Annotated in this window: 45 protein-coding genes and 2 pseudogenes; 17 read left to right on the top strand and 30 right to left on the bottom strand. The window is 70.7% G+C overall.

What is annotated here, in order from left to right; all coding sequences use genetic code 11:
- From ACW9TB_RS36850 to ACW9TB_RS36835, 4 genes and pseudogenes are all read right to left on the bottom strand, one after another.
- Nucleotides 1-669 (bottom strand): annotated as a pseudogene (locus ACW9TB_RS36850) (hypothetical protein); the annotation flags it as partial.
- Nucleotides 666-1,100, bottom strand: a complete 435-nt coding sequence (locus tag ACW9TB_RS36845; protein ID WP_472752747.1) for a hypothetical protein — start codon at nucleotides 1,098-1,100, stop codon at nucleotides 666-668. The pseudogene ACW9TB_RS36850 and the gene ACW9TB_RS36845, both read right to left, overlap by 4 nt.
- 12 nt (nucleotides 1,101-1,112) lie before the next feature.
- Complete coding sequence (locus ACW9TB_RS36840) at nucleotides 1,113-2,570, bottom strand: hypothetical protein (RefSeq protein WP_472752746.1); 1,458 nt, start codon at nucleotides 2,568-2,570, stop codon at nucleotides 1,113-1,115.
- 238 nt (nucleotides 2,571-2,808) lie between these two features.
- Complete coding sequence (locus ACW9TB_RS36835; protein WP_472752750.1) at nucleotides 2,809-3,897, bottom strand: site-2 protease family protein; 1,089 nt, start codon at nucleotides 3,895-3,897, stop codon at nucleotides 2,809-2,811.
- Between the two features lie 174 nt (nucleotides 3,898-4,071).
- On the opposite strand from ACW9TB_RS36835, the gene ACW9TB_RS36830 reads away from it, so the two are divergent.
- The 3 genes from ACW9TB_RS36830 (at nucleotide 4,072) to ACW9TB_RS36820 (ending at nucleotide 6,954) form a co-directional block, all read left to right on the top strand.
- Nucleotides 4,072-4,950 (top strand): RecB family exonuclease, encoded by an 879-nt coding sequence (locus ACW9TB_RS36830; RefSeq protein ID WP_472752745.1) that lies wholly within the window; start codon nucleotides 4,072-4,074, stop codon nucleotides 4,948-4,950.
- 103 nt (nucleotides 4,951-5,053) lie between these two features.
- Nucleotides 5,054-6,271, top strand: coding sequence for a sensor histidine kinase (locus tag ACW9TB_RS36825; RefSeq protein WP_472752744.1), 1,218 nt, complete (start codon nucleotides 5,054-5,056; stop codon nucleotides 6,269-6,271).
- The gene (locus ACW9TB_RS36820) at nucleotides 6,271-6,954 is read left to right on the top strand and encodes a response regulator (RefSeq protein WP_435288061.1); all 684 of its coding nucleotides are present in this window, start codon (nucleotides 6,271-6,273) and stop codon (nucleotides 6,952-6,954) included. The genes ACW9TB_RS36825 and ACW9TB_RS36820 overlap by 1 nt, the downstream gene beginning before the upstream one ends.
- Nucleotides 6,955-7,014: 60 nt before the next feature.
- Here ACW9TB_RS36820 and ACW9TB_RS36815 read toward each other — a convergent pair whose 3' ends face one another.
- The 8 genes from ACW9TB_RS36815 to metH all read right to left on the bottom strand — a co-directional run bounded on the left by ACW9TB_RS36815 (nucleotide 7,015) and on the right by metH (nucleotide 18,290).
- Complete coding sequence (locus tag ACW9TB_RS36815; protein WP_472752743.1) at nucleotides 7,015-8,079, bottom strand: ABC transporter ATP-binding protein; 1,065 nt, start codon at nucleotides 8,077-8,079, stop codon at nucleotides 7,015-7,017.
- 46 nt (nucleotides 8,080-8,125) lie between these two features.
- Nucleotides 8,126-9,169 carry an ABC transporter ATP-binding protein gene (locus ACW9TB_RS36810; RefSeq protein ID WP_472752742.1) on the bottom strand — a complete coding sequence of 348 codons (1,044 nt, stop codon included), beginning with the start codon at nucleotides 9,167-9,169 and terminating at the stop codon, nucleotides 8,126-8,128.
- Nucleotides 9,166-10,179 (bottom strand): ABC transporter permease, encoded by a 1,014-nt coding sequence (locus ACW9TB_RS36805; protein WP_472752741.1) that lies wholly within the window; start codon nucleotides 10,177-10,179, stop codon nucleotides 9,166-9,168. Before ACW9TB_RS36805 ends, ACW9TB_RS36810 begins: the two co-directional genes overlap by 4 nt.
- Nucleotides 10,180-10,262: 83 nt before the next feature.
- Nucleotides 10,263-12,044 (bottom strand): ABC transporter substrate-binding protein, encoded by a 1,782-nt coding sequence (locus ACW9TB_RS36800; protein WP_472752740.1) that lies wholly within the window; start codon nucleotides 12,042-12,044, stop codon nucleotides 10,263-10,265.
- A gap of 58 nt (nucleotides 12,045-12,102) precedes the next feature.
- Nucleotides 12,103-13,113, bottom strand: coding sequence for an ABC transporter permease (locus tag ACW9TB_RS36795; protein ID WP_472752739.1), 1,011 nt, complete (start codon nucleotides 13,111-13,113; stop codon nucleotides 12,103-12,105).
- Between the two features lie 265 nt (nucleotides 13,114-13,378).
- Nucleotides 13,379-13,924, bottom strand: a complete 546-nt coding sequence (locus ACW9TB_RS36790) for a cellulose synthase (RefSeq protein ID WP_472752738.1) — start codon at nucleotides 13,922-13,924, stop codon at nucleotides 13,379-13,381.
- 159 nt (nucleotides 13,925-14,083) lie between these two features.
- A complete protein-coding gene (locus tag ACW9TB_RS36785; protein ID WP_472752737.1) occupies nucleotides 14,084-14,791 on the bottom strand; it encodes an HAD family hydrolase in 708 nt (235 codons plus the stop codon).
- Nucleotides 14,792-14,825: 34 nt separating this feature from the next.
- Nucleotides 14,826-18,290, bottom strand: a complete 3,465-nt coding sequence (metH, locus tag ACW9TB_RS36780) for a methionine synthase (protein WP_472752736.1) — start codon at nucleotides 18,288-18,290, stop codon at nucleotides 14,826-14,828.
- Between the two features lie 457 nt (nucleotides 18,291-18,747).
- Between metH and ACW9TB_RS36775 the strand changes: the two genes are divergently transcribed.
- The gene (locus ACW9TB_RS36775; RefSeq protein WP_329079264.1) at nucleotides 18,748-19,602 is read left to right on the top strand and encodes a PAC2 family protein; all 855 of its coding nucleotides are present in this window, start codon (nucleotides 18,748-18,750) and stop codon (nucleotides 19,600-19,602) included.
- A 232-nt stretch (nucleotides 19,603-19,834) separates the two neighbouring features.
- Complete coding sequence (locus ACW9TB_RS36770) at nucleotides 19,835-20,464, top strand: hypothetical protein (RefSeq protein ID WP_472752735.1); 630 nt, start codon at nucleotides 19,835-19,837, stop codon at nucleotides 20,462-20,464.
- Here ACW9TB_RS36770 and ACW9TB_RS36765 read toward each other — a convergent pair.
- The 5 genes from ACW9TB_RS36765 to ACW9TB_RS36745 all read right to left on the bottom strand — a co-directional run bounded on the left by ACW9TB_RS36765 (nucleotide 20,461) and on the right by ACW9TB_RS36745 (nucleotide 27,427).
- The gene (locus tag ACW9TB_RS36765) at nucleotides 20,461-21,273 is read right to left on the bottom strand and encodes a sirohydrochlorin chelatase (protein WP_472752734.1); all 813 of its coding nucleotides are present in this window, start codon (nucleotides 21,271-21,273) and stop codon (nucleotides 20,461-20,463) included. The genes ACW9TB_RS36770 and ACW9TB_RS36765 overlap by 4 nt on opposite strands.
- Nucleotides 21,270-22,439, bottom strand: a complete 1,170-nt coding sequence (locus ACW9TB_RS36760) for a uroporphyrinogen-III synthase (protein ID WP_472752733.1) — start codon at nucleotides 22,437-22,439, stop codon at nucleotides 21,270-21,272. The genes ACW9TB_RS36765 and ACW9TB_RS36760 overlap by 4 nt, the downstream gene beginning before the upstream one ends.
- A gap of 67 nt (nucleotides 22,440-22,506) precedes the next feature.
- Nucleotides 22,507-22,860, bottom strand: coding sequence for a nitrite reductase small subunit NirD (nirD, locus tag ACW9TB_RS36755; RefSeq protein WP_472752732.1), 354 nt, complete (start codon nucleotides 22,858-22,860; stop codon nucleotides 22,507-22,509).
- Nucleotides 22,861-22,923: 63 nt separating this feature from the next.
- A complete protein-coding gene (gene nirB, locus ACW9TB_RS36750) occupies nucleotides 22,924-25,371 on the bottom strand; it encodes a nitrite reductase large subunit NirB (protein WP_472752731.1) in 2,448 nt (815 codons plus the stop codon).
- 733 nt (nucleotides 25,372-26,104) lie between these two features.
- Nucleotides 26,105-27,427, bottom strand: coding sequence for an MFS transporter (locus tag ACW9TB_RS36745; RefSeq protein WP_472752730.1), 1,323 nt, complete (start codon nucleotides 27,425-27,427; stop codon nucleotides 26,105-26,107).
- 236 nt (nucleotides 27,428-27,663) lie between these two features.
- On the opposite strand from ACW9TB_RS36745, the gene def reads away from it, so the two are divergent.
- A complete protein-coding gene (gene def / locus ACW9TB_RS36740; RefSeq protein ID WP_472752729.1) occupies nucleotides 27,664-28,140 on the top strand; it encodes a peptide deformylase in 477 nt (158 codons plus the stop codon).
- Between the two features lie 215 nt (nucleotides 28,141-28,355).
- Nucleotides 28,356-28,559 (top strand): cold-shock protein, encoded by a 204-nt coding sequence (locus ACW9TB_RS36735; protein ID WP_329079252.1) that lies wholly within the window; start codon nucleotides 28,356-28,358, stop codon nucleotides 28,557-28,559.
- A gap of 305 nt (nucleotides 28,560-28,864) precedes the next feature.
- Here ACW9TB_RS36735 and mshC read toward each other — a convergent pair whose 3' ends face one another.
- The 5 genes from mshC to ACW9TB_RS36710 form a co-directional block, all read right to left on the bottom strand.
- The gene (gene mshC / locus ACW9TB_RS36730) at nucleotides 28,865-30,088 is read right to left on the bottom strand and encodes a cysteine--1-D-myo-inosityl 2-amino-2-deoxy-alpha-D-glucopyranoside ligase (protein ID WP_472752728.1); all 1,224 of its coding nucleotides are present in this window, start codon (nucleotides 30,086-30,088) and stop codon (nucleotides 28,865-28,867) included.
- Between the two features lie 91 nt (nucleotides 30,089-30,179).
- Nucleotides 30,180-30,908 carry an NRDE family protein gene (locus ACW9TB_RS36725; RefSeq protein ID WP_472752727.1) on the bottom strand — a complete coding sequence of 243 codons (729 nt, stop codon included), beginning with the start codon at nucleotides 30,906-30,908 and terminating at the stop codon, nucleotides 30,180-30,182.
- 216 nt (nucleotides 30,909-31,124) lie between these two features.
- Nucleotides 31,125-31,886, bottom strand: a complete 762-nt coding sequence (locus ACW9TB_RS36720; RefSeq protein WP_472752726.1) for an SCO1664 family protein — start codon at nucleotides 31,884-31,886, stop codon at nucleotides 31,125-31,127.
- Nucleotides 31,883-32,455, bottom strand: coding sequence for a DUF3090 domain-containing protein (locus tag ACW9TB_RS36715; RefSeq protein WP_472752725.1), 573 nt, complete (start codon nucleotides 32,453-32,455; stop codon nucleotides 31,883-31,885). The genes ACW9TB_RS36720 and ACW9TB_RS36715 overlap by 4 nt, the downstream gene beginning before the upstream one ends.
- A 9-nt stretch (nucleotides 32,456-32,464) precedes the next feature.
- A complete protein-coding gene (locus ACW9TB_RS36710) occupies nucleotides 32,465-33,166 on the bottom strand; it encodes a histidine phosphatase family protein (protein WP_472752724.1) in 702 nt (233 codons plus the stop codon).
- 65 nt (nucleotides 33,167-33,231) lie between these two features.
- Between ACW9TB_RS36710 and ACW9TB_RS36705 the strand changes: the two genes are divergently transcribed.
- Together ACW9TB_RS36705 and ACW9TB_RS36700 are read left to right on the top strand one after the other, a co-directional pair.
- Nucleotides 33,232-34,176, top strand: coding sequence for an aldo/keto reductase (locus ACW9TB_RS36705; protein ID WP_472752723.1), 945 nt, complete (start codon nucleotides 33,232-33,234; stop codon nucleotides 34,174-34,176).
- A 230-nt stretch (nucleotides 34,177-34,406) separates the two neighbouring features.
- Nucleotides 34,407-35,396 carry a hypothetical protein gene (locus tag ACW9TB_RS36700; protein WP_472752722.1) on the top strand — a complete coding sequence of 330 codons (990 nt, stop codon included), beginning with the start codon at nucleotides 34,407-34,409 and terminating at the stop codon, nucleotides 35,394-35,396.
- 229 nt (nucleotides 35,397-35,625) lie between these two features.
- On the opposite strand, the gene fabI is transcribed toward ACW9TB_RS36700, so the two are convergent.
- Complete coding sequence (gene fabI / locus ACW9TB_RS36695; protein ID WP_472752721.1) at nucleotides 35,626-36,390, bottom strand: enoyl-ACP reductase FabI; 765 nt, start codon at nucleotides 36,388-36,390, stop codon at nucleotides 35,626-35,628.
- 1 nt (nucleotide 36,391) lies between these two features.
- Complete coding sequence (locus ACW9TB_RS36690) at nucleotides 36,392-37,096, bottom strand: beta-ketoacyl-ACP reductase (protein ID WP_472752720.1); 705 nt, start codon at nucleotides 37,094-37,096, stop codon at nucleotides 36,392-36,394.
- A gap of 76 nt (nucleotides 37,097-37,172) precedes the next feature.
- On the opposite strand from ACW9TB_RS36690, the gene ACW9TB_RS36685 reads away from it, so the two are divergent.
- Together ACW9TB_RS36685 and ACW9TB_RS36680 are read left to right on the top strand one after the other, a co-directional pair.
- The gene (locus tag ACW9TB_RS36685) at nucleotides 37,173-38,672 is read left to right on the top strand and encodes a TldD/PmbA family protein (RefSeq protein ID WP_472752719.1); all 1,500 of its coding nucleotides are present in this window, start codon (nucleotides 37,173-37,175) and stop codon (nucleotides 38,670-38,672) included.
- Nucleotides 38,673-38,713: 41 nt separating this feature from the next.
- Complete coding sequence (locus ACW9TB_RS36680) at nucleotides 38,714-40,081, top strand: metallopeptidase TldD-related protein (RefSeq protein WP_472752749.1); 1,368 nt, start codon at nucleotides 38,714-38,716, stop codon at nucleotides 40,079-40,081.
- 7 nt (nucleotides 40,082-40,088) lie between these two features.
- On the opposite strand, the gene ACW9TB_RS36675 is transcribed toward ACW9TB_RS36680, so the two are convergent.
- Both ACW9TB_RS36675 and ACW9TB_RS36670 read right to left on the bottom strand, forming a co-directional pair.
- Nucleotides 40,089-41,219, bottom strand: coding sequence for a carcinine hydrolase/isopenicillin-N N-acyltransferase family protein (locus tag ACW9TB_RS36675; protein ID WP_472752718.1), 1,131 nt, complete (start codon nucleotides 41,217-41,219; stop codon nucleotides 40,089-40,091).
- Nucleotides 41,220-41,257: 38 nt separating this feature from the next.
- Entirely contained in the window at nucleotides 41,258-41,470 is a 213-nt protein-coding gene (locus ACW9TB_RS36670) for a dodecin (protein ID WP_389913214.1), read from the bottom strand.
- A gap of 75 nt (nucleotides 41,471-41,545) precedes the next feature.
- On the opposite strand from ACW9TB_RS36670, the gene ACW9TB_RS36665 reads away from it, so the two are divergent.
- A complete protein-coding gene (locus ACW9TB_RS36665) occupies nucleotides 41,546-41,857 on the top strand; it encodes a DUF3099 domain-containing protein (RefSeq protein WP_472752717.1) in 312 nt (103 codons plus the stop codon).
- Nucleotides 41,858-42,052: 195 nt separating this feature from the next.
- Here the strand turns inward: ACW9TB_RS36665 and ACW9TB_RS36660 are convergent, their stop codons facing one another.
- The 4 genes from ACW9TB_RS36660 to ACW9TB_RS36645 form a co-directional block, all read right to left on the bottom strand.
- Entirely contained in the window at nucleotides 42,053-42,310 is a 258-nt protein-coding gene (locus ACW9TB_RS36660; RefSeq protein WP_472752716.1) for a DUF6457 domain-containing protein, read from the bottom strand.
- On the bottom strand, nucleotides 42,307-42,978 hold the full coding sequence (mobA, locus tag ACW9TB_RS36655) for a molybdenum cofactor guanylyltransferase (protein WP_472752715.1): 672 nt from the start codon (nucleotides 42,976-42,978) through the stop codon (nucleotides 42,307-42,309). The genes ACW9TB_RS36660 and mobA overlap by 4 nt, the downstream gene beginning before the upstream one ends.
- Before the next feature lie 75 nt (nucleotides 42,979-43,053).
- Nucleotides 43,054-44,043: a GTP 3',8-cyclase MoaA gene (moaA, locus tag ACW9TB_RS36650; protein ID WP_472752714.1), complete on the bottom strand. Its 990-nt coding sequence runs from the start codon at nucleotides 44,041-44,043 to the stop codon at nucleotides 43,054-43,056.
- A gap of 150 nt (nucleotides 44,044-44,193) precedes the next feature.
- Nucleotides 44,194-45,381, bottom strand: a complete 1,188-nt coding sequence (locus tag ACW9TB_RS36645; protein ID WP_472752713.1) for an RtcB family protein — start codon at nucleotides 45,379-45,381, stop codon at nucleotides 44,194-44,196.
- A gap of 370 nt (nucleotides 45,382-45,751) precedes the next feature.
- Here ACW9TB_RS36645 and ACW9TB_RS36640 point away from each other — a divergent pair, with 370 nt between their 5' ends.
- The 5 genes and pseudogenes from ACW9TB_RS36640 to ACW9TB_RS36620 all read left to right on the top strand — a co-directional run.
- Complete coding sequence (locus ACW9TB_RS36640; RefSeq protein ID WP_472752712.1) at nucleotides 45,752-46,183, top strand: hypothetical protein; 432 nt, start codon at nucleotides 45,752-45,754, stop codon at nucleotides 46,181-46,183.
- A 43-nt stretch (nucleotides 46,184-46,226) separates the two neighbouring features.
- Nucleotides 46,227-47,414: a VMAP-C domain-containing protein gene (locus ACW9TB_RS36635; RefSeq protein ID WP_472752711.1), complete on the top strand. Its 1,188-nt coding sequence runs from the start codon at nucleotides 46,227-46,229 to the stop codon at nucleotides 47,412-47,414.
- The gene (locus ACW9TB_RS36630; protein WP_472752710.1) at nucleotides 47,411-48,493 is read left to right on the top strand and encodes an AAA family ATPase; all 1,083 of its coding nucleotides are present in this window, start codon (nucleotides 47,411-47,413) and stop codon (nucleotides 48,491-48,493) included. Before ACW9TB_RS36635 ends, ACW9TB_RS36630 begins: the two co-directional genes overlap by 4 nt.
- Nucleotides 48,490-49,950 (top strand): annotated as a pseudogene (locus tag ACW9TB_RS36625) (SAV_2336 N-terminal domain-related protein); the annotation flags it as partial. The gene ACW9TB_RS36630 and the pseudogene ACW9TB_RS36625, both read left to right, overlap by 4 nt.
- Before the next feature lie 531 nt (nucleotides 49,951-50,481).
- Nucleotides 50,482-50,896: alpha-amylase family glycosyl hydrolase (locus ACW9TB_RS36620; protein ID WP_472752748.1), on the top strand; the 415-nt coding region annotated here is incomplete at its 3' end.

Below are 50,896 nucleotides of genomic sequence, written 5' to 3'. Positions count from 1 at the left end.
ATAACGGAGTGATTCGTTCCGCAACGCGGGTAAAGTGGGGCGCGTGACCGAGCACGCCCGCAGGGCCCCGCGGCAGGCCGAGGCCGAGCGCGACGACCGCGCTCTGCCGCGGGGCGCGGCCTGCTGGCTGTTCTGCCTGGCGGCGTGCTGTCCCTGGGGCGCGGCGGACTCCGTCCGCGCCACGGGCGGAGGGGCGCCCGCCTCGGTCGGGTCGCACGAGACCCCGCCCGCGACGATCACCCCGGAGTCCAGCCGGGACAGCGGGTGCGCGGCCCCCGCGTCGGGCAGGCGCAGCTCCACCCGGGTCACCGGGCCGGGAACCAGCCGATCGGACCAGGTGAGCGCGTCACGCCCGGCAAGCTGGATCTCACCGTTCGCGCCGTTCACCGACGCGAACGCCGGGCCGCTGACCAGGACGGCCACTCCCCCGCCGACGGGTCCGGCGACGGCGCACGCCACCGTCTCGCCCATCATGACGGCGAGGATCTGGGCGACCCGGCGGGCCAGCGCCCGGCCGTCGCCGCCGGAGGCCGCGGTCTCCCGCAGCGCCCCCAGCAGATCCTCAACGACGGCCTCGGCCGCGTCGCACACCAGCAGCAGGCCACCCTCATGGGCCACCAGCCCGTTGCCCGGAAGCGGACGCACCACCCCGAAGCCCTGGTCGGTCACAGAACTCTCCCTCCCCGGAAACGCCACCGGATGAACGGCACCCTCATGGGACCGTTCGTCACCAACCAGATGCATACCCAGACGACGGTGAAGTGCGTCCAGAAGGCGGCCGGCGGGACCGGATCGATGAAATCAACTGCACCGGACCGTAGCAAAAAGTACAGCACAAGACCTTCGGGCACGAGCGTCAGCAGGCCGAAGAGGGTCGGCCAGTCCTTCTCCCATCTGAACTGCATCAGGAAGTGGTATATCAGCTCCCAGACGACCCCCAGCACGGCCACCGCCGCGATGACCAGGAGGCCGTTGATGTAGCGGCCGGAGAGCGGCCCCGAGCCGGGAAGCAGCGGAACGATCAGCAGGGTGATGACCACGCCGACGGTGGCGAGCATGAGCAGGCGCGTCTGAATACGGCCCAGCAGGGTCGGAACCACGGGAACTACTCCTTACACCGGCGAGTTGCGGGCCCACTTGAACCACTGCGAGGTCGAGCGCAGCGGTCCCATCTTCTTGACGAACCCCCGCCTCGACAGGTCGTCCGCTATCTCCTGGGCCGCGATCTGCAGGCCGAGGAAGGTGTCGACGCCGGGGAAGTAGCCGCCGAGCGTAGCCGACCCCGAGGCGTAGAGGGCGCCGTCGCCGCTGGCCGTCCCCTTCACCTCGAAGTGGCGCTCCACCTCCAGCCGGCCCACCGGGTTGCGGAACGCCCCGCCGTGCTGGAGCAGGTCCGCGAAGACCCGGTGCTCGGCGATGTCGGCCTCAAGACCCGTGCAGTCGATGATGTAGTCGGACACCGGCTCCCTGACGATGCCGTCGCCGCTGCGCACGTAGCTGACGAGCCGCCCGTCGCGGCTCTGCTCCACCCGGTCGACGGTGCCCTGCACGGGGTGGTAGTAGCCGCCGCTGCGGCCCGCCCGCATCTGCTCCTGCCAGCGCCGCCTGAAGGGGGTGTTGGTGCCGCCCATCTCCTTGTACTTCTTCGCCCGGTCGGCGCCCTCCAGCTTGCGCATCTGCGCCTTGAGCTGGCCGCCCCACACCGACTTGGGGTAGTTGAAGCCCTGGTAGGCCCAGCCGTCGCCGCCCTTGCGGCGTGACCAGACGTGCGGGCCGTGGGAGCCGCTGACGAACGTGCGGAAGATGTGGATGATCTGGGTCTGCAGGTTGTGCCGCTCCCGGTCGTCGAACAGCCGCTGGAGCACCCGGGAGGCGACGATGCCGCCGCCGCGGATGACCACGGTGCCCGGCCGGGTCTTCAGGAACTCGTAGACCTGCTCGTGCGGCTCGTAGGCGTTGACGACGTGCTGGTAGTCGCCGTGCTTGGTGCGGAACTCCTGCAGGTCGGGCAGGAACTTCAGGCCCGGGTAGCCGATCGCGACGTGCACGAAGCGTGAGCGGAAGATGATCCGCTTGGTCGGCGCCGCGCCGTCGGGCGGGGTGACCACGGTGAAGTAGCCGCCGCCCGTCCTGCGGCGGACCATCCGCACCTGGCCCTTGACCAGCATGTCCCAGTAGTTGATGCGCTTGGCCTCGCGTTCGAGGTTCTCGAAGACGGTGCCGGCGCGCGGGGTCCAGTAGTCGTTCAGCAGCGGCTCAGTGAGGATCTGCCACAGGTACGACGGCTTCTTCTCCTTCCACGCCTCTTCCAGGGCGTAGGAGGGGAATCCCCACAGGTTGTCGGGCCGGGAGGAGGAGTCGGAGCGGATCCGCTCACCCCGGGGGATCTGCGAGCACCTGGTGAGGAACTCGTAGGTCTGCCACGGGTGGTCGATGTTGGACACCACCCGCATCTGCGAGGTGGGGACGCCGTAGATCCTCAGGTAGTCGAGCGTCACGAAGGATCCCATGCCGCCACCGACCGTGAGGAACGGGATGTCGTACATGGGGATGCCCGCGGCCGCGACCATTTGATCGGTCCATTCGGGGGCGCCGAGGAGATCCGGCGTCAGATCGCCGGCCTGAGCCGGTGTTCGGGGGGGTGCCAATTGACGTCCCTTAAGCTACATGGCCAGCCCGTTCGCTGGCCAAAACCCTAGTCCTGGTAAGAGCCGAAGACGAGTGGGACGAACAGGCATCATCTTCTCCTGCCGCCCCTGCTCATCGGCGAGTATCCAGTGAGACGCATGTGAACGACCTGCGGTTCGCTTAAACCCCGCTGAATACGCGGTTCACGTCCGAGGTCGCGAGCACGCCGAAGATCTCGCCGCCGCGCTCCACCAGGAGATACTCCCCGGCGGGGGACTCGCGCATGGCGTCGATCAGCGGCTCCCCCTCCAGGTCGGCGGCGAGCACCAGCGAGGGCTCCAGGCTGCGCGACAGCGAGCCGGCCGTCACCCAGGGGCGGCGGCTCTCCGGGGTGGCCTCCACGGCGACCTCGTTCACGATGCCCGTGGGGTGGCCCTCGTGGTCGACCACCACCATCGCCCCGGCCCGCGCCTCCGCGGCCCGGCGCAGGGCCTCGGCCAGCGGCACGTCGCCGGTGACCGCGATGGCCCGCCTGGCCAGGGCGCGGGCGTTGACCTCGGGGATGCGGGCCCGTACGCGGGCGCCGCGCAGCGCCTGGGTGGCGCCGAACCAGATGAAGGCGGCCAGCAGCAGCGACCAGACGAGCATCAGGCCCGGCTCCTGACCGGTCACCAGCGCCGACCAGACGGTGCCCACCACCAGGGCGACGGCCAGCACCCGACCCGCCCAGGCCGCCGCGATCGTGCCGGAGACGGGCTTGCGGGTGATCTTCCAGACGCCCGCCCGCAGCATGCGCCCGCCGTCGAGGGGCAGTCCCGGCAGCAGGTTGAAGATCCCGACGATCAGGTTGGCGAACCAGAGCTGGAAGACCAGGACCCCGGCGATCGTGCCGGGGTCGATGACCTGGGAGACGGCGAAGCCGATCCCGGCCAGCCCGAGCGAGAGCAGCGGCCCGGCGAAGGCCACCATGAACTCCCTGCCGGGGGTCTCCGGCTCGCGCTCGATCTCCGAGACGCCGCCGAGCAGGTAGAGCGTGATGCGCCGTACCGGCAGGCCGTACATCCTGGCCACCACGCAGTGCGCCAGCTCGTGCAGGAGCACCGAGACGTAGAGCAGCACCGCGAAGACGAACGCGACGACGTAGGTGAGCGGGACGCTCAGGTCGGGCAGCCAGGAGGCCACCACGCCCTGGAAGGAGTAGGTGATGAAGGCCGCCACGATGAACCAGGTCGGCGAGACGTAGATCGGGATGCCGAACGGGCGGCCCATCCGCAGCCCCGGATTGTCCTGGCGTGGGCTGTCGCTGCTCACCGCTGGCTCACCATTCCTCGTCCCGTCCGCCCTCACCCTCAGGCCTCGATGGTACGCGCCGCCGGGCCCGTGGCAGACGCCACGAGGGCGCCCCGGGCACAAACTGTCGTCACTGTGACCTACAGTGCGGTCATGTCACCGACCGAGCCCACGATCGTCGGAGCCCTGTCGCCGTCGCGCGCGGGTGACTTCATGACGTGCCCGCTGCTCTACCGCTTCCGGGTGGTCGACCGGCTTCCCGAGCCGCCGTCGCCCGCCGCGGTGCGCGGCACGATGGTCCACTCGGTGCTCGAGCGCCTGTACGACCTGCCCGCCCCGGAGCGCACGGTCTCCGCGGCCCAGGACCTGCTGGAGCCGCAGTGGCTCAGGCTCCAGGAGGAGGATCCCTCGTACGCCGGCATGTTCACCGGCGACGACGACCGCGCCGAGTGGCTGACCCAGGCCCGCGCCATGCTGGAGCGCTACTTCACCCTTGAGGACCCCACCTGCCTGGAGCCCGCCGAGCGGGAGCTGTACGTGGAGGCGGTGCTCGGCAGCGGCCTGATGCTGCGGGGCTACATCGACCGGCTGGACGTGGCGCCCACCGGCGAGGTCCGTGTCGTTGACTACAAGACCGGCAGCGCCCCGGGGCCCGCCTTCGAGGCCAAGGCGCTGTTCCAGATGAAGTTCTACGCGCTGGTGCTGTGGCGGTTGCGCGGCTCGGTGCCCCGCATGCTCCAGCTGATGTATCTCGGGGGCGGCGGCGAGGTGCTGCGCTACACCCCCGACGAGGCCGACCTGCTGGCCACCGAGCGCAAGGTCCAGGCCCTGTGGCAGGCCATCGAGCGCGCGCTGGAGACGGGCGAGTGGCGTTCCAGGCCCAGCAGGCTGTGCGGGTGGTGCAGTTACAAGGACCTGTGCCCGGAGTTCGGCGGCACTCCCCCGCCCGTTCCCGAGCGGCAGCCCGGCGACACCGTCCGCAGCAACCGGCGGCCCGCCAAGATCTCAAGGGCGGCCACCGACGAGTTGTAGCCCTGTGTCCGGTGTTTCCGTGGAGCGGATCCTTCGTGGGGATGAGAGGTGATATCCACCTCCAGCAGGGTGGCGGCGGGGGAAGGGCGCCTAAATTGATTGTGTGCGCGACACCATCGGCAGCCTGCGGACGTGGTTCCGCGGGCACCCGCTGATTCCCGACGTGATCTTCGGTGGAGCGCTGGCCACCGCCTCGGTCCCCTTCGCCCACGTGACCCACGTCTTCGGCGACCCCGCCCGCCTGCGGGCACCCGACGCGATGGGGCTCGGCCTGATCGCGGTGGGCTGCCTGTCGGTGGCGCTGCGCCGCCACCGGCCGTTCCTGGTGCTCTTCCTGGTCTGCCTGGCCGAGATCACGCTGACCGCGACGGGACGCAACCCCTCCCTGCTCTGGCTGGCCGCCCTGGTGCTGGTCTACACGATCGCCACCCGGCGCGGCCTGGCGCTCAGCCTGTGCGCCCCGGCGCTGGCCCTCACCGGTCATCTCCTGTCGTCGTCGGCGGGCGGCGGGCTCGGCGGGTGGAGCGGGTGGAGCGGCCACCTGCTGATGGCCGTGTTCACCGGCTCCGTGTGGATCGCCGGCCGGAGCGTGCGGCTGCGCCGGGCCTACCAGGCGGAGCTGCGCGACCGGGCGCGGCGCGTGGAACGCGCCCGGGAGGCCGACACCCGGGCGGCCAGGGCCGAGGAGCGCTCCCGCATCGCCCGCGAGCTGCACGACGTGGTCGCCCACCACGTGAGCGTGATGACCGTCCAGGCCGCCGCGGCGCGCCGGGTGCTGGCCAGCAACCCCGACGGGGCGCGAGAGGCCCTGTCGGCGATCGAGGAGCTCGGCCGGACCGCGATGTCGGAGATGCGCGACATGGTGGGCGTGCTCAGGACCGACGGGACGCCCGCCGAGCGCAACCCGCAGCCGGGAGTACGCGAGATCCCGGCCCTGGTCGACCAGATGCGCGAGGCGGGACTGCGGACGCAGCTGTGGATGGAGGACGGTCCCGGGGCCCCGGGGACGGGTCCGCTGCCCCCCGGCGTCGACCTGGCCGCGTACAGGCTGGTCCAGGAGGCCCTGACCAACAGCCTGCGGCACGCGGGGCCGCGGGCGCGGGCCTGGGTGACGGTACGGCACGAACCGGGCGGGCTGGCCGTCCAGGTCGAGGACGACGGCCTCGGCCCGAAGGCGCGCGGCGAGGGCGAGGAGGTGACCGGACACGGGCTGGCGGGTATTCGTGAACGCGTGGCCCTCTATGGTGGACTTCTGAGGATCGGCCCGCGTCCCGGGGGCGGATTCGAGGTCAATGCCCGGTTCCCCCTCAAGGACACGTGATGACGATCAGAGTGCTGCTGGTGGACGACCAGCCACTGCTGCGCACCGGCTTCCGCCTGATCCTGGAGGCCGAGCCCGATCTCACCGTGGTCGGCGAGGCGGGAGACGGCAAGGCGGCGCAGGACCAGTCGCGGGCGCTGCTGCCCGACGTGGTGCTGATGGACATCCGGATGCCGGGGGTGGACGGCATCGAGGCGACCCGCAGGATCGTGCGGGAGGCCACCGTGGGCGCGCACGTGCCGCGGGTGCTGGTGCTGACGACCTTCGACCTCGACGAGTACATCGTGGAGGCGCTACGCGCCGGGGCCAGCGGGTTCCTGCTGAAGGACGTCCCGCCCGAGGAGCTGGTGCAGGCCATCCGGGTGGTCGCGGCGGGCGACGCGATCGTCGCGCCGAGCGTCACCCGGCGGCTGCTGGACAAGTTCGGCGCGCACCTGCCCTCGGTGCACCAGCAGTCGACCCCCGCGCGCCTGGACCGGCTCACCGAGCGCGAGCTGGAGGTGCTCCGGCTGATCGCCAAGGGCATGTCCAACGCGGAGATCGCCGCCGAGCTGGTGGTGAGCGAGACGACGGTCAAGACCCACGTCGGCAACGTGCTCACCAAGCTGGGCCTGCGCGACCGCGTCCAGGCCGTCGTCCTCGCCTACGAGACCGGCCTGATCACGCCGGGCGCGCTCCCCTGACCTTCCCGCCCGTAAGAGCCCGCCCGCACGAGACCGTACGGGCGGGGGCGGGACGGTCGGTCAGCCGGACACGACCGGCGAGGGCTGCTCCTTGGGGGCGTTCTCCGGGAAGTGGCAGGCGACCTGGTGGCCCGGGGCGAGCGCCGTCAGCGGCGGCTCCACGGTCTTGCAGATCTCCTGGGCCTTCCAGCACCGGGTGTGGAACCGGCAGGCGGGCGGCGGGTTGAGCGGGCTGGGCACGTCACCCTGCAGGCGGATGCGCTCGCGGTCCTTGCGCCGGGCCGGGTCGGGGACGGGCACCGCGGACATCAGCGCGGTGGTGTACGGGTGCATGGGCGACTCGTACAGGCCCTTGCGGTCGGCCAGCTCGACGATCTTGCCGAGATACATGACCGCGACCCGGTCGCTGATGTGCCGGATGACCGACAGGTCGTGCGCGACGATGACGTAGGTCAGGTCGAGCTCGTTCTGCAGGTCCTCCAGGAGGTTGACCACCTGGGCCTGGATCGACACGTCCAGCGCGGAGACCGGCTCGTCGGCGATGATGAGCTTGGGCTTGAGGGCGAGCGTGCGGGCGATGCCGATGCGCTGGCGCTGGCCGCCGGAGAACTCGTGCGGGTAGCGGTTGTAGTGCTCGGGGTTGAGCCCGACCATCTCCAGGATCTCCTGGACCGCCTTCTTGGTGCCCTGCTCGGTCTGGATGCCCTGGATGCGGTACGGGGCGCCGACGATGGCGCCGACCGTGTGCCGGGGGTTGAGCGACGAGTAGGGGTCCTGGAAGATCATCTGCATGTCGCGGCGGAGCGGGCGGATCCTGGCCTGGGACATGTGGGTGATGTCGTGGCCCTCGAAGACGACCGAGCCGCCGGTGGGCTCCAGCAGGCGGGTGATCAGCCGTCCCGTGGTGCTCTTGCCGCAGCCCGACTCGCCGACCAGGCCGAGCGTCTCGCCCTTGCGGACGTCGAAGGTGATCCCGTCGACCGCCTTGACCGCGCCGACCTGCCTGCGCAGCAGGCCCTTGGTCACCGGGAAGTGCTTCTGCAGGCCCTGCACGGACAGCAGCGCGTCGGCGGGGGACCTCTCGGCCGTGCCGCCCTTGTCGTCAACGACGTCGACCGAGGTCACGCGTCCTCCCTAACCCGGGGCTCGCTGTGCCGGCCCGCTCGCTCGCTCACGTGCTCTCCATCATCGGCTTGATCTCGTTCTCCCAGATAGACCGTCGTTCCGCGCGGGGCATGTGGCAGCGGACCAGGTGGCCGCCGTCGGTCTCCAGCAGCTGCGGCACCTCCGAGACGGCCTTGCCCTCGGTACGGCCGGCGAAGGTGCACCGGGGGTTGAAGGCGCAGCCGGACGGCACGTTGATCAGGGAGGGCGGGGTGCCCTTGATCGGGAGCAGCCGCTCGGTGGGCTCGCGGTCCAGGCGGGGCATCGATCCCAGCAAACCCCACGTGTAGGGGTGCTCGGGCCGGTAGAAGGTGTCCTCGGCCGTGCCGTACTCGACGCACTTGCCGCCGTACATCACCAGGATGTCGTCCGACAGCTCGGCGACCACGCCGAGGTCGTGGGTGATGACGATCAGCGCGGAGTTGAACTCGCTCTGCAGGTCGCGCATGAGGTCGAGGATCTGCGCCTGGACGGTCACGTCGAGGGCCGTGGTGGGCTCGTCGGCGATCAGCAGCTCGGGGTCGCAGGAGAGCGCCATCGCGATCATCGCGCGCTGGCGCATGCCGCCGGAGAAGTGGTGGGGGTAGTCGTCGACCCGCTTGTCGGGCTGCGGGATCCCCACCCGGCCGAGCATGTCGATCGCGTGCTTGCGGGCGACGGCCTTGCTGACCCTGTGGTGGATCCGGTACGCCTCGACGATCTGGGCGCCCACGGTGTAGTACGGGTGCATGGCGGACAGCGGATCCTGGAAGATCATCGCCATCTTCTTGCCGCGCAGGGTCCGCACGTGGTCGGCGTTCGCGCCGACGAGCTCCTCGCCGTCCAGCCAGATCTCACCGGAGATCTTGGCGCGGCCGCCCTTGTGCAGGCCCAGGATGCCGAGGCTGGTCACGCTCTTGCCCGAGCCCGACTCGCCCACGATGCCCAGGGTCTTGCCCCGGTCGAGCTTGAAGGACAGGCCGTCGACGGACTTGACCAGGCCGTCCTCGGTCGGGAAGTGGATGCGCAGGTCGCGCAGTTCCAGGAAGGACTCCGGTGCGGGAGTCGTCATGAGAGCCTCACCCTCGGGTCGACCACCGCGTACAGGACGTCCACGATGAAGTTGGCCACGACGATGAAGATCGCCGCGAACAGGGTCACGCCCAGGACGACGGGCAGGTCGTTGCCCCGGATCGCGTCGATGACCAGCTTGCCGATGCCGGGGATGGAGAAGGTGCTCTCGGTGAGCACCGCGCCGCCCAGCAGCAGGCCGAGGTCCAGGCCGAAGATGGTGAGGATCGGGGTCAGCGTGGCGCGCAGGGCGTGCTTGGTCACGACCGTCCGCTCCTTGAGACCCTTGGCGCGGGCCGTGCGGATGTAGTCCTCGCCCATGGTCTCCAGCATGCCCGCCCGGGTGAGCCGGGCGTACAGGGCGGCGTACAGGAACGCCAGGGTGATCCAGGGCAGGACGAGCGCCTGGAACCACATGACCGGATTCTCGGTGAACGCCGTGTAGCTGCCCCCACCGGGGAAGATCCCCAGCGTGTACGCGAACAGCGACAGCGACACCAGGCCGGTGAAGTAGATGGGGAGCGACACTCCCGCCAGGGCGATCGTCATGGCCGTCCTGTCCATGACGGTGCCGCGTCTCAGCGCGGAGATGACGCCCACGCTGACACCGGCGACGACCCAGGTGACCGCCGCGCCCAGGGCGAGGGAGATCGTCGCGGGGAGCCGGTCGAGCAGCGTCGGCCAGACCGGCTGGTTGTTGTTGAAGGAGAAGCCGAAGCACGGTGCCGGGCAGTCGGCCTTGCGCGGGCCGATCGAGTAGTCCTGACCGGCGACGATGCCCTGCGCGAACCGGCCGTACTGCACCAGGAGCGGGTCGTCCAGGTGCAGTCGCTTGACGGCACCCTGGATCGCCTCAGGGGTGGCGTCTCGCCCGACGTAACGCGACGCCATGCCCTCGGGGGTCTGTCCCAGGGCGCGCGGGATGAGAAAGAAGATCGCGAAGGTGGCCATGCTGACGATGGCGAGCATCAGCACGGCGGCGATCACGCGGCGGACGATGAAAGCGACCACGATCGTTCGGCCCCAAGGTGCCCGGGAGGGTCGCTCCCGGGCACCGTCAGGCCTTCACCTGCCTTCGGCTAACTAGGGAAGGACTACTGCTGGACGCCGAGCCACGTGTAGTCGTACATGCCGTAGGCCGGGTGCACGTACACGTTGGTCAGGGTCGACGGACGGAAGATGAGGGTCTTCTCGTAGACGAAGGACATGAAGGCGGCAGACTCCATGACCTTCTGGTCGACCTGGGCCCAGATCTCGTTGCGGGCCGCGGCGTCGGTGGTCTGGATGCCCTTGTCCAGCAGGTCGTTCACCGACTTGTCGTTGAGCTCCATCATGTTGTAGTTGCCGGAGTCCTTGATGAAGCGACCGTCGACGATCTGCGACAGGAACCCGAAGCCGGACGGCCAGTCGGAGCCCCAGCCGGCCACGATGATGCCCAGCTTGTTGGCGTGCACGAACTCCGGCTTGCCGGCGTACTGCGCGCTCCAGTCACCCGAGGGGTACTTCTTGATGGTGGCCTTGATGCCGACCCGGTCGAGGGATGCCTGGAGCGCCTCGGCGACCTGGACCTCCTTGGTGCGGTCACCGCGGACCGCGATGTTGGTCTCGAAGCCGTTCGGCTGGCCGCAGGCCGCCAGGTGCTCCTTGGCCTTGGCCAGGTCACCCTTGTGGTCGGCGCCGTTGGGGTACAGGTCGAACTGCTTGTAGCCGACCGTGGTCGGGGTCATCGCGGTGGTGCCGATCTCGCCGCCGAGCGGGCCGCCCCAGGGAGCCTGGGTGGCGGTCTTGTCGGTGGCGTACTGGATCGCCTTGCGGCAGTCGATGTTGTCGAACGGCTTCACCGCGACCGACAGCATCGCGTAGCGGTTGAACGGCGTGAAGGGGTTGTCCGTGGAGTCCTTCAGCTTGGCGTCCGCGACGATCTGGGCGCGGGCCGCCGGCTGCACGCCGGTGCCGCCGAGGTCGACGTGGACCTGGCCGCTGATGAGGCGCTTGTCGATGTCCTCGGCGTTCTGCTTCAGCTGGACCTCGATGCGGTCGGGCAGCTGCTTGCGGGTGGTGTCGGTGGCCGGGTCCCAGTTCTCGTTCCTGACGAGGTTGAACTGCTTGCCGATCTCGTAGCTCTCGATCTTGTAGGGACCGGTCGAGGCGACGGTCTTCTCGTAGTCGAGGCCGGTGTCCTTGGCCTGCGGCACCGGGGCGGACTGCGGGTTGGCGACGAGGAAGTCGAACTCCGCGAACGGCGCCTTCAGCTTGAAGACGACGGTGTAGTCGTCGGGGGTCTCGATGCCCTTGAAGTTGTCGAGGTTCTTGTCCTTGTAGGGACCCTTGTAGTCACCGGCGTCGAGGTACTGGGCGAAGTACTTCGGACCGTCGGTGAGCTCCTCGGTGAAGTTGCTGCGGGCGATGGCGTACTTGACGTCCGTGGCCTTGACCTCGGTGCCGTCGTCGTACTTGATGCCCTTCTTGATCTTGTACGTCCAGGACTTGCCGTCCGCGGCCATCTCGCCGGGGCCCTCGGCCAGGTCCGGGACCAGCTTCAGGCCGGCGTCGCCGGGCTCGGCGGCGTAGGTCATCAGCGGGCGGGCGTAGAGCCGGGTGAAGTCCCAGTTCCAGGCGTAGTACGTGTTGCCCGGGTCCATCGAGTCGGGCTCGTCGGAGTAGGCGAACTTGAGGGTGCCGCCCTTGGCGTCCGAGGCGTTGACGACCTTGGTGTAGCCGTCGTTGTGCTTGGCCGTGGGAGCTGCGGCACCGGTCCCCTGGTTTCCTGAGGACGTGTTGCCACCGCCGCCACCGGCTGTTCCGCCACAGGCGGCCAGTCCCATGGTCAGCGCGGTACCCAGCGCGGCGAGCGCCAGGGCGTTGATCTTCCTCATCGTGGTGGTACACCCCTTGTCGTGAGTGACGGAGATATAGAGGACGGTCGCTTGTTCGCTACCGGGCTCGCGGGTCGAGGGCGTCCCGGAGCCCGTCGCCCAGCAGGTTGAACGCCATGACGGTGATGAAGATCGCCACGCCCGGGACAATCATGAAGTGCGGGGCGGTCTGGTAGTAGTCGACCGCCCTGGTGAGCATGCCGCCCCAGGAGGCCTGGGGCTCGTTCACACCGACACCGAGGAACGACAGAGCCGCCTCGAACAGGATGTTCGTGGGGATCAGCAGGGTCGCGTAGACGAGGATCGGCGCCACGAGGTTGGGGAGCATCTCGCGGAAGATGATGTAGCCGTTGCCCGCTCCCAGGGACCGGGCCGCGTCGACGAACTCTCGCTCGCGCAGTGACAGGGTCTGGCCGCGCACGATACGCGCGATGTACGGCCAGTTGAAGAAGCCGATGATGAACACGATCACCGCGATCCGCAGGCCGTTGCCCTTCAGCCCGAGGGCCTGGTCGGGGACGGCGCCGACGATGGCGATCGCGAACAGCAGCAGGGGGAAGGCGAGGAAGACGTCCATCGCCCGGCTGATGAGGGTGTCGACCCAGCCGCCGAAGAAGCCGGCGAGCACGCCCAGCAGCGAGCCGAGCACCACCGAGACCAGGGTGGCCAGGAAGGCGACCAGCAGCGAGATCTGGGCGCCGGAGATGATCCGGGCGAAGATGTCGCGGCCGTTGACCGGCTCCAGGCCGAGCGGGTGCTCCAGGCTGATCCCGCCCCAGGCGCCCAGCGGCGCGCTCGTCATGGGGTCGATGAGGTCGTTGTTGGGAATGTTCGGGGAGTCGCCGAACAGGGCGATGATCCCGCCGAACGGACGCTCCGCGAAGATCGCGATCAACGTCAGGAAGACCACGACGAAAGCGCCGATAATTGCGGCTTTATCGCGCTTCAGGCGCAGCCAAGCAATCTGGCCGAGAGAACGGCCTTCGATGGCTTTTCCGCCCACCCCTTCGAGAACAGCCTCCGGCTGGGCCTCCATGGCCGTGCCGGGGACGTCGAGCGGTGCGGTCATACAGTGGCCCCCTGGATCCCAGACGACGTTGTCCGTCAACGCGTCCCCCGGGTCGGGGTAGCGCGCCGTAAGTCTACGGGCCAGTATTCGTGGTCCCGTGCGCAGAATCTATGGGCTGAACTGCGCTGACCAGTCCCCTGCGGCGCTATGTGGCTTAACTGTGATTCACGTGAAATTCATTCGTTTTGATCTTGAAGGTAATGTCCGGAAGCCGTTCCGCTTCTGTCTCGGATTCGTGACATTGAAACGAGGCGATTACCCGGCGTCATCCGATCCCGCGGCGCTTGAGGATGTCCTCGATGTCGGAGAAGTCGTCGTCGGCGGTCGGCTTCGCCGCGGGCTTGGCGGCGGCGGGCCGGGAAACGGGCGCGGGAGCGGCCTTGCGCTTGGGCAGCGGCTGCGTGACGGCCGTCGCGCCCGGCGCCCCCGGCGCCACGGCCCGGTTGCCCGCCGGGGCGCTCGCGACGGGTGACTGGGAGGCCCCGGACGCCGGGGCGGCGGCCCGCAGGCGGCGTCCGCGCAGGAAGCCCGAGACCAGGAAGAGCAGCGCGGCGAGCCCGGCCACCGCCACCCCGGCCCACACCGTGGGGTTGAGCACCAGGCCGGTGACGAACCCGACGACCGCCGTGCCGATCTGCCACACGGTCGGCAGCGCGCCGGTCAGGAAGGCGGCGACGGGCAGCAGCGACCAGGCCGCGGCCCGCAGCCCCGCCGCGGCGCCCCGGCGCCGCATCAGCAGGAAACTCAGCACCAGCCCCACACCGGTGACCCCGGCACAGAGCGGCAACCACGCGATCTGGTCGTACGACATAGCGGACCCGCCCCTCGTATCGGCTTACCCGATATCCATCCTGGCACGTCGATTCGGGACGGGCCCTCCTTCCTGAGGAGGGATCACCCCCTAAGGGATACGGCCCGGTACGCGCGAAAGATCAGGGATGATCCCCGACCTCGGACGGCCCTCCGGGGGCTATTCGCCGGCGGCCTCTCCGTGGAGGGACCCGGCCGCGGAGGACGGCTCACCGGAGAAGGGCTCACCGGAGGACAGCGACCGCAGGATCGCCACGTCGACCTCCAGCAGCGAGCCGACGACGAGGCGGCCCGGCGCGGCGGGGATCGGCAGCACGCTCGGCACCGCCACCACCCGGCAGCCCGCGGCGGTGGCCGACGTCACCCCGTTCGGGGAGTCCTCCAGGGCGACGCAGCGGGCCGGGTCGACCTCCAGCAGCCGGGCGGCCGTCAGGTAGGGCTCGGGATCGGGCTTGGTCCTCGTGACGTCGTCGCCGGTGACCACGCGGTCGAAGTTGTGCGCGCCGATGCTCCGCAGGCACGCCTCGGCGATCGGCCGGACCGACGAGGTGACCAGGGCGGTGGCCAGGCCAGCCCCGCGCACCTCGGCCAGCAGCTCGGCGGCGCCGGGCATCATCTCCACCCCGCCCGAGAGCCTGGCGGTCATGCCCTCCAGCATCCAGGTCTCCACCTCGGCGGGGGTGGCGCCCCCGCCGGAGATGCGGAGCATGTAGGCCACCGTGGCCGGCATGGAGCCGCCCACCAGGTTCTCCTGGTGGGCCTCCCCCCACTCGCCACCGAGCCGTTCCATCACCTCGGTCTCGACCTGGAACCAGATCTTCTCGCTGTCGACGAGCAGCCCGTCCATGTCGAAGAGAACAGCTTCCATTCCCCGTGAACCCCCCTGACCGATCACACGCCGGTCATACGTTGAAATAGTTGGCCTCGGGGTGATGAACGATCAGCGCCGACGTCGACTGCTCGGGATGGAGCTGGAACTCCTCCGACAGTTCGACGCCGATCCTGGCCGGATCGAGCAGTCCCATCAGCTGGACCTGGTCCTCCAGATTGGGGCAGGCCGGGTAGCCGAAAGAGTATCGGCAGCCGGCGACGTTGACCTTGAGCATGTCCTCCAGCGACTCGTCCCCGCCGATGCCCAGCTCGGAGCGTACCCGCGCGTGCCAGTACTCGGCCAGGGCCTCGGTCAGCTGCACCGACAGGCCGTGCAGCTCCAGATAGTCGCGGTAGGCGTCCTTGGCGAACAGCTCGGCCGCCGCCTCGGAGACCCTGTTGCCCATCGTCGCGACCTGGAGGGCGACGACGTCGACCTCGCCTGAGTCCTTGGAGCGGAAGAAGTCGGACAGGCACAGGTGCCGGTCGCGGCGCTGGCGCGGGAAGGTGAAGCGGGTGCGCTCGCCGCCCCCCTCGTCCAGGATGATCAGCGAGTCGCCGTCGCTGACGCACGGGAAGTAGCCGTAGACGACCGCCGCCTCCAGCAGCCCGTCGGTCTGCATCCGCTCCAGCCACATCCGCAGGCGCGGACGGCCCTCGGTCTCGACCAGCTCCTCGTACGAGGGCCCGCCGCCGCCGCGGGCGGCCTTGAGGCCCCACTGGCCCATGAACGTCGCCCGCTCGTCCAGGAACGCGGCGTACTCGGCGAGCGGCACGCCCTTGACGACGCGCTCGCCGAGGAAGGGCGCCGTGGGCACCGGGTTGTCGGCGGCCACGTCGGAGCGGGCGGGCAGCTCCTCCGCCGGGGTCCTGGCCAGCGTGGCGCCGCCCTTGACCCGGCGCTCGCGCAGCGGCGGCAGGCTCGCCCCCTTGTCCCCGCGCTTGACCGCCATGAAGGCGTCCATCAGGCGCAGTCCCTCGAAGGCGTCGCGGGCGTAGCGGACGTCGCCCTGGAAGAGCTCCGCGAGGTCCTGCTCGACGTAGGCGCGGGTCAGCGCGGCCCCGCCGAGCAGCACCGGGAACCTCTCCGAGATGCCCCGGGAGTTCATCTCCTCCAGGTTCTCCTTCATGATGACCGTGGACTTCACCAGCAGCCCGGACATGCCGATGACGTCGGCCCTCTTCTCCTCGGCGGCCTCCAGGATGACCGACACCGGCTGCTTGATGCCGAGGTTGACGACCTCGTAGCCGTTGTTGGAGAGGATGATGTCGACCAGGTTCTTGCCGATGTCGTGCACGTCGCCCTTGACGGTGGCGAGCACGATGCGGCCCTTGACCTCGCCCTCGACCCGCTCCATGTGCGGCTCGAGGTAGGCGACCGAGGTCTTCATCACCTCGGCCGACTGGAGCACGAACGGCAGCTGCATCTGGCCGGAGCCGAACAGCTCGCCGACGGTCTTCATGCCGTCGAGCAGCACGTCGTTGACGATCTCCAGGGCGGGGCGCCGGGCGAGGCCCTCGTCGAGGTCGGCCTCCAGGCCCTTGCGCTCGCCGTCGACGATGCGGCGCTTGAGCCGCTCCCACAGCGGCAGCGCGGCGAGCTCCTCGGCCTTGCTCTCCTTGAGCGCGGCGGCGTCGACGCCCTCGAACAGCTCCATGAACCGCCGCAGCGGGTCGTAGCCCTCCCTGCGCCGGTCGTAGACCATGTCCAGGGCGACCTCGCGCTGCTCCTCGGGGATGCGCGCCATCGGCAGGATCTTGGAGGCGTGCGCGATCGCCGCGTCCAGGCCGGCGTTGACGCACTCGTTGAGGAAGACCGAGTTGAGCACGACGCGGGCGGCCGGGTTGAGGCCGAACGACACGTTCGACAGGCCCAGGACCGTCTGCACGCCGGGGTGGAGCCGCTTGATCTCCTTGATCGCCTCGATCGTCTCCAGCGCGTCGCGCCGGGTCTCCTCCTGGCCGGTGGCGATGGGGAAGGTGAGCATGTCGACGAGGATGTCCTCGACGTTCATGCCCCAGTCGCCCGTCAGGTCCTCGACGAGACGGGCGGCGATCTCGACCTTCAGGTCGGCGGTACGGGCCTGGCCCCGCTCGTCGATGGTGAGGGCCACCACGGCGGCGCCGTACTCGCGGACCAGGGTCATGTTGCGGTGGAAGCGCGTCCCGGGGCCGTCGCCCTCCTCGTAGTTGACCGAGTTGACGACCGCCCGCCCGCCGAGCATCTGCAGCCCGGCCTCGAGGACGGCGGGCTCGGTGGAGTCGAGGACGACCGGCAGCGTGGAGGCGGTGGCGAAGCGGAACGCCAGCTCCCTCATGTCGGCCACGCCGTCGCGGCCCACGTAGTCGACGCAGAGGTCGAGCATGTGCGCGCCGTCGCGGGCCTGCCCCCGCGCGATCTCCACGCACTCCTCCCAGTCCTGGGCGAGCATCGCCTCGCGGAACACCTTGGAGCCGACGGCGTTGGTGCGCTCGCCGATGGCCATGTACGAGGTGTCCTGGCGGAAGGGGACGCTCTGGTAGAGGGAGGAGGCGGCGGCCTCGGGGCGGGGGCGGCGCGGGGCCGTCTCCCGCCCGCGGACCCGCTCGACGACCTGGCGCAGGTGCTCGGGGGTGGTGCCGCAGCAGCCGCCGACCAGGGAGAGCCCGTAGTCGCGGGTGAAGGTGTCGTGCGCCGAGGCCAGCTCCTCGGGGCCCAGCGGGTAGTAGGCGCCGTCGGAGGTCAGCACGGGCAGCCCGGCGTTGGGCATGCACGACAGGCGGACGCGGGCGTGGCGGGCCAGGTAGCGCAGGTGCTCGCTCATCTCGGCGGGGCCGGTCGCGCAGTTGAGGCCGATCACGTCGACGCCGAGCGGCTCGATCGCGGTCAGCGCGGCGCCGATCTCCGAGCCCAGCAGCATCGCGCCGTTGGTCTCGATCGTCACCTGGGCGATGACCGGCACGTCGCGGCCCGCGTCGGCGATGGCCCGGCGGGCGCCGATCACCGCCGCCTTGACCTGGAGCAGGTCCTGGGAGGTCTCGATGATCAGCGCGTCGGCGCCGCCGGAGACCAGGCCGGCGGCGTTGTCGTAGTAGGCGTCGCGCAGCTCGGCGTACGGTTTGTGCCCGAGGGTGGGGAGCTTGGTGCCGGGGCCGATGGAGCCGAGCACGAAGCGCGGGCGGTCGGGGGTGGAGTGGGCGTCGGCGGCCTCGCGGGCGACGCGGGCACCGGCCTCGGAATACTCGAAGACGCGCTCGGAGATGTCGTATTCGCCGAGAGCTGAAAGGTTGGCCCCGAAGGTGTTGGTCTCGACGCAGTCGACCCCCACCTCGAAATAGGCCTCGTGCACGGCGCGGACGATGTCGGGGCGGGTGACGTTGAGCACTTCGTTACAGCCCTCATGGTCCTGGAAGTCATCCATGGTGACGTCGTGGGCCTGAAGCATCGTCCCCATGGCCCCGTCGGCGACCATAACGCGCTCGGCCAGGACTTCACGGAAAGACGGAGTGCCTGTCATGGGAACAAGGGTACTGGGATCCGTCCGGACGCCAATTGTTCTTGGTGGCAATTGAACCCTTTGTCCAATTAATTGCACTGGTGACCTGGCATATCACTGGAGTATCAATGGCCACCAATCGCACCATCCCTATCGACCTCCCGGCGTCCGCCAGGCCTCCGGTCCGAGGTCTTCGTCGGCTCTCGCGCGTACGGGCGGCCCCGGGCGCGCGGGCCGCCTTCCCATCTTCCCGTGAGCGAGGCGGACCGGGGCGGCCGTCCGGCCGGAACGCCTCTCCGTGAGCGGCGGCCGGGAGTGCGGCGCCGGGGCGGGTCATCCGGCCGGGAGCCCGCCGCCCCCGTGAGGGCCAGGGGGCACGACGTCCTGATCGTCCCCACCACGCCGGGAAGGTGACGTGAAGGCCCCCTCACCGCATAGGCTTAGCCGAATAGGGCGCGAGGTGAGAAGGAGGGGGCGCGTGATCGAGATCGAAGGTCTGCCCGAGCTCGTCGACCCGGTGATGATCGCCGCGTTCGAGGGGTGGAACGACGCGGGTGAGGCTTCGAGCGGAGTGATCGCGCACCTGGAGGACGAGTGGAAGGCGACCCCGCTGGTCTCCCTGGACCCGGAGGAATACTACGACTTCCAGGTGACCCGCCCGATCGTCGAGATGGGTGAGGGGCTGACGCGCTCCATCACCTGGCCGACCACGAAGCTCTCGGTGGCCAGGCCCCCGGGCGTCGACCGCGACGTGGTGCTGCTGCGCGGCATCGAGCCCAACATGCGCTGGCGCGCGTTCTGCGAGGAGATCGTGCTGGTCTGCCGCGAGCTGGGGGTCGAGCTCGCGGTCCTGCTCGGCGCGCTGCTCAACGACTCGCCGCACACCCGCCCGGTGCCGATCGTGGGGTCGGCGACCGACGAGGGCCTGGCCAGGGCGATCAACCTGGAGCTGAGCCGCTACGAGGGGCCGACGGGCATCGTCGGCGTCCTCCAGCACTCCCTGGGCGCCGCCGGGCTGCACGCCGTGTCGCTGTGGGCCTCGGTCCCCCACTACGTGGCCCAGCCGCCCAACCCGAAGGCCACCATGGCGCTGCTCAGCCGGATGGAGGACCTGCTCGACATCCCGATGCCGCTGGGCGAGCTGGCCGAGGAGTCCCGGGCCTGGGAGCACGGCGTCGACGAGCTGGCCTCCCAGGACAGCGAGGTCGCCGAGTACGTCAAGGAGCTCGAGGAGCGCAAGGACGCCGCCGAGCTGCCCGAGGCGAGCGGTGACGCCATCGCCGCCGAGTTCGAGCGCTATCTGCGCCGCCGCGACCGTGACTCCGACGGCTGACCCCACGGCGTACGGTTACCACCGGGCGCTCTTTTTCGCCTAGGTTGAATCCAGGCTGAGCCCGGGGTCAGGCCCGGGCCGACACGCACTGATCGGGCACGCCCCGGATCGCCGGGGACGCGCCCAGCGGAAAACCGGACGTCGGCGACTCCACGGCCAGGAAGGACCCGGGAGGGACACCGCCCCGTGGACACCGGTGAACGACGCATCACCGCCACGACCATCTGTCCATGTGACTGCGCACGTTAGGGCGACCATGGCGACTCCCCGTATCGACCCGTACCGCACGACCGCCGACCCGCACCGGAACGCCCAGGAAGCGCGGCTCCGCGTCCTCGAACTGGCCGCGTTCATGAAACGCGAGGAGGCCGACGACGCCTCGCACCCGCGCTCGCGGGGCACCGCGTCCGGGCACGCCGTCGACCTGTTCCTGGCCCTGCTGCAGGACCGGCTCCCGGTCTGGCGGCGCATCCTCGACGACCTGATGTACCTGGTCGGCAAGGGCCGGGTGAGCGAGAACCTGCTGCCCATCGCGCGCGGCGGCATCGACTACTACTGCGAGGTCCAGTCGGCGGCGCTGCCCGCCTTCACCTCCCCCTCGGTCACCGTCCGCTTCCGCGAGGCGATGCGCGACAGCGACATCGGCCCGATGTCCGAGATCGTCCCCCTCACCGCGTATCTGGCGGCCGAGCAGCGGGCGGGGCGGCTCTCCCCCGGGCTCGTCCCGGTCGCCAGCGCCCGGCTGCTGCTCGCCGGGTGCTTCCGCCACGCCTACTACGAGATCCTTCTCGGTCCCGACTTCCTGCCGTCGCGGGACGAGGTCGCCGAGGAGATCGTCCGGGAGCTGAGGCTGGAGCCCTAGCGGGCCTGATCGCCTCCCGGGCCCGGGCCGACCGGCGCCAGGCGGGCACCGCCGGGGCCGGGACGTCCCGGTGTGGCCCCCGCCGCCACGGACGCCAGACGGGCCTGGCCGCCGCCCGAGGCCGCCGACGCCACCGAGGCGAGGCGGGCCTGGTCGAACCGGGCCCACACCAGCGCGACCAGGTCGGCGTCCACCCCCAGGGGAGCGGCGGCCAGGTCGGCGCCGGACGCCTCCAGGCGGTCCTGGAAGAAGCCGGGGGCCAGGAGATAGGAGGCCAGCGCGATCCGCGGCGCGGGTCCCGAGCGCAGCCGCTCCAGGGCCTCGGTGACCGACGGGGTGCCCGTCGCGGCGAAGGCCGCGGTGACCGGGCGGGAGAGCCGTACCGACAGCAGCCGGGCCGCCGCCCGCACGTCGGCCAGCGCGGCGGGATCGGACGACCCCGCCGCGCCCAGGATGACCGAGTCGGTCGCCCTCAGCCCCGCGGCGGACAGCCTCCTGGCGAGGACCGCGGTGAGCAGCGGGTGCGGTCCCAGCGGGGGCGCCACCACGGCGTCCGGCCTGGCCGCGGCCACCACGGAGGGCAGGTCGATGTGGACGTGGTAGCCGCCCGCCAGCAGCAGCGGGACCACCACGACGGGGCCGGGCAGGCCGGGAAGCACGTCGGCCAGCAGGGGTGAGCTGATCTCCAGGAACGCCTGCTCCACGCGCGTTCCCCGGCGGCCCCGGCGCACCAGGTCCCGCAGCCCGGCCAGGGTCTCCTCTCCCCGCGCGCTGCGCGTCCCGTGCCCGGCCAGGACCAGCGTCGTCACAGGCCTTCGCCCCGGTCGCAGGCCAGGCGGTAGCCGCGCTTGACGACCGTCTCGACGATCCCCGCGGGGCCGAGGGCGCGGCGCAGGCGGGTGATGGCCATCTCGACCGCGTGCTCGGCCGAGTCGCGCGACGGGCCGCCGGGAAGCACGGTCCGCAGGTCGGAGCGGGCCACCACGTGTCCCGGCTTGTCCGCCAGGCGCTTGAGGACCGCCATCGGCGCCGGCGGCAGCGGCTTCAGCTCGCCGTCCACCGCGACGGCGTGGCCGCGGATCTCCAGCTGGTGGCCGCCCGCGACCAGGCGGGTGACGCTGTGCTCGGGCAGGTGCCTGGCGAGGGTACGGGCCAGCGTGCCCAGGCGGGAGCGCTCGGGCTGCACGGTGGGCACCCCGCGCGCCTCCAGCGGCCCGGCGGTGACCGGGCCCACGCAGGCGGCGACGACCGGCCCGGCGAAGGCCGCGACCAGCGCGTCCTCCAGGCCGTCCGCGCGGGCGGAGTTGAGCATGGCCAGCACGGCCGGGGCGCTGGTGAAGGCCACCGCGTCCACCCCGCCGGAGATGGCCTGGCTGACCAGCCTCCGCAGCGGCGACACGTCGCGGTAGGGCAGCCACCGGTAGACCGGCACCTCGATGACCTCCGCGCCCGCCTCGCGCAGCGCAGCCACGAAACCGGTCAGCGGCTCCCCGTGCAGCTGCACGGCGATGCGGCGCCCGCGCAGGTCCTGGGCGAGCAGGTGCTGCTTGACCTCCTCGCACGACTCCGTGGGCGGGGTCCAGTGGTCGACCAGGCCCGCCGCCCTGACCGCGCCGCGCGCCTTGGGCCCGCGGGTCAGCAGCCGGGCCGAGGTCAGGTGCTCGGAGAGGTCGCCGGAGAGCCCCCAGCCCTCGGCCGCGGCCATCCAGCCGCGGAAGCCGACGCCGGTGGTGACCACCACGTCGTCGATCGGGGCGGACAGGCTGGCGCGGGTCGCGGCCAGCAGGTCGGTGTCCTCGGCCAGGGGCACCAGCCTGATCGCCGGGGCGCGCACCACCCTGGCGCCCCTGCGTTCCAGCAGCGCGCAGAACTCCTCGCGCCGCCGGGTGGCGGTGACCCCGATCGTGAACCCGGCCAGCGCGTCGGGCGCGGTCTCGGGAGAGCCGATGGGACTGTCCAGAACGGCGATGCTCATCTGTCGTTCACCACTCCTCGCTTGATGTTTCCTCGGTATCCGGCCGCCCGCGGCCCCGCACTCGCGCTCACGGGGAGCCCACCTCCACCGTCGCGCCGGTGACGCGGATCGGGTAGGTCGGCACGGCCACCGCGGGGTCGTCCAGGCACACCCCCGTCGAGAGGGAGAACACCTGCTTGTGCATCGGGGAGGCCACCACGGGCTCGCCCGCCCTGGTTCCCACGATCCCGCGGGACAGGACGTGGGCGCCGCTGAACGGATCGCGGTTGCCGATCGCGAACAGGGAGCCGTCGAAGGCGCGGAACAGCGCGATCTGCCTGCCGTCGACGAGCGCGCACGCCCCGCGCTCGGGCAGCAGGTCGGTGTAGGAGCAGACCGGGGTCCAGCGGGTCGTCTCCAGGTCTTCTCTCAGGGCTGTCATCGGCGAAGGTCTCCTCTCCTCGGGTCCTCGGGGTGCGGTGGCGGCTCAGGGGCTCGGGGCGGCTCAGGAACGGACGGCCTCCAGCGGGATCAGGACCGGTCTCACCTGGTCGCGCTCGGTCTCGAAGGCGATCGACGGGTCCGGGGTCCCGGGGGCGTTGACGAAGGAGACGAACCGCCGCAGCTTCTCCGGATCCTCGATCGTGACCCGCCACTCGTCGGCGTAACCGGCCACGTGCCGTTCCATCTGGGCCTCCAGGTCGGCGCAGATCCCGAGGGAGTCGTCCAGGACGACCTCCTTGACGTAGGCCAGGCCCTGGGCCTCCAGCCAGGCGGAGGTACGCTGCAGGCGGTCGGCGGTGCGCACGTAGAACATCAGGAACCGGTCGATGACGCGGACCAGCTCCTCGGTGCCCAGGTCGGCGGCGAACAGGTCGGCGTGGCGCGGGGTGAAGCCGCCGTTGCCGCCCACGTAGAGGTTCCAGCCCTTCTCGGTGGCGATGACGCCGAAGTCCTTGCCCCGGGCCTCGGCGCACTCGCGGGCGCAGCCGGAGACGGCCGACTTCAGCTTGTGCGGCGACCGCAGGCCCCGGTAGCGCAGCTCCAGCGCGATGGCCAGCCCGACGGCGTCCTGCACCCCGTACCGGCACCAGGTCGAGCCCACGCAGGACTTCACCGTGCGCAGCGCCTTGCCGTACGCGTGCCCGGACTCGAAGCCCGCGTCCACCAGGCGCTTCCAGATCAGCGGGAGCTGCTCCACCCGGGCCCCGAACAGGTCGATCCGCTGCCCGCCGGTGATCTTGGTGTAGAGGCCGAAGTCGCGGGCCACCTCACCGATCACGATGAGGCCGTCCGGCGTGATCTCCCCGCCGGGGATGCGCGGCACCACCGAGTAGGTCCCGTTGCGCTGGATGTTGGCCAGGAAGTGGTCGTTGGTGTCCTGTAGAGCGGCCTGCTCACCGTCGAGGATGTGGCCGTTGCCGAGCGAGGCGAGGATCGAGGCGACGACGGGCTTGCACACGTCGCAGCCGCGCCCGGCGCCGTGCTCGGCGATGAGGTGCGAGAACGTCGTGATGCCCCGTACCCGGACGATGTCGAACAGCTCCGCCCTGCTGTACGCGAAGTGCTCGCACAGGGCCTTGGAGACCTCGACGCCCGAGGAGACGAGGATCCGCTTGAGCGCCGGGACGCAGCTGCCGCAGGTGGTACCCGCGCGGGTGCACGCCTTGATGCCGGGCACGTCGGTGAGGCCGTGCTCGGCGATGGCCTCGCACACCCGCCCCTTGGTCACGTTGTTGCAGGAGCAGACCTGCGCGTCGTCGGGGACCTCCATGTTCGCCGGGCCGCCGGTGAACAGCAGCTCACCCGGCGAACCCGGCAGGTCACGGCCGACGAAGGGCTTGAGGGTGTTGTACGGGGTGGCGTCACCGACGCAGATCCCGCCAAGCAGGGTGCGGGCGTCGTCGCTGACGAACAGCTTCTGGTAGACCCCGCCCACCGGGTCCATGAAGGTCACGTCCAGCGCGCCCTCCATCGCGCCGAACTGGGCGACCTCCACGCCGAGCAGCTTGAGTTTGGTCGACAGGTCCGCGCGGGTGAAGACCGCCTCGCCGCCGAGGATACGGTCGGCGGCGACCTCGGCCATCGTGAAGCACGGCCCCGCCAGCCCGTAGACCACGCCCTCGTGCAGGGCGCACTCGCCGACCGCGTAGATCGCCGGGTCGCCGGTACGCATCCCGTCGTCCACGGCGATCCCGCCGCGCCCGCCGACCTCCAGGCCCGCCTTCCTGGCCAGCTCGTCGCGGGGCCTGACCCCCGCGGAGAAGACCACGATCTGCGCCTCGACGGTCTCGCCGTCCGGCTTGACCAGGCCCGCGACCCGCCCGTCCGGGCCCGCGACGATCTCCTTGGCCCCCGCCTCGGTGTGCACGCTCAGGCCGAGCGCCTCCACGTGGCCGCGCAGGACGGCGCCACCGCCCTCGTCGACCTGCCGGGGCATGAGCCAGCCGCCCATCTCCACCACGTGCGTCGCCAGGCCCAGGCCGCGCAGCGCGTCGGCGGCCTCCAGCCCCAGCAGCCCGCCGCCGACCACGACGCCGCTCGTGGCGCCCGAGGCTGCCTCCCTGATCGCGTCGAGGTCGTCGATCGTGCGGTAGACGAAGCAGCCGTCCAGCTCCCTGCCGGGCACCGGCGGCACGAACGGGCTGGAGCCGGTGGCCAGCACCAGCACGTCGTACGGCTCGCGGTGCCCGTCGGCGGTGGTGACCTCGCGCGCCTCCCTGTCGATGTCCACGACCCTGGACGACAGCCGCAGCACGACCCCGTCCGGCGTCGGGTAGGTGAGGTCCTCGATGCTCCTGCCCGCCAGGTAGGAGGTGAGCGCCACCCGGTCGTACGCCGGCCGGGGCTCCTCCCCCAGCACCGTGACGGTGCCCGCGAAGCCCTTGGCGACCAGGGCCTCGACCAGCCGGTGCGATGTCGGCCCGTGTCCCACCACGACGAGTCGTGACATGGTCGCGCTCCTTTTCCCGTTCGCTCCGCCCTCGTCCGCCCGCCCCTCGCGGGGCGCTCCGTTCACCGGCCACGCCGGAACCGCGTTCGTCCGGCCCGCGTCCGTCCGGTCCGTGTTCGTCCGGTCTGTTTTCACCCGGCCCGCGCCCGTCTCGTCCGCGCCTGTCCGGCGCGCGGCGGGTCCCTCGTCGCTCGCGCCGGTCACGCCGGGCCCCCTTCCCCGTCGCGTACCCCGCCGAGAGGATCCGGCGCCCTCTCTGTCCCGTGCGACCGCGCGGCGGGTCCCCGGAGGGTCTCGGGGCCGCTCCGCCCCCCTGACGGCGGAGCGACCGCTCGGTGGCGGAGCGGCGACCGTCCCACCGGACCGGTCGTGGTGCCGCTCCTCCCGGCCCGCCACCACCGGGCGGCGGGCGGCATGGTCGTCCCCCGCGAGGCGGGGACGCCGTGACACGACGTGATGACGATGCTCTCGGTGGTCTCGGTGGTCTCGCCGTACCGCGGAGCGCGGCGGGGGCGGCGCGTCGCCGTCCCAGCCTTCACACGCGTCTGGGGGCGAAGTGAGACCGGCATGGATCCGATGGTGCTTTCAGGCGGTTTCACCGCGAGGTCTCCCCTGTTACCGATGTGCTACAAGCCGCTAACCGCGTTCACATTCGCGATGAGGCCGATGTGAGTTGTCCGTCGGCGAGGCCGGTGCCGGATGTGAGCGGAACGGGTACCTGACGCGTCCGCGGTCACACGCGGGCCGCCGCCAGGCTCGGCACGGATCCCGCGGTACGCAGGTAGCAGGCCCAGGTGACGACCGCGCACACCATGTAGAAGGCGGCGAAGGAGGCCAGTGCGGCGCCCGCCCCGCCGGTCGCGGCGATGGAGCTGCCGAAACCACGGTTGATGAAGAACCCGCCGAAGGCGCCGATCGCGGAGATGATCCCGATCGCGGCGGAGGCGTCCCGCTTCCCGACGGCCACGGCGGCCTCGTGGGCCTCCGTACCCGAGGTGAGGCCCGCCACGGCCTTGGCCCGGAAGATCGCCGGGATCATCCGGTAGGTGGAGCCGTTGCCGACGCCGGTGGTGGCGACGAGGAGCATGTAGGCGCAGAAGAACAGCGCGAAGGCGTGCTGGGACAAACCCTGCCAGACCAGCGCCGCCGCGCCCGCCATCGCGGCGAAGTTGACGAACGTCACCCGCGCCCCGCCGAGCCGGTCAGACAGCCAGCCCCCGATCGGGCGGACCAGGGAGCCGAGCAGCGGGCCGAGGAAGGCGAGCCCCACCAGGGAGGCCCGCTCGGGGAACTGGCTCTTGATGAGCAGCGGGAACGCGGTGGAGTAGCCGATGAAGGAGCCGAAGGTGCCGATGTACAGGACCGACATGATCCAGGTCTGGGCCCGGCCCGCGACCTTCAGCTGGTCCGCGGGACTGGCCTTGGCGGAGGTCAGGTTGTCCATGAAGAAGTAGGCGCCGAGCGCGGAGGCCAGGATGAACGGGATCCAGAACAGTCCCGCGGCGGCCAGGCCGAACGCCCCGATCACCAGGGGCATGACGAGCTGCACGGAGCTGACCCCGATGTTGCCGCCCGCCGCGTTGAGCCCGAGCGCCGACCCCTGCCTGTCCTGGGGGTAGAAGTAGGTGATGTTGGCCATGCTGGAGGCGAAGTTGCCGCCGCCCAGGCCCGCCGTGGCCGCGATCACCAGGAACACCCAGTAGGGGGTGCCGGGATCGCCGACCGCGACGGCCAGCAGCACCGCGGGCACGAGCAGGAGCAGGGCGCTGACCACGGTGAAGTTCCGGCCGCCGAACCTGGCCGGGGCGAAGGTGTACGGGATGCGCAGCGCCGAGCCGATCAGGTTGGGCAGGGCGACGATCCAGAAGAGCTGGTCGGTGGAGAACTCGTAGGAGCCGAGCTGCACGGCCACGATGCTCCACACGGTCCACAGCGTGAACCCGAGGTGCTCGGCGAAGATGGAGAAGACCAGGTTCCTGCGGGCCACCTTCCTGCCCCGCCCCTGCCAGAAGTCGGGATCGTCGGGCCGCCAGTCGCTGATCCAGGGCTTGGCCATCATTCCTCCTGCGATTTCGAGGGGCTTACGATCCCGAAATCTAAGAGGACGGCATTACGCACATTTACTATCTGTGATGGTGCGCCGGTTACGTGTGACTAACCATGGAAATACGCAATGCACAGGCCGCACCCTCGCAACGTTCCGGAAACACGAAGGGCGATGAAGTAACGGTTGAGTCAGCCTGGCAACGGGCACCGTCTTCGGTGTCAGTTCGTTCGCTTCGGGGAGTGCGCGTGGCTGTCCAGCCGATCCGACCGTTCAGCGATCCCGTGCTCCGCACGGTGTCCGAGCCGGTGACCACCTTCGACCGCGCGCTGCGCGCCCTGGTCAAATCGCTCCAGGCCACGATGCGCGCCGGTACGAACCGCGCGGGGCTGGCCGCCCCGCAGATCGGCGTCCCCCTCAGGGTGATCGTCTACGAGCTGGACGGCAGGTCCGGCCACCTGGTCAACCCGCGCCTGGAGCTGTCCGAACGCAAGATCGTGGCCGACGAGGCCTGTCTGTCGGCGCCCGACCGCTGGTGGCCGCTGGAACGCTCCTACATGGTCACCGCCCGTGGCCGCGACATGTTCGGCAAGCCCGCGACCGTCCGCGGCCTGGGCATGCTCGCCCGCGTCCTGCAGCACGAGGTCGACCACCTCGACGGCACCCTCTTCGTCGACCACCTCCCTGAGGAGGATCGGGAGCGCTTCCTCGACTCGATTTCGTGACTTGCGCATCGCTGCGACGTCGGATAAGGTCGTATGGTTGCAGTCGTAGTTCTCAATTTAGCCTTATCATCTCAAGTGCTTATGAGAAGTCCGCCGACAGCGGACGTTACACAGTTTCTCCGGATGGTTTCCGCGGGTGCATGGTAGGGTCCGCAACGCAGCCCCGTGCCGCCGACCTGGTGGTTCGGTGAGGCTCCCAATGAGGAGAAGTAGTTTTGTCTGAGGGCACCGTTAAGTGGTTCAACGCCGAAAAGGGCTTCGGATTCATCGCACCGGATGACGGCACCGCCGATGTCTTCGTGCACTACTCGGCTATCAACTCCGGCGGCTACCGCAGCCTGGAGGAGAACCAGCGTGTCAGCTTCGTCACCACGCAGGGTCAGAAGGGCCCGCAGGCCGACAAGGTCGAGGTTATCTGACCTGGTTTGACCTCAAAAACTTCAGGCTGAGCCCGCACCGCGCAAGCGGTGCGGGCTCAGTCGTTTCCCAGGACATCCTCTGAGCCGTCCGAACACGGTCAAGGAGCCGTCCGGACACGGTTAGGCGATTCCCGGCCCGGCACCGGACCGGCAGGCCCCGGAGCGTCCGGGCGCCGACGGATGGCGTCACAGAGCCCGGAGGCGGCGTCACCGGGCGGACACCCTCCGGCACCGCCGGAAGCCAAGTCACCCAGACATCCCAAGGGAAAGTCCGGCACCGTACGGGCCCGGAAACCCCCCGAGACCTAGAGCGCGACCCCGAGCAGCGCGTCCACGGTCTCCCTGACGAGGACCGGCGCGTCCGGATCGCTGCCCCCCTCGGACAGGGCCCGCTCGGCCCAGTCGTCGACGGCCGCGAGGGCCCCTGGGGCGTCCAAATCGTCGGCCATCCGGGCGCGTACCCTTTCGAGCACGGCACCGGCGTCGGGGCCGGTCTGCAGGCCCGCGGCCGAGCGCCAGCGCGCCAGCCGCACCTCCGCCGAGGCCAGCTGCCCGGAGGTCCACTCCCAGTCGGAGCGGTAGTGGTGCGCCAGCAGGGCCAGCCGGATGGCCATCGGGTCGGTCTCCTGGCGCAGCCGGGAGACGAAGACCAGATTGCCCTTCGACTTGGACATCTTCTCGCCGTCCAGGGCGACCATGCCCGCGTGCACGTACGCCCTGGCGAAGGGCCACTCCCCGCAGGCCACGTGGCCCTCGTGGGCGCCGCACTCGTGGTGGGGGAAGATCAGGTCGGAACCGCCACCCGCGACGTCGAAACCGCTGGACAGGTTCGCCAGGGCGATCGCGGTGCACTCGATGTGCCAGCCGGGCCTGCCGGGACCGAACGGCGAGGGCCAGGACGGCTCCCCCGGCCGCTCCGCGCGCCAGAGCAGCCAGTCGAGCGGGTGCTTCTTGCCCGGCCGGTCCGGGTCTCCCCCGCGCTCGCCGAACAGGGCGAGCATGCGCTCCTCCGAGTAGCCGGAGATGGCGCCGAACTTGGGGGCCGCGGCCACGTCGAAGTAGACGTCGCCGTCGAGCTCGTAGGTGGCGCCCTTGTCGCGCAGCGACACGATCAGGTCGGCGACCTGGTCGATCACCTCGGTCACGGCGACGTAGTCGCGCGGCGGGAGGATCCGCAGCGCCTCCATGTCCGTCCGGAACAGCTCGATCTCACGCTCGGCCAGGTCACGCCAGTCGACGCCGGTCTGCCCGGCACGCTCCAGCAGGGGATCGTCGACGTCCGTGGCGTTCTGGGTGAAGTGCACCTCATGACCGGCGTCGCGCCAGACCCGGTTGACCAGGTCGAAGGCGAGGTAGGTGTTGGCGTGGCCCAGATGGGTGGCGTCGTAGGGCGTGATGCCGCAGACGTACATCCGTGCCGTGGGGCCCGGCTTTGTGGGACCGACCTCTCGCGCGGCGGTGTCGAACAGCCGCAGCGGGGCACCGGCACCGGGAAGCCGAGGAACCTTCGGCTCAGACCACGATCTCATAAAGTGAAGCCTATCCAGCAGATAGACCACCCCGGTTGGTGCGGGATGGTAGGTATACGGGCACTCACCTCAACTCCGGAAACCGGCCGGATCATTCCGTGAGGACCTCGTGGAAGGCGCCCGGGTCGCGAGGGTCGGCGGTGAAGTCGTAGCGGACACCGCCGGGCGCCAGGGCCAGCAGGGTGACGGACCCGGAGCCGTAGGTCCGCCCGTCGGGCAGCTCGTGATGGACGATCATCGTACGGGGGTCCTCCGAGGGGATCCCCGCCCCGGTGGCGAGCTCCCGCCACTCCTCCCAGGGGCCGTCGAGCTTCGCGGGACGGCCCGCCCTGGCGAACAGGGGACGGAAGAACGCCACGCGCTCGTTCTCCTCACCGCGTTCCCATCCGCTGTTGACGATCATGTGGGTTCCCGGGGGAAGGTCGTCCCGCTCCAGCGTGATCCCGTCCCAGTGCCACAGGCGGGCCCCGGCGGGGTCGGCCCGCAGCAGGTGGAAGGGGTCGTAGTGACCGAGGTCACCCTTCGCGGGCTCGCTTCCGGCCGCTGCCAGGAGCGCCAGGTCGCCCCGCGAGCGGCGGGTCTCCTCGGGGGCGGGCACGCCGAGCCCGTTGAGGAGGGCTCCGGCCCGCCGGGCCTCGGGATCGACGGCGAGCCAGGTGCCGCCTCCCCGGAGATCACGCCCGCCGACCAGGCCGGGCTGGCTCTCCGGCCAGTGCCGGGCCGGGGGAACCCAGGGGCGGTCGGTGAACTCGTCGCGCACCCCGACCACGATCAGGGGGATCTCGGCGCTCGGATCGATGCTGACGACAACCGTGCACATGCCCGGAGGCTACGCCCTCACGGAATGCGGGCCCGGACCGGGGCCCCACGTCGGGAGGAGACCGAGGTCACGGACACCGCCGCGGCCGTCGCCACAGCCGGGATCGACCGAGGTCGGCCGAGGTCGCGGGCGTCGCCGCGTGGGAGCCCGGAGGGACGGTCCCGCCTCCCGGCGGGGTGTCCGGCGCCCGCGGCGGGACGGCACCGCGCGCGGGCCTCAGATCGGCGGCCAGGGGATGGCGGGCCAGTCCTTGGAGGGCAGGGGGTGCAGGCCGGTGTCGAGGAGCCTGCGGACCCGCGACCAGGTGGCCTCGACCTCGTGGAGCGTGAGGAGCTCGCGGAGGCGGCGGCCGAGGCGGCCCTGCTCCAGGTCGGCCTCAAGGCGGGTCAGGACGTTCATCGCCTCGCGGGAGAGGGGCTTGCCGCGCCACTGCCAGAGCACGGTGCGGAGCTTGTCCTCGGCGGCGAAGGAGACCCCGTGGTCGACGCCGTAGACGTGACCGTCGGCGAGCGGCAGCAGGTGGCCGCCCTTGCGGTCGGCGTTGTTGACGACGGCGTCGAAGACGGCCATCCGCCGCAGCGAGGGCTGGCGGCTGCGGATCAGCACCATCAGGTCGGTCTCGGGATCGGTGTCGATCCAGAGCTGGCACATCCCCGGGCCGAAGGGGCCGTCGCGGTAGACGGTGGGCGGCACTATCCGCCAGCCGATCGCCGCGGAGACCTCGTAGGCGGCGACCTCACGGGCGGCCAGGGTGCCGTCGGGGAAGTCCCAGAGGGGGCGTTCGCCCCGTACCGGCTTGTACACGCAGGCCGCCGCGAGCCCGCCGAGCCGGACCGAACAGTAGAGCGTCATGTTGGTCGCCTCGACCAGGCGGCCCGCCACATCCAGTTGGCCGTCACGGAGCAGACGCGTCGCGGTCTCGTCGTCCAGCCCCGCGGCCGGCGCCGCGCTCAGCGCCGGCTCGCTCTCAGCACTCATTCGCCTCCTCCAGCAGATGAAGCGCTACTACCCCGGTAACCGTTGAGCCGCACACAAATATGCCCCTCGGCATCGAGAGGCTGGGCGCAGAGCGGGCAGGGCGGGCGACCGGCGGCGACGAGCGCCATGGCCCGCTTGGTGAAGGCCCTCGCGGCGCCGGGACTAATGTGTACGCGCAGCACCGTGGGCTCGACGAGCGGCGGCTCGAACTCCTCGTCCTCGGCGACGGCCTCCTTGGCCTCGATGACCACCTGGGCGGCCTCGGAGTCCCAGGCCAGGGCCATGACGCCGACGCGGAAGTCCTCGCTGATCGGCACGTCGAGGGGGGCGTTGTCCGTCAGCGCGGCCGGGGCGACGGCCGGCACGGGGATGCTTCCCTCACCGCGCCGCAACACCTCGTCGAGCAGCTCGTCGAGGCGATCGGCCAGCGCGGCGACCTGGAACTTCTCCAGCGCCACGGTGGTCAGCCTGCCCTGGCCCCGCGCCTGCAGGAAGAACGTTCGTGATCCCGGTTGCCCCACGGCACCGGCCACGAACCTCTCGGGTGGATCGTAGTCGAAGACCGGCATAGCCCGACCTTACGTGGTTCCGGATCCGCCGCCGACTGCGGCATCGCTCCCGGTGGGATTTTCTCCCCCTTCCTCGCTGTCCGAACCCTCCCGAAGACGCAATCCGGCCACATCTCCGCCCAGGTCGTTGAGCCTGAGCACGAAGGGACGCAAGGGGGTGTAGCGAATGGCGGTGAGCGACGCCGGGTCGGCGGTTATCCGCTGGAACTGGTCCAGGTGGAGTCCCATGGCGTCGGCCACGATGGCCTTGATCACATCTCCGTGGCTGCAGACGAGATAGACCGCCTTCGGGCCGAGGCGCCCGTTCCACTCCCTGACGGCCGTCACGGCGCGGTGCTGGACGGCGGCCAGGGACTCTCCCCCGGGGAACGTCACCGCGCTCGGGTGGGCCTGCACGACCGGCCAGAGGGGGTCCTTGGCGAGCTCGGCGATCGGGCGGCCCGTCCAGTCGCCGTAGTGGCACTCGCCGAAGCGCTCGTCGGTCAGCACCTCCGCCCCCGGCCGTCCCCCGGCGACCGCCCGCGCGGTCTCCTGGCAGCGTTCCAGCGGGCTGGAGACGATCGCGTCGAGCTCCAGGGTGGTCAGCCGCGCGGCGAGCGCCTCCGCCTGGGCCCGTCCCGCGTCACTGAGGTGGACTTCCGGGGTCCAGCCCGCGAGGACGGGACCGGTGAGGTGGGTAAGGCCGTGTCTGGCCAGCAACAAGGTCGTCACGCGGGCAAGTCTTGCAGCCTTCGCTCCACTACTTTTAAGTGGCCGGGCGGTAATCTGGCCGGATCATGGAGCAGCGCTATGTGGGCCGGAGCGGCTTGTCGGTGTCCCGCCTGGGACTGGGGACGATGACGTGGGGACGTGACACCGGCGCCGAGGAGGCCGCGGCGCAGCTCCGCACGTTCGCCGAGGCCGGCGGCACGCTCATCGACACCGCCGACGTCTACACGGGCGGCGACGCCGAACGGCTGCTCGGGCGGCTGCTGCGCGACTCCGTGCCGCGTTCCGAGCTGGTGCTGTCCACCAAGGCCGTGCTCACCCCGGCCGGGCGCAGGGCCCGCGACGCCTCCAGGAAGCACCTGGTCGCCGCGATCGACGCCTCCCTGACCCGCCTGGGCGTCAACGAGGTCGACCTGTGGCAGCTGCACGCGTTCGATCCCGACGTCCCGCTGGAGGAGACCCTGGCCGCCGTGGACGCCATCGTGTCCTCCGGGCGGGCCGCGTACGCCGGGGTGTGCGACTACGCGGGCTGGCAGCTGGCGACGGCGGCCGTGGGGCAGCGGGCGGTCCCCGGCAGGGTGCCGATCGTCGCGGCCCAGGTCGAGTACTCGCTCCTGGCCAGGGAGGCCGAGCGCGAGCTGATCCCCGCCGCCGAGCACGTCGGCGCGGGAGTGCTCGCCTGGTCACCGCTCGGGCGGGGAGTGCTCACCGGGAAGTACCGCACGGGCATCCCCGCGGACTCCCGGGCCGCGACCCCGCACTTCGCCGACTTCGTCACCCCCTACCTCGACGAGCGGTGCCGCCGGGTCGTGGAGTCGGTGACGACCGCCGCCGAGGGACTCGGCGTCTCACCGCTGTCGGTGGCCCTGTCGTGGGTACGCGACCAGCCGGGGGTGTCCTCCGCCATCGTCGGTGCCCGCACCCAGGCGCAGCTGGCCGGGGTGCTCCAGACCGAGGACCTGACGCTGCCCGTGGAGATCAGGGAGGCGCTCGACGACGTGTCGGCGGACTGACCGGATCACCGCCGGAGCATCGTCCGGGCGCGGTGCGGTGGAGGCTCCGGCGGGGACGGCCCGCCGTGAAACCGAACGAGAATTCGTCTCGCGTATCACTAGTCGATACCGAATGACAACTTTCCGTGGAAAAAGCGGGCCTCCCCACAAAACTGTCAAACAGGTGGCGGGGGCACCCGGATGTCGGCGAGATGCCATGGCCGACGTCCGCCCCGGGGCGAAGGAGACGAGTGCGAACTGCGATGGCGGCAGGCGTTCTGGCGCTGGCGCTGGGGGGCGGGGTTCCGGCGGTCGCGATCGTGCCCGTGGGCACCTCCCGGGCGAGTGCCGTCCCGCGGATGGACGACTGTGACCACGGCGGGCTGCTGGGCACCGTGACCGGCGGGGCCTGCCGGGTCGTGCACGGCCTGGAGGGCGGTCTGGACGGCCTCGGGCACGGTGCCGGGGGTGGTGTCGAGGACACCGTCTCCCCGTCCTCCCCCGCGCCCCTGCCCTCCGGCGGAGCACCCGCGCACAACGACGCGGAGACGTCCACCGACGTCGAGGAGACGCCCTCCGTGACGGGGACCCCGACACCGTCCGCCTCGATTACCAGGCACCCGCCGAGAAGGGAGCCTCCCGCCAGGAAAGAGGGAAGGGAGCACTCCGGCGACACACCGGCGCCCCAGCCCCAGGCCAGCGACGGCCCCTGCCTGTCCACGACGGTCCTCGCCAAGTGCGCGGACTCGTCGGTGACCACCCTCGTCGAGGAGCCGGAGACCCCCGGGAAGGCGGCCTCGTCCACCGCGCCGCCGAGCCCCAGCCCGTCGGCGACCCCCTCGGCGAGCCCCTCGCCGCGCGCGGACGCCGTCTCCCCGCGCAAGAGCCCGGTCCCGGCGCCGACCGGCTGGCCTCCTCCGGCGACGTCGCCCCCGGACACGAGGGCGCCCATGGCCGACGTGGGGAGGCCGGTGACCCCCGAGCCGTCGCCTGTGGTCGACGCCGAGGCGCCCCGGGTGGAGTTGCTGTGGCCCGCCCCGGTGATGGAGAAACTCCAGCGGCGGATGCCGGGCGAGCGGCCGGTGACGCCCAGCCGGTCGTCCGACACCGCGAGCACCGTGCTCACCACGGCGGTGCTCGTCTCGGCCATCCTCGCGGTCCGCCTGCTGTACAGCAGGCGGAAGATCAGGGAGTCGATACCGTTCGACCCGGTTCCGCCGGGACATCACCGGGTGGCCTAGCCCCGGCGCCCCGGCTCACGCCGTCGAAGCGCGCGCTGTCGAAACTCACGCGTCAAAACAAAACGTCGAAGTGCGCGCTGTAAGCGCGCACCGCACGACACCGCCGTTCCGTCGCCGGGCCGCGGCTTCCCGCCGCGGCCCCGGTGACGACACCGTCCAGGACTGTCCCGGACCGTCCCGGCCGACCACCGGGAAACGCTCCGGACGGAAACCCCCGGGTGGAAGCCGCTCAGCCTCCGATGGCGTGGACGCCGCCGTCGACGTGGACGATCTCACCGGTCGTGGCGGGGAACCAGTCGGACAGCAGGGCGACGCACGCCTTGGCCGCCGGGATCGGGTCGTCGATGTCCCAGCCGATCGGGGCCTTGGCGGGCCAGCTCTCCTCGAACTCGACGAAGCCGGGGATGCTCCGGGCGGCCATGGTCCTGATCGGGCCTGCGGCGACGAGGTTGACCCGGATGCCCTGCTTGCCGAGGTCGCGGGCCAGGTAGCGGGAGCAGGACTCCAGACCGGCCTTGGCCACGCCCATCCAGTCGTACACCGGCCAGGCCCTCGTGGCGTCGAAGTCGAGGCCGACGATCGCGCCGCCCTCCTTCATGAGCGGGAGCGCGGCCACCGCGAGCGACTTGAACGAGTACGTGGAGACGTGGACGGCGGTCGCCACGTCCTCCCAGGAGGTGTTCAGGAAGTTGCCGCCCAGGGCGGTCTGCGGCGCGAAGCCGATGGCGTGCACCACCCCGTCCAGGCCGCCGAGGTGCTCGCCGACCCGGTCGGCCAGGGAGTCGAGGTGCTCGGTGTTGGTGACGTCGAGCTCCAGCACCGGGGGCGGCTCCGGCAGGCGCTTGGCGATCCGCTCGACCAGGCTGAGCCGGCCGAACCCGGTGAGCACGATCTGCGCGCCCTCCTCCTGGGCCAGCTTGGCCACCGAGAAGGCGATGGAGGCGTCGGTGAGCACCCCGGTGACGAGAAGCCGCTTGCCTTCGAGAATTCCCACGTCAGTGCCCCATTCCCAGGCCGCCGTCAACGGGGATGACGGCCCCCGTGATGTAGGCGGCGTCCTCGCCGGCCAGGAACCTGACCACGCGCGCTATCTCCTCCGGGGCGGCGTAACGGCCCAGGGGGATGGTCTTACGGATCTGCTCCTGGTACGCCGCGTCCAGCTCGGCCGTCATGTCGGTCTCCACGAAACCCGGGGCGACCACGTTGACGGTGATGTTGCGCGAGCCCAGCTCCCTGGCGGCCGACCGGGCGAAGCCGATCATGCCTGCCTTGGAGGCGGCGTAGTTGCTCTGCCCCGCGGAGCCGAGCATGGCGACCACCGAGGAGATCAGCACGATGCGCCCGCGCTTGAGCCGCAGCATGCCGCGGGTGGCGCGCTTGGCGACCCGGTAGGCGCCGGTCAGGTTGGCGTCGATGACGTCGGTGAAGGTCTCCTCCTTCATCATCGGCAGCAGCGTGTCCCTGGTGATGCCCGCGTTGGCGACAAGCACCTCGACCGGGCCGTACTCGGCCTCGACCTTCGCGAAGGCGGCGTCCACGTCGGCCGTGCTGGTCACGTCGCAGCGCACGCCGAACAGGCCCTCGGGGGGCTGTCCGGAACGGTAGGTCACGGCGACGGCGTCGCCTGCCTGGGCGAGTTCGCGGGCGATCGCGAGGCCGATGCCGCGATTGCCGCCGGTTACGAGAACAGATCGAGCCATGGTCAGAAGGTATCGGCTACCCGGGGGTAACCACCTTGTCCGGGAAGGACAAGATCGCAGGGCTAGGATCGTTGACATGCGCCAGATCGACTCCGACTTCCTCGCCCTGCCTCTGCGCCGGCTGGCGGACGCGGCCCTGCAGCGCGCCCGGGACCTGGGCGCCGAGCACGCCGACTTCCGGCTGGAGCGCATCCGCGGGGAGACCCTGCGTCTCTCCGACGCCGCGCTGGAAGGTTCCATCGACGCCGACACCCTCGGTTACGCCGTACGGGTCGTCAAGAACGGCACCTGGGGCTTCGCCGGGGGCATCGAGCTCACCCCCGAGGCGGCCGTCAGGGTCGCCGAGCAGGCGGTGGAGGTCGCGGTCGTCTCCGCGGCGGTCAACCGCGAGCCCGTCGAGCTGGCGCCCGAGGCGGTCCACTCCGGCGTCACCTGGGTCTCCTCCTACGAGGTCGACCCGTTCGAGGTGCCGATGCGCGACAAGGCGGCGCTGCTCGCCGACTGGTCGGGCGGCCTGCTGCGCGATCCCGGCGTGGACCACGTCCAGGCGTCGCTGATGCAGGTCAAGGAGCAGAAGTTCTACGCCGACACGGCCGGGACCTCCACCACGCAGCAGCGGGTGCGCGTCCATCCCCAGCTGAAGGCGACGAGGGTGCTGGACGGCCGCTTCGACTCGATGCGGACGCTCGCCCCGCCCGTCGGCCGGGGGTACGAGTACCTCACCGGCACCGGCTGGGACTTCCCCAAGGAGCTGGCGCGCATCCCCGAGCTGCTGGAGGAGAAACTCAGGGCGCCCTCCGTCGAGGCGGGGCCGTACGACCTGGTGATCGACCCGTCGAACCTGTGGCTGACGATCCACGAGTCGATCGGGCACGCCACCGAGCTCGACCGCGCCCTCGGCTACGAGGCGGCGTACGCGGGGACGAGCTTCGCCACCTTCGACCAGCTGGGCACGCTGGTGTACGGCTCGCAGGTGATGAACGTGACCGGTGACCGCACCGTCGAGCACGGCCTGTCCACGATCGGCTACGACGACGAGGGGGTGGCGACCAGGGAGTTCGACATCGTCTCCGGCGGTGTCCTGGTCGGCTACCAGCTCGACCGGCGGATGGCGCTGCTGAAGGGCCTGGGCGCTTCCAACGGCTGCGCCTTCGCCGACTCCCCCGGCCACACCCCGATCCAGCGGATGGCCAACGTGTCGCTGCGGCCCGCGCCCGACGGCCCCACCACCGAGGAGCTGATCTCCGGCGTCGACCGGGGCATCTACGTGGTGGGCGACAGGAGCTGGTCCATCGACATGCAGAGGTACAACTTCCAGTTCACCGGCGAGCGGTTCTACTCGATCGAGAACGGCAGGCTCACCGGGCAGCTGCGCGACGTCGCCTACCAGGCCACGACGACCGACTTCTGGCGCTCGCTGGCGGCGGTCGGCGGGCCGCAGACGTACGTGCTGGGCGGGGCCTTCAACTGCGGCAAGGGACAGCCCGGCCAGATCGCGCCGGTGAGCCACGGCTGCCCGTCGGCGCTCTTCCGCGGCGTGCGCGTCCTCAACACCGTCCAGGAGAGTGGCAGTTGAGCGCGTACGACGAGCGGGTGGAAGAACAGGAGAGGAGCGGGATGACTCCCCAGGAGATGATCGAGAGGGTTCTTGAGCTCTCCACGGCCGACGACAACGTCGTGATCGTGGACGAGGGGTCGAGTGCCAACCTGCGCTTCGCGGGCAACACGCTCACCACCAACGGCGTGTCCCGTTCCTCACAGCTGACCGTGATCTCCATCGTGGGCCGCGGTGTGGGCGTGGTGTCGCGGGCGGCGGTCCGTCCCGACCAGCTCGACGACGTCGTGGCCGCCGCCGACCACGCCGCGGAGGACGCGCGGCCGTCCGAGGACGCCCGGCCGCTGCTGGAGGGCACCCGTTCCGACGACTGGGACGCCCCCGCCGAGCCGACCTCGATCGGGGTGTTCGGCGCCTTCGCCCCCGCCCTGGGCGAGGCCTTCGCCTCGGCCGAGGCGGGCGGACGCAGGCTGTACGGGTTCGCCGAGCACACCGTCACGACGACCTTCGTGGGCACCTCGACCGGCGCCCGGCTGCGGCACACCCAGCCCACCGGCCGCCTGGAGCTCAACGCCAAGTCCGCCGACACGCGGCGCTCGGCGTGGACCGGCGTGTCCACCCGCGACTTCTCCGACGTCGACGTGGCGGCCCTGGACGCGTCGCTGGCCCGGCGCCTGGAGTGGGCGAAGAACCGCGTCGAGCTGCCCGCGGGCCGGTACGAGACGCTGCTGCCGCCGACGGCCGTGGCCGACCTGATGACGTACCTGTACTGGACGACCGGGGCGCGCGACGCCCTGGAGGGGCGCACGGTCTTCTCCAGGCCCGGTGGCGGCACCCGCGTCGGCGACGTCCTCTCCGAGCTGCCGGTCCGCCTGTACGGCGACCCCTCGGCACCGGGCATCGAGTGCCCGCCGTTCGTGGTGGCGCACGCCTCCGGCCGGGAGAACTCGGTGTTCGACAACGGGCTGCCGCTGGCGCCCACCGACTGGATCTCCGGCGGCAGGCTGGCCAACCTGCTGCAGACCCGGCACTCGGCCGAGCTGACCGGCCTGCCGGTGACCCCGGCCGTCGACAACCTGATCATGCGGGGGCCCGAGGGCGGGCGGTCGCTGGAGGAGATGATCGCCTCCACCGAACGCGGCCTGCTGCTCACCTGCCTGTGGTACATCCGCGAGGTCGACCCGCAGACGCTGCTGCTGACCGGCCTGACCCGCGACGGCGTCTACCTGGTGGAGAACGGCGAGGTCGTGGGCGAGGTGAACAACTTCCGCTTCAACGAGAGCCCGGTGGACCTGCTCCGCCGTCTCACCGAGATCGGCGCCTCGGAGCAGACCTTGCCGCGCGAGTGGAGCGACTACTTCAACCGCGCGATCATGCCTCCGATCCGGGTGCCCGACTTCAACATGTCGACGGTCAGCCAGGCCAGCTAGCTCCCGCTCAGCGCTGGACGAGCGGGACGGTGTGCACGGTGTCCCAGCGCTGGCCCGCCACGACGCGGGCGGTGGCGTCGGTGAGGTCGTAGACGACCGACCAGCGGGTGTGCGTCTGGGCCACCCGCCGCAGCAGGCCCATCGCGTCGCGCCAGTCCCGGGTGGCGGGCAGCCCCTCGGCGAGCGTGCGGTAGCGGGGGTCGGCCCGGCGCTGGGCGGCGGAGGTGCCCGTCATGCCGAAGTTGGTGAGCACGCGGTCGTCGATGACGTTGAGCCTGCCCCGCGCGTACTCCACGACGGCCGACCGGCCCGCCGCGTCGGCGATGAGGTAGTGGACCTGCGGCCCGATCGTGAAGTCGACGTCGTGGCGGCGCATGATCGCCAGTGCCTCGTCCACGGTCGCCGCCTTGTCGAGCATCATCCTGATGACGCGTACGCTGCCGATGTCGGGGCGGCCGGGAGAGCGGGCGGGCAGCCCGCCCTCCGGCGACGTGGCCATCCCGATCGCCAGGCCCTTCTCGTTGACCCCGTCGAAGGGGGCGAGCACCGCGTGGGCCATCCTGCGGCGGGCGGGCGCGGCGGACAGGTCCGGCGGGGCGGAGCCGCCGATCAGGTGGAACAGGTCGACGACGGAGACCGAGGCGTAGCCGTCAGGCGGGTCGGCGTGCACGATCAGCGCCGGGTTGGGGTCCCAGTCGAAGTTGCGGCCGAACAGCGGCCGGTCGCCGCCGAGGGCGAACAGGGAGCAGGCCCAGCCGTCGGCGCGTCCCGCCAGCTCCTCCTCACCGAGGGGCGCCTCGCGGTCGTACGAGCCGTGGAAGGCCATCTCGTACAGCGGCAGGTCGTCGATCCTGCGGAGGCTGCCTATCGTCCGCGCGACGTCGGCGGCGCTCTGGCGCAGCAGCGGTTCCTCCTCTGTTCCGGCCCGCGGCCCGGCGCCCGTGGTGGGCGAGGGCTGCGGTACGGGGGGCGCGGGTGTGGTTCGTGAGACGACTCCGGTGACGGCGGGCACGGGGGGCGCGCCGCCCGGCGGGGTGGCGCACCCCGCCGGGAGGATCACCGCCGCGGCCAGCGCGGCCCGTGCCACCGCCGCCGCGCCGCGCGGCCTTCCCGCCCTCCGGGCCCGGGTCTGCTCCATCCCCGCAGTCTGCGTCACCGGGCACCCGTCGTACAGGCTCAGTCGTCTTCCAGGCGGAATCCGATCTTCAGGCCGACCTGGAAGTGGCCGATCTCCCCCTCCTCGATGTGCCCTCGGATCTCGGTCACCTCGAACCAGTCGAGATGGCGCAGGGTCTGGGAGGCCCGGCGGACCCCGTTGCGTACGGCGGCCTCGATGCTCTCCCCCGAAGTGCCGACTATCTCGGTCACCCGATACGTTCGATCTGTCATCCCCTGCTTCTTCCCGGAAAGCCACGATTACATGACCGTTCGCACCCAGCCGATATGAGGCCTAAATTGGGAGTCGTGAAGGGTTGGCGCAAGCGTCCGGTGGTTCATCAGGTGACGGACGCCCAGCCCTCGCTCAGCGCCGACATCGGCAAGCGCGAGAAGAGCTACTTCATCAAGATGGGGATCCGGCTGATCTGCCTGGTCCTCGCCTTCACGGTGCCCGCTCCGATGCCCGTCCGGCTGCTACTCTTCGCCGGGGCGATCTTTTTACCATACATTGCCGTGATCGGGGCCAACGCGCCGCCACGCGGGGTTCCGCATGCCCCTGACGTGGAAGATTTCGGACAAAACCAGATTCCGCGCCACCGACGCGAGATCGGGTCGTGACTAAGTCTTGACGCACCCCAAGGGTAGTAGGTGTACGCTTTAGCCAAGTGCCCTGGTCCCCCGTCGGGGCACTGTTGCCGGCGTTCCGGGCCCCCGTCGGAACGCCGATGAAGCGACGCCGGGTGGTTTGCCCCCGTAACCACCCGGCGTCGCCCTTTTCCCAAACTTTAACGATGAGACGCCCTTTCTTCGGCGCTATTTGTCGCCCAGCGTCTCGGTCGTCGCCTGCTCCCAGTTGCGCGCCAGCGTGGTCAGCCGCTCCACGATGTCCGGCGGTGCCGTGCCGGCCCCCTGGGCCAGGCCGAGCAGATAGGCCGTCAGCGGCGCGGCCGGCCGGGCCACCCCGTGCGCGACCTCCTTGGTGAGGTCCAGCACCTCGTCGCGGTCCACCACCGCGGGATCGACACCCAGTTCCCGGCAGACCAGCGCGGTCCACTCCGCCAGCACGTTCATCCCTCGCTCCTTGTCCGCGGTCGCGCCCGTCCCGTGCCGTCGCCGCTCTCGCGACCCTCGCCGGGATCCGCGTCTCCGCCGCCGGGGCCCGGCTCCACCGTCCGGGCCCGCTGTAGATCGTCCATGGTGTCGCAATCGAACCACGGCTGCCCGGTGAGATGAAGCGTGACCGGGGCGAGCGGGGCCAGCAGCCCGTGCAGCGACCGCCCCTCGTAGCGGGCGAGCGCCCGCGCCAGGCTCCGCGTGTGCCACACCCCGGCGAGCCACTGCTCGCGCCCGCCGTCGTCGAGGAGCACCGCCCCCGCCCTGTCGGCGTACGGCTCCCCGTCCCCCGCCCCGGCGGCGTCCAGCAGGGCGTCCACGTGCCGGGCGGTCAGGAACGGGAGGTCGGCGGCGAGCAGCGCCACCCACGGCGCGGTCACCTCGGCCAGGCCCGCCCGCAGCGCCGGGACCGGGCCGCCCCCCGGCGGGTCCTCACGCCGGAAGACCGCGCGCGGCAGCCCGGGGCGCGGCGGCCCGACGACGACGAGCCTCGCCGCGCCGGGCACGGCGGCGGCCACCGACTCGATCAGCGGGCGGCCGGAGACGCGCAGGCCGGGCTTGTCCCGCCCGCCGAGTCTTCGCGCGAGACCGCCCGCCAGGATGCAGGCGTCGTGGCGGGCGGTCATCGGGCACCTCCGGGTCTCTGGGTCTCCGGATCCTGGGTCTTTGGATCTTTGGGTCTGGATCTCCGGGCGGGGGCGTCAGCCGCCGATGGCGGACATCGGGCGGGACGGCTGCAGGAAGGCCGGGTCGTCGATGCCGTGACCGGCCTTCTTGGTCCGGACCGCGGCCCGCCAGCGCTCGGTGATCTCGTCGTCACCGGCGCCCGCGCGCATCGCGGCCCTCAGGTCGGACTCGTCGGTGGCGAACAGGCAGTTGCGGATCTGGCCGTCGGCGGTGAGCCGTACCCGGTCGCACGCGCCGCAGAACGGGCGGGTGACCGAGCCGATGACCCCCACCCTGGCCGGGCCGCCCTCGACGAGGAACAGCTCGGCCGGGGCGCTGCCGCGCTCCGCCGAGTCGGCGTCGGTCAGGTCGACGTCGGCCTTGAGCGTGGCGAGGATCTCGTCAGCCGTGATCATGTTCTCCCGGCGCCAGCCGTGCTGGGCGTCCAGCGGCATCTGCTCGATGAACCGGAGCTCGTAGCCCCGCTCCAGGCAGTAGCGGAGCAGCGGCACGGCCTCGTGGTCGTTGACCCCGCGCATCAGCACCGTGTTGACCTTGACCGGGCGCAGCCCGGCGGCGTCGGCCGCCTCCAGCCCTTCGAGGACGTCGGCCAGGCGGTCGCGGTGGGCGAGCCTCTTGAAGGTCTCGCGGTCGAGGGTGTCGAGGGAGACGTTGACCCGGTGCAGACCGGCGGCGGCCAGGGAGGCGGCCATCCTGCTCAGCCCGATCCCGTTCGTGGTCAGCGAGACCTGCGGGGCGGGGTCGAGGGCGGTGGTGCGGGTCACGATGTCGGTCAGCTCGCGGCGGAGCAGGGGCTCGCCGCCGGTGTAGCGGACCTCGGTGATGCCGAGCCGCTCCACCCCGATGGTGACCAGCCGGACGATCTCGTCGGCGGTGAGCAGCTCGGGTTTCGGCAGCCATTCGAGGCCCTCTGGGGGCATACAGTAGGAGCAGCGCAGGTTGCAGCGATCGGTGAGGGACACCCGCAGATCAGTGGCCACACGACCGAAGGAATCCTGCAACACGGGACGCCACCTCTCAGTTGGTCACCTGTTGGAACAGGGGGCCAGCCTACGGCCAGCCCCCTGCCAGCCTTAAACAGGCCTCATCATTCCAACATCACCATGAATCAATTGATTCCTGGCGCGATGACCTCGTACGCCCCCGTAGGCCCCTCAGCCCTTGATGCAGACCAGTTGCCGCAGGTGGGCGACGACCTCGACCAGGTCGGCCTGCGCCGCCATGACCGACCGGATGTCCTTGTACGCGCCGGGGATCTCGTCGATCACCCCGGTGTCCTTGCGGCACTCGACCCCGGCGGTCTGCGCCTTGAGGTCGGCCAGGGTGAAGGTCTTCTTCGCCTTGGTCCGGCTCATCCGGCGGCCCGCGCCGTGCGAGGCCGAGTTGAACGCGGCGGTGTTCCCCAGGCCCTTCACGATGTAGGTGCCGGTCGCCATGGAGCCGGGGATGATGCCGAAGTCGCCGGATCCCGCGCGGATCGCGCCCTTGCGGGTGACGAGCACGTCCACACCGTCGTAGCTCTCCTCCGCCACGTAGTTGTGGTGGCAGGAGATCGGCCGCTCGAAGGTGATGCCCGCCAGGTGGCGCCGGAGCACGTCGCAGACCAGGGCCATCATGATCGCGCGGTTGCGCCGCGCGTAGTCCTGCGCCCAGAACAGGTCACGCCGGTAGGCGTCCATCTGCGGGGTGCCCCCGAGGAACACCGCCAGGTCGCGGTCGGGCAGGTCCTGGTTGTGCGGCAGGTCCCGGGCCTGGCCGATGTGGTATTCGGCCAGTTCCTTGCCGATGTTGCGCGATCCGGAGTGCAGGACCACCCAGACCGTGCCCTCGTCGTCGGCGCACACCTCCAGGAAGTGGTTGCCCCCGCCCAGGGTGCCCATCTGCGCCTCGGCGCGCTCCCGCCTCGCGTGCACCGCCGGGGCCAGCGCGTCGAAGTCCTTCCAGAACCCCGCCCAGTCGGCGTTCTCGAACCCGTGCAGCTTGGTGGGGTCGACCGGCCGCTGGTGGTGCCCGAACCCGACGGGGATCGCCTGCTCCAGCTTCGAACGCAGGTACGCCAGGTTGTCGGGAAGGCTCTCGACCCTGAACGAGGTCCGCACCGCGGTCATCCCGCACCCGATGTCGACCCCGACCGCCGCCGGTGAGACCGCGTCGCGCATCGCGATGACCGATCCCACGGTCGCGCCCTTCCCGTGATGCACGTCCGGCATCACCGCGACTCCTCGCACCCACGGCAGGTTCGCCACGTTGCGCAGCTGCCGCATCACGTTCGGCTCGACCTCGGCCGGGTCGGCCCACATGCGGATCGGCGCACGCCCGCCCATCACCTCGTTGTACGACATCTCCACATCGCCTCCTCCCGGTCACATCCCGAATGTGTGATCAATAAGGCCAGAACCACCGGCCGCCCGCAACTCGATATCCATTGAGTCACGGCCCCGCGCGGGACGCCGGGGCGGCCCCGCGACGGCGAGGACCGAAAAGCGAACGAGATTCGGGTGATGCGGTCATCCCGGTCCTCGATCCACGTGAAGGAAGGACGAAGAACCGTCGTCACCCGGACTCCACATTCTCACGACAACGGTAACCCGACAGAAAGGCCTCTCCTCCTGCTTCTCAATGCTTCTCGCGCTATTCAGCCGATTCCAGGCGGCCGGTTACCGTTCGGCCACAGCGCCTTCCCGCGCGAGGACGTGGGGACAGGATGAACACATGACGTCTCAGTCCAAGGCCCGCCGAAGGCTCCCGATGATCGCGGTTTCGATCGTGCTTTCGGTGGGAGTGGCGGTGGCCAGTAATCAGATACTCAACGACGGAGTATGGAACTGGTGGTGGGGCCTGATCGCCCTGGCGCTGGCCACGGCCGGCACCCTGGTGGCCTATCGGCTGACGGACTCGGCGTCGCCCGCGGGCGCGGCGGAAACGCGGAATGTTCCGGCGGATGCCTCGCTACCAGCGAATTCGCCGTCGGACTCACCGCTGAAACCCGCCGGACGCGACGCCGCTCCAGCGGAACACAACACCTCCACCTACGCCGGTGATCACATCGAGTTCTCCGGCGGCACCTATCACGGGCCGGTAACGGGGAAATCGACGACTCCTCCCGCCGACTCTCCACGGCGAGAGCCCGATGAGCGGCGCTGACCGCGACGACATCGAGTTCTCCGGCGGGACCTATCACGGGGCGGTGACCGGGAAACTGGTGGACCGCAGGCAGGGCATATTCCCGGAAAAGCTCTCGATCATGGCGACGCCGGGCCTGATCCTCGACTTCGACGAATACAAACGGCTCAAGAGGATCCTGGACGGCGCGCCGGCCCCGGCCAACATACGGGCGATCTACCAGGAGGCCGTACGTCGCATCATGAAAGTCAGGCCGCCCTCCTGCCCCGACGACCTGATGTCGGTGGTCCAGGTGCTGCGCGGACCCGTGGAGCCCATGCCCCTGTTTGAATTCCTGGTACGCATGGCGGCCGAATCCGACACCGTGACCGAGGACCGGATCCGGGAATGGATCGACGAGGTCGCACCGCGCTACAACGTCGACATGGCCGAACTCAGGGAAATAGAAGGAAGACTGCACCGGGTCTCCCTCGTCCTGCGGCTGGAACACGATTTGCTGGGGGACGGCTACCAGGTCACGGCCTGGATTTACAGCGGCCGTGTCGGCCGGAAGATAGTCAGCACCGAGGAGCCCTGGACCTGGGAGCAACTGGCGGACGCCGTCAAACAACTCGTGGACGAGCTGGGTTTCACCTCGGACGGAGTGGCTCCCGTCGTGGAGTTTCTCGTCCCGGAGGACATGCTCGACGAAGAAGTAGAGAAGATCGCCGTTTGCCTCGACGGGACCTCCCAGGAGATCGGGGTCGTGTTTCCGGTCGTCGTACGACCTCTGGACAGGCTCGCCGATCCCGCGTGGCGCAAGCCGTGGCACGCCAAGTGGGAAGAACTGGCGAAATGCGCGACCTACAACGAGAAGGCGATCCGCTGGATAGGCGACGCCTTCGACGACGAATCCTTCGACCCGGCCTCGCCGACCCTGTCCGTGTGCACCGCGCTGGTCCACGAGAAAGCCGTGGGCGTACACAGGAGTCACATCCTGCGGGCGGCGTTCAGCGCCGGCACTCCGGTTCTCCTCTGGCATCGGCGCGGCGGCGTCCGGGAGTCCCGCCGGGAGGCGCTTGAGAAGATACTGCGCAACCGGTCCCTTCGTGACCTGCCGGACGTGGTTCGCCATCAGCGCCTCGCCGCCGATTATCCGAAGGCCGCGGCTGACCATCCCGGCCGGGATCTCGTCCTGCTGTGGGACGACCCGGAGCGCGTTCCGCCGGAGCTGGACTTCCTTCCTCCCAGAACGAAAGGGTTCACGTCATGAGCGCCTGGCCCATTTACACCGGAACCGGGGTTCCGCACGACGGAATCGAGCGTCTTCCCGCACCCCCGAACTGGCGCGCGTTCGACGGTGGCTCCTCGGAGCCCAATCCGGTACCCTCCGGCGCTCCCGACGATCCCGGTCTCGTCCGGCGGCTCGGCAGGGGCGTACAACCCGCGCCGAGGCTGTCGGAAATCCAGATGATCAACGCGGCGCTCTTCCTGCGCCGCCCTCTCCTCGTCACGGGGTCCCCGGGGATCGGCAAGTCCACCCTGGCCTCCGCCGTGGCCAAGGAACTCCAGCTGGGGCCGGTGCTGCGCTGGCCGATCACGACCAGGTCCACCCTGCGGGAAGGTCTGTACCGCTACGACCCGATCGGACGGCTCCGTGAGGAGAACCTGAGGCAGCTCCGTGACCGGAACCCTCCGTCCGAAGGACCCGGCTCGTCCTCGAACGGCCGGGAGTCGTCACTGGCCGACGACATCGGCCGTCACCTGCGTCTGGGGCCGCTGGGCACCGCTCTGCTGCCGTACGCGAAGCCGCGCGTCCTGCTCATCGACGAGATCGACAAAAGCGATATAGATCTTCCCAATGACCTGCTCAACGTGTTCGAGGAGGGCGAGTACGAGATCGACGAACTCGTGCGGCTCCCCGACGAGGCCGCCGACGTGAAGGTGATGACCGCGGACCCCGACGGCCACACCGAGGTCCACCGCGGACGGGTCCGGTGTCTCGCCTTCCCGTTCGTCGTCCTCACCAGCAACGGCGAGCGGGAGTTTCCACCGGCGTTCCTGCGTCGTTGTCTCCATCTGCACCTGCAGCCGCCCGACGTCGAGCAGCTCACCGCGATACTGGTCTCCCATCTGGGCCACGACGCCGCCGCGGCAGCCGGGCAGCACATCGAGAGGTTCCTGGAGCGGAGAAGGCGCGGCGAGATGGTCACCACCGACCAGCTTCTCAACGCCGTCTATCTCGCCGGTTCCGGCAGCAGGCACGAGGGCCGGTCCGCCGAGGACACCGCCCTGCTCAACGAGATAGCGACCGCGGTGATGCGGCCTCTCACGAGCATCGGCACGGAATGAACCGAGACTCCGCCGGCCACCTCCTCATGGTGCTCGAAACGGCCGGTATCACCCCTGACCTGCGGGAACTACGTGACATCCTGTGGCTCGCGCCTCATGTGACCGTCCCCGACCAGGATGGGTCCGGCACGTACCGGCACGAGTCCCAGCCCGTCGCGGGCATGCCCCGTCCCGGACGGCGGATGGACGCCGAGCGGCCGGACCGGCCGGGGACCGGCCCCGGATCCGGGCCGTTCCCCGCCGACGGGCAGGGAGCCGCCGAGGCGGACGACCCGGATTCCAGGCGGCTTCTCCCCGCCGACCAATCGGCCGCGACCGCGTTCTACGCCTCCGGTGCCGGAGGGGACGCCGGGAACCGGATCCGGGGGGTGCCCGCGCGAAGCCCCGCGGTCCCGGCGCTACGCCACCAGCACCGGCTGGCCCGAGCGCTGGCGCCGCTGAAGCGCCGGGTCCCCTCCTCCACCTCCTTCCTCGTCGACGAGGAGGCCACGGCCAGGCAGATCGCCGAGGAGGGGATCTGGATACCCGTGCTGCGGCCCGCGCCCGTCCCCTGGCTCGACCTGACCATCGTCGTCGACGCGTGCCCCTCCATGGCCGTATGGCGACGCACGATCGTCGACCTGCAGAAGCTCGCCGAACGTCTCGGCGCGTTCCGCCGGGTCCAGATCTTCGCGCTCGACGGCTCCGACGATCCGCGTTCGCCGCTCACCGTCAGACCCCGGGCGCTGAGCAGCCATGCCGCGGGGGCGTCCCGGGAGCCGGAAACCCTGCTGAACCCGGCGCTCCGCCAGATCATCCTCGTGGTCACCGACGGGATCGGCCGCAAGTGGCGAGACGGGAGAATGAACCAGGCGCTGAGCCGATGGGGTGAGAGCGCCTCGATGGCGGTCATCACCGTGATTCCGCAGCGCATGTGGAACAGCGCGGGACTGAGGGTCGTGCCCGCCTCCCTCCACTCCTCCGCGCCCGGCCTGGCCAACGACCTGTGGGACTACCGGATCCTGGGGGCGGGGGGCGGCCGTGCCACCGGCGGGATCCCCGTTCCCGTCCTGGAGATGTCGAGCCGCTGGCTTTCGCCATGGGCGCGGCTCGTCGCCGGAGGGCCGCGGAGGCACCAGGCGGCCCTGCTCTCCGCCGACCCGGTGCCCGGAGAGGTGGCCGAACGACTTCCGGCGGAGGTCGACGGGGCCGAGACGGTCCGCCGGTTCCGGGCCGCGGCCTCGCCGACCGCCTTCCGGCTCGCCTGCTACCTCTCCGCGTCCTGGCTCAACCTCCCCGTGATGCTCCTCATCCAGCAGACCATGCTGCCCCTCTCCGACACCGCCCACCTCGCCGAGGTGCTCCTCAGCGGCCTGCTCCGCCCCGTTGGGACACCGGACCGGGACCACGACGTGGAGACCCTCCCGTACGACTTCCCGCCCGGGGTCCGCGACGCGTTGAACGACCACCTGTCGCGAGACGAGCTGATCACCGTGCTGCGGAGGAGCAGCGGATTCGTCGCCGACCGCCTCGGGCACTCCTTCGACTTCGCCGCGATGCTCGCGGATCCCGAAGGTGCCCCGCTTCCCGCCCCGGGTGACGGCGACCGGCCCTTCGCCCATGTCGCCGCGACCGTCCTGGCCAAGCTCGGCGGTCCCTACCGGGCCCTGGCGGATCGCCTCTCGGCGGCGCCGGACAGGGACCCCGAGGCCGCCCTGGACAGGCTCCAGTCCCGGCTGCGGGAGCTCCACCGGAGCCACGGGGAGCCGAGCGTCCGGGAGATCTCCAGGCGTACGGAAGGAGCGGTGGGCCGCGACACGGTGGGCGAGGTGCTGCGCTGCGAAGAACCGCCGACGTGGCCCCACCTCCAGCTCGTCGTCAGGGCGATCGGCGGCGCCGTCGAGGAGTTCCAGCGGTTGTGGGAGGGCACGCAGGTCCCCCGGACCGCGGCCGTGTCCCCGGAGCCTTCGCCGGTCCCCAGGACGGTTCAGGGCCCGCGCCCGGCCCACATCGCCGACGAGGACCGGCCAGGCGACCCGCAGTGGCACAGGAGGTCCATTTTCTACGAGGTGCTCGTCGGCTCGTTCAGTGACTCGAACGGCGACGGGGTCGGCGACCTCCGAGGTCTCATCCAGAGACTGGACTATCTCCAGTGGCTGGGCGTCGACTGCCTGATGCTGCACCCGATCCTTGAGTCACCCCTTCGTGACGGCGGTCACGACATCGCCGACTTCATGAAGATCCTTCCCGGCTTCGGCGACATCGGGGACTTCGTGAAGCTGGTCGACGAGGTTCACAAGCGAGACATGCGGATCGTCATGGTCCTGCCCCTCAACCACACCAGTGACCAGCACCCGTGGTTCCAGGCCTCCCGCCACGACCCCGAGGGGCCGTTCGGTGACTTCTACGTCTGGAACGACAACG

It is taken from the genome of Streptosporangium sp. H13245, assembly GCF_055690525.1.
The sequence above is the reverse complement of the archived record's forward strand: the minus strand, read 5'-3'. Positions and strand labels throughout refer to the sequence as shown.

What these genes read in the sequence shown, in the direction of transcription:
- ACW9TB_RS36840 (WP_472752746.1), bottom strand. Translation starts at nt 2,570, where the DNA reads ATGGTCGCGGCCGCGGGCATCCCCATGTACGACATCCCGTTCCTCACG.
- ACW9TB_RS36835 (WP_472752750.1), bottom strand. Translation starts at nt 3,897, where the DNA reads ATGGGCCGCCCGTTCGGCATCCCGATCTACGTCTCGCCGACCTGGTTC.
- ACW9TB_RS36830 (WP_472752745.1), top strand. Translation starts at nt 4,072, where the DNA reads ATGTCACCGACCGAGCCCACGATCGTCGGAGCCCTGTCGCCGTCGCGC.
- ACW9TB_RS36820 (WP_435288061.1), top strand. Translation starts at nt 6,271, where the DNA reads ATGACGATCAGAGTGCTGCTGGTGGACGACCAGCCACTGCTGCGCACC.
- ACW9TB_RS36810 (WP_472752742.1), bottom strand. Translation starts at nt 9,169, where the DNA reads ATGACGACTCCCGCACCGGAGTCCTTCCTGGAACTGCGCGACCTGCGC.
- ACW9TB_RS36800 (WP_472752740.1), bottom strand. Translation starts at nt 12,044, where the DNA reads ATGAGGAAGATCAACGCCCTGGCGCTCGCCGCGCTGGGTACCGCGCTG.
- ACW9TB_RS36795 (WP_472752739.1), bottom strand. Translation starts at nt 13,113, where the DNA reads ATGACCGCACCGCTCGACGTCCCCGGCACGGCCATGGAGGCCCAGCCG.
- ACW9TB_RS36790 (WP_472752738.1), bottom strand. Translation starts at nt 13,924, where the DNA reads ATGTCGTACGACCAGATCGCGTGGTTGCCGCTCTGTGCCGGGGTCACC.
- ACW9TB_RS36785 (WP_472752737.1), bottom strand. Translation starts at nt 14,791, where the DNA reads ATGGAAGCTGTTCTCTTCGACATGGACGGGCTGCTCGTCGACAGCGAG.
- metH (WP_472752736.1), bottom strand. Translation starts at nt 18,290, where the DNA reads ATGACAGGCACTCCGTCTTTCCGTGAAGTCCTGGCCGAGCGCGTTATG.
- ACW9TB_RS36760 (WP_472752733.1), bottom strand. Translation starts at nt 22,439, where the DNA reads ATGAGCATCGCCGTTCTGGACAGTCCCATCGGCTCTCCCGAGACCGCG.
- nirD (WP_472752732.1), bottom strand. Translation starts at nt 22,860, where the DNA reads ATGACAGCCCTGAGAGAAGACCTGGAGACGACCCGCTGGACCCCGGTC.
- nirB (WP_472752731.1), bottom strand. Translation starts at nt 25,371, where the DNA reads ATGTCACGACTCGTCGTGGTGGGACACGGGCCGACATCGCACCGGCTG.
- ACW9TB_RS36745 (WP_472752730.1), bottom strand. Translation starts at nt 27,427, where the DNA reads ATGGCCAAGCCCTGGATCAGCGACTGGCGGCCCGACGATCCCGACTTC.
- mshC (WP_472752728.1), bottom strand. Translation starts at nt 30,088, where the DNA reads ATGAGATCGTGGTCTGAGCCGAAGGTTCCTCGGCTTCCCGGTGCCGGT.
- ACW9TB_RS36725 (WP_472752727.1), bottom strand. Translation starts at nt 30,908, where the DNA reads ATGTGCACGGTTGTCGTCAGCATCGATCCGAGCGCCGAGATCCCCCTG.
- ACW9TB_RS36720 (WP_472752726.1), bottom strand. Translation starts at nt 31,886, where the DNA reads ATGAGTGCTGAGAGCGAGCCGGCGCTGAGCGCGGCGCCGGCCGCGGGG.
- ACW9TB_RS36715 (WP_472752725.1), bottom strand. Translation starts at nt 32,455, where the DNA reads ATGCCGGTCTTCGACTACGATCCACCCGAGAGGTTCGTGGCCGGTGCC.
- ACW9TB_RS36705 (WP_472752723.1), top strand. Translation starts at nt 33,232, where the DNA reads ATGGAGCAGCGCTATGTGGGCCGGAGCGGCTTGTCGGTGTCCCGCCTG.
- ACW9TB_RS36690 (WP_472752720.1), bottom strand. Translation starts at nt 37,096, where the DNA reads ATGGCTCGATCTGTTCTCGTAACCGGCGGCAATCGCGGCATCGGCCTC.
- ACW9TB_RS36685 (WP_472752719.1), top strand. Translation starts at nt 37,173, where the DNA reads ATGCGCCAGATCGACTCCGACTTCCTCGCCCTGCCTCTGCGCCGGCTG.
- ACW9TB_RS36680 (WP_472752749.1), top strand. Translation starts at nt 38,714, where the DNA reads ATGACTCCCCAGGAGATGATCGAGAGGGTTCTTGAGCTCTCCACGGCC.
- ACW9TB_RS36675 (WP_472752718.1), bottom strand. Translation starts at nt 41,219, where the DNA reads ATGGAGCAGACCCGGGCCCGGAGGGCGGGAAGGCCGCGCGGCGCGGCG.
- ACW9TB_RS36670 (WP_389913214.1), bottom strand. Translation starts at nt 41,470, where the DNA reads ATGACAGATCGAACGTATCGGGTGACCGAGATAGTCGGCACTTCGGGG.
- ACW9TB_RS36660 (WP_472752716.1), bottom strand. Translation starts at nt 42,310, where the DNA reads ATGAACGTGCTGGCGGAGTGGACCGCGCTGGTCTGCCGGGAACTGGGT.
- mobA (WP_472752715.1), bottom strand. Translation starts at nt 42,978, where the DNA reads ATGACCGCCCGCCACGACGCCTGCATCCTGGCGGGCGGTCTCGCGCGA.
- ACW9TB_RS36645 (WP_472752713.1), bottom strand. Translation starts at nt 45,381, where the DNA reads ATGTCGTACAACGAGGTGATGGGCGGGCGTGCGCCGATCCGCATGTGG.
- ACW9TB_RS36640 (WP_472752712.1), top strand. Translation starts at nt 45,752, where the DNA reads ATGACGTCTCAGTCCAAGGCCCGCCGAAGGCTCCCGATGATCGCGGTT.
- ACW9TB_RS36630 (WP_472752710.1), top strand. Translation starts at nt 47,411, where the DNA reads ATGAGCGCCTGGCCCATTTACACCGGAACCGGGGTTCCGCACGACGGA.